This window comes from Defluviimonas aquaemixtae (genome assembly GCF_900302475.1).
GTDB lineage: Bacteria > Pseudomonadota > Alphaproteobacteria > Rhodobacterales > Rhodobacteraceae > Albidovulum > Albidovulum aquaemixtae.
Genome location: NZ_OMOQ01000001.1, coordinates 1,609,795 through 1,666,855, shown reverse-complemented (window position 1 = coordinate 1,666,855; position 57,061 = coordinate 1,609,795). Strand labels below are relative to the sequence as shown.

Genomic DNA, 57,061 nt, shown 5'->3' with positions numbered 1-57,061 from the left:
TCAGGCTACCCCTCGTCAAGCGAATAGACGTAGGCCATCCATCCTGTGGGCACCTTGTTGCTGTCGGCCATCCAAGCGAAGACGTCACGACCGCCAGTCATCATTCCCTCTTGGACGATCTCGTTGCCCTGATCCTGTAGCCGCATGTAGTCACCAAACAACTCAGGTCCGCTCCGGTCCCCGAAAACTTCCATGAAGAAGACCGTCATCACCGCCATCCCTTCAACGGCCGGTTCGAGCCGATTTTTTGAAGCACGGTGTCGGCTGTGCGCGCCACCTAACCTATCGACCACTCATCCAGAGCCATTGCGGGCAGGCTTCCGTTCTCGTTCAAGAATCGAGCTTGTTGGATGCCTAGAGTGTTTGCGACAAACTTCACGATAGGCTGCGTCTTGTCCTGTCTCGACGGCTTGCTCAGTTTCTTCGAACGAACGAGGGAGAACACCATATAGAACGCTCTTGCCTGTTACATCCTGCGGACGCATGGGGTTGCTGTAGCTCGGAGGCGGTCAGGGGCGCAGCGGGAAATCGTTCAACGCCCTGCTGACTCGTCTCTCGCGCGTGACTGCTTATGAACTGCCTACAGGGTAGTTCAATACCTACATAGACCGCATACCGCGATCTCGATATGTACCTGCATTCAGTGGGATTTTTGGCTCCGGCGGTAGGGATCGAACCTACGACCAATTGATTAACAGTCAACTGCTCTACCGCTGAGCTACGCCGGAACACGGGGCGCGATATAGCAAGGGCGGCCGCAGGCGTCCAGAGGGTTTCGGCACAAAATCCCGCATGCTCAGCGCAGCCGGAATCGCGTTGTCACGGCGAGTTCGCCTTCGGGCACTGCGACCTTTCTCTCCATCAGATCAATAAGATGGGCAAGCACGTTTCGGGCGGCGGCGCGCATCAGCGGAACGGGTGTGTTGGTGTAGATGCTTGCCGCCAGCGTGACCGCGTCGGCCGGGCCGTCCGCAAGCGCCGCGCGGATCGCCGCCTCGCGCGCCCGGCGGTGCGCCGCAAGCTCTGCGATCCGTGCCGATGCGTCGGTGACGGGGCTGCCGTGGCCGGGATAGAGCCGCACCGCCCCCGACCCCTCGAGCCGAGCGAGCGAAGCCATGTAGGCGCCCATGTCGCCGTCCGGCGGCGAGATGAGCGACGAGGCCCAGCCCATCACATGGTCACCGCTGAAGGCGACTTCGCGCCAGAGAAAACTCAGGTGATTGCCGAAATGCCCAGGCGTGTGGATCGCGGTAACCTCCCAGTCGGGCCCAGCGATGCGGTCGCCATCGGCCAGCCGGATATCGGGCGCGAAGCCATCGTCGACGCCTTCGCCGCCGGCGAGGCCAGCGCCCTTCGCCAGCCTCTCCATCACCGACGAGCGACCGGCGCGTGCGTCGCCATACGCCAGGACGGGCGCGCCGGAAACTTCGGCGAGCGGGCGGGCAAGGGGGGAATGGTCGAGATGGGCATGCGTGACGAGAATGTGGCCGATCCGTTCGCCGGGAGAGAGCGCGCCGAGGATCGCGCCAAGATGAACAGGATCCGCGGGGCCGGGATCGATGACGGCCACAACGCCCTCGCCGAGGATGTAGGTGTTCGTGCCGTGGAAGGTCATTGGCGAAGGATTGGGCGCAAGGACGCGGCGCAGGCCCGGCTCCAGCTGCTCGACCCGGCCCGCCACCGGTCCCTCAGTAGACTGCTGCAACTTGCGCTTCCGCTCCCGATGGGGCGCGGCTAGGCTGCGCCCATGTTTTTCGGCTGGTTGAAGCACCTGATGCCCCGCGGTCTTTACGGCCGGGCGGCGCTCATCCTCGTACTGCCCATCGTGATGATTCAGCTCGTCGTGTCCATATCCTTCATTCAGCGCCATTTCGAGGGCGTGACGGAGCAGATGACACGCAACATCGTGCAGGACATCGCCCTCCTGGTCGAACGGGTCGCCGTCGCGCCCGATCTATCCGCCGCACGCGATCAGGCAGAAGAGGTCGGCGAGGCGCTCGCGATGACCGTGGCGCTGCCGGCCGGCGACAAGGCGCCTCAGGCCGATCGGCGCGTATACTATGACCTTTCCGGCCGCGTCGTGATTGCCACGTTGCGCGAGAATTTCGCCGATCTCGGTGCGGTGGATCTGTCGGACCTGCGCCGGGTCAGGCTCGTCATAGCCACGCCGCAGGGTCCGATGGAGGTCGAATTCGCGCGGAGCCGCGTGGCGGTCAGCAACCCCCACCAGCTTCTGGTTCTTATGGTGGCGACAGGGCTATTGATGACGCTCATCGCGTTTCTCTTCCTGCGCAACCAGCTTCGTCCGATCCGGCGGCTCGCGCGCGCGGCCGAAGATTTCGGTAAGGGCCGTATCGTCCCGTACAAGCCCGCCGGTGCGATCGAAGTCCGCGCCGCCGGTAATTCGTTTCTCGACATGCGTGCGCGGATCGAGCGACAGATCGAGCAGCGCACACTGCTCCTGTCGGGGGTGAGTCATGACCTGCGCACCCCGCTCACCCGACTGAAACTCAGCCTGTCGATGATGGCGGACGAGCCCGAAGCGCGCGACATGGAGCGCGACGTGGAGGAGATGGAGCGTCTGATCGACGCGTTCCTCGCTTTCGTGAGGGGCGATGCGCTCGAAGGCGAGGCGGAGCTCATGGATCCGATCACGCTTGTCCGTTCGAGCATCGAGGATGCGCGCCGGGCCGGACGAAACGTCGTCCTGAGGACGGTGGAGGGGGCAGGCAAGGCGCGGCTCAGGGAACGCGCGGTGCGCCGCGCGCTAGACAATCTCATTGGCAACGCGGTGCGCTACGGGACCCGCGCCGAAGTCTCGCTCGCGATTCTCGACCGTGCCGTCCGCATCGGCGTAGAGGACGATGGGCCCGGCATCGCGCGCGAGCGGCGGGAGGAAGCGCTGCGCCCGTTCACGCGGCTCGACGATGCGCGCAACCAAGACCGGGGCTCGGGCGCAGGGCTCGGGCTTGCCATCTCGGCGGACATAGCGCGCAGCCATGGCGGCACATTGCGACTGGGTGAAAGCGAGACGCTCGGCGGGCTCAAGGCCGAACTCGTGCTTGCTCGCTGAGTGCCGGCCGGACTCTCAGAAGATAAGCATCAAGAGCACGAACCAGGCCGGGATCGAGACCACAAGGATGGGAAGGATCCACCAGCCGCTGACGAAATCCCGATCCGCAGGCGTCTCGGTTTCGCGAAAGGCCGCTAGCGCCTGATCGTCCGCCAGCGGCGAGTTTTCCTGCAGATACCAGTACTCAAGCGCATCGGGGCGCGAAGCCTCCTCAGCGCGCTGGCCATTGGCCATCGCTTTCCGTTTCAACATGTTCTTCCCCTTCAACCCAGGGAAAGAGTGGGCTGCGACGTGTTGCGAATTCGTTAGCGGAAGGCGGAGCGGCAGGCGGAGGTGAACCCGTCCGCGCGAGCCGACTGGCAGACCTGGAACGCCGTCCGGCAGATCGGATTAGAATCGCGCCAACGTTGCTTCGAAGAGGACAGGCTCCCCAGAGGCCACGCCCGCCCTGTACTGCGCGAAACGCGTTGCGGCACGCATGCCCGCTGGCTCTCCGAGGAAGCAGGCGTGGCTGGACCGCCTGGATCGCGAACCGGCCGGTCACCTCGCGCGCACGGCATTTCAATCGAGCCGGAACCCGATCTTCAACCCGACCTGGTAATGCGCGACCTTGCCGTCCGTAATGTGGCCGCGGATCTCGTTCACTTCAAACCAGTCGAGGTTGTGTACGGTTTCTGCCGCCTTGGCGACGGCGCCCTGGATGGCGTCCTCAAGACTGTTCGAGGAACTGCCGATCACATCGACCGTCTTGTAGATCGCGTCGCTCATCTCGTCTCTCCCTTATCCATGTCCAGTTCCGTGACATCTCGTCGACAGGTCACATCGCCGCCGATATAGGACGCGTCCTGCTCGGGCGGATGCGGTGCCCGGTTCGGGCCGCCCAGACGATCGGTCCCGCCGCGGCGGCGTCGCGGGTGACACGGGCCGAGCGAATGCCGGTATCGGCCCTCTCAGACTGACGTGTGATCATGCCGTGGTAAAGGCCGGCATTGGCGTTAGGTACGCGAGCATCCGTCAGTAGTCGCCGCCGCAACAGATATTGCATCCTCCATCTCGCTCTGGATGCCCTGCGCGTGCGGACCGAATTGAATCGCAATGCCGCAGATATCCACGAGCAATTCCGGCCGCGCAGGCGCCTGGGCAACAAGGCCGGAAGGAATGGCATACATGCCCCTCGAGCAGAGATATCTCCTCTCGATAGTTCCGGGCGGATAGAGTGAAAGCATGTGCCTTCGGCGGCGGAATGGTAGGCCCGGAGGGACTCGAACCCCCAACCAAGGCGTTATGAGCGCCCTGCTCTAACCAATTGAGCTACAGGCCCGGCCTGGCGCCATGCCTAGCAGAACCGCGGGTGCGGTCAAGCGGGCGCGTCCTTCGCCTCGGCGGCGAGGGAGCGCGTTGGTCGCCCGCGCCCCAATCCGCTTGCCGAGGAGTGGTGACTTCCCTAATGAGAGCCCGCTGGAGCTCAGTTCGAGACATGGACGCAATTCTTGACGCCGGGGACAACCCGCACGCAATCGAGGTAGAGGAGTGTCTGGCGCACCTGACGTCCTCTCGTGAAGGGCTGACCTCCCACGAGGCGGCCAGGCGCCTCGCCATCGACGGACCCAACACCCTGGCGGCGCAGTCTGGCAGACCGGCCGTCCTCCGATTCATGCTGCATTTCCACAACGCGTTGATCTACGTTCTTCTCGCTTCGGCGGCCGTCACCGCGTTTCTGGGCCACTGGATCGATACCGGAGTGATCCTTGCTGTCGTCGTCGTCAACGCCATCGTAGGCTTCGTCCAGGAAGGACGCGCGGAGTCGGCCATGGCGGCAGTGCGCTCTATGCTTGCCCCGCGCGCCACGGCCCTTCGGGATGGACGCCGTGTGACCGTTCCATCCGCCGATCTCGTCGCGGGCGATGTGGTGCTGCTCGAGGCCGGAGACAAGGTCCCGGCCGACCTTCGCCTGGTCGCGGCGAGGGCGCTGCGTGTCCAGGAGGCGGTGCTGACCGGCGAATCCGTGCCGGTGGACAAGAGGATCGCGCCCGTTGCCAGTGATGCGCTGCTCGGCGACCGCAGCTCGATGGCCTTCAGCGGCACCGAAGTGGTGGGGGGCATCGGGCGCGGGATCGTTGTCGCAACGGCGGGGCGAACTCAGATCGGGCGTATCAGCGGAATGCTCGGCGATGTCGCCAGGTTGACCACGCCGCTCGTCGCGCAGATGGATCGCTTTGCGCGGTGGCTGTCGGTCATGATCCTTCTGGTGTCGGCCGTGCTGCTGCTCTTTGGCTACTTCGTCGGCCACTTGCCCTTCGGCGAGATTTTCATGACCGTGGTCGGCCTGACCGTCGCCGCGATTCCCGAGGGGCTGCCCGCGGTCCTGACCATCACGCTCGCAATCGGCGTTCAGGCGATGGCGCGGCGCCATGTCATCGTTCGCAAACTCCCCGCGATCGAGACGCTGGGCGCCGTTTCGGTGATCTGCACCGACAAGACCGGCACGCTCACCCGGAACGAGATGACGGTCGCCTCGGTGGCCTTTGCATCAGGCCGCCACACCGTCTCTGGCGACGGCTACGCGCCCCGGGGCGACATCACGCCGGCTGCACCCGAGGCGGAGCTTGCTCAGATGGCGCTCGTCGCGTCGCTCTGCAACGACGCGGCGCTGCACAACTCGGGCGGGAACTGGGGGATCGAGGGCGATCCGATGGAGGGCGCGCTCCTGGCCTTCGCCGGGAAGGCGGGTGTTGATTTGGATGGATGGCGCCGGATCGACGAGATCCCCTTCGACGCCGCCCATCGTTACATGGCGGTGCTGGTCGAGGATCGGGACGGCGCGCGCCGGATACTTGTGAAGGGCGCGCCCGAGCGCCTGCTTCCCATGTGCGCGAGGCAGGCGGGCCCGTCGGGCCCGGAATCGATCGGTCCCGAGCATTGGGACGCCGAGGCGGACGCGATCGCATCCGAGGGGCAGCGCGTCCTGGCGCTTGCCGCCATGCCGACGCGCGACGACGCGCTGAACGAGGCCGCCTTCGACGGCAAGTTGACGCTCGTCGGCCTCGTCGGCCTCATCGATCCGCCGCGGCCGGAAGCGATTGCCGCGGTCGCGGAATGCCGTCAGGCAGGCATCGGCATCAAGATGATCACCGGCGACCACGTGGGCACGGCCTCGGCCATCGGGCGGGCGATCGGGCTCGAGAACCCCGACCGGGTCCTGTCCGGCGCGGAGGTCGAGCGGCTCGAAGACGCGGCACTGCAAACCGAGGCGGGAAAGGTCAACATCTTCGCGCGGACGTCGCCAGAGCACAAACTTCGCCTCGTCACGCTGCTTCAGGCGCAGGGTCTGACCGTCGCGATGACCGGCGACGGCGTCAACGACGCGCCCGCGCTGAAGCGCGCCGATGCCGGAGTGGCGATGGGCGTGAAAGGCTCCGAAGCGGCGAAGGAGGCGGCCGATCTTGTTCTGACCGACGACAACTTCGCCTCGATGGTCGCCGCCGTGCGCGAGGGGCGCACCGTTTTCGACAACCTCCGCAAGGTGATCAGCTGGACGCTTCCGACCAATGCGGGCGAGGCAGCGACGATCATGGCGGCTCTCCTTCTCGGGCTCACGCTTCCGATAAGCCCCGTGCAGATCCTCTGGGTGAACCTCGTCACCGCCTCGACGCTCGGCCTCGCGCTCGCCTTCGAGCCGACCGAACCGGGAACGATGCTGCGGCCTCCACGGCCACGCACGGCACCACTTCTGACGGCCGAGTTGCTGTGGCACGTCCTCTTCGTCGGGGCGCTGTTCGCGGCGGCGGTCTTCGGGCTCTTCGCCTATGCGACCGACCGGGGCTACCCGCTTGAGCTCGCCCAGACGATGACAATGAACTTGTTGGTGATCCTCGAGATCTTTCATTTGTTTTTCATCCGCAACATCTACGGCACATCGCTGACCTTTGCCGCCGTTCGCGGAACGCGGGCGGTCTGGACGTGCCTTGCGGTCATCGTGACGGCGCAGTTCGCCGTGACCTACCTGCCGCTTGCCCAGGCAGTCATGGGAACCCGCGCCGTCCCGATCGTCGACGGCGTACTCATGATTGGAATTGGCGTGGTCTTCTTCGCGATCATCGAGGTGGAGAAGCAACTCAAGCTGAGCTTGCGAGGACGCGGCAGCCACTAGTTCGCGCGGATCGAAAAAGCGGCGCATCAGGACGCGCGCGCGTTGTCGTTCCTGCGCTTATCCTGTAAGCCGCGCCGCATGACGTCTTCGGCTGGGGAAATCACATGGCGGGGCTAAAGAACGGGCTGACCTATGCCGATGCAGGGGTCGACATCGACGCGGGCAACGCTTTGGTCGAGCGGATCAAGCCGGCGGCGAAGCGCACAGCCCGGGCGGGCACGATGGCCGGCCTCGGAGGTTTCGGCGCGCTCTTCGACCTGAAGGCGGCGGGCTACAGCGATCCGGTTCTCGTCGCCGCGACCGACGGGGTGGGCACCAAGCTTCGCATCGCCATCGACACCGGCAACGTGGACACGATCGGCGTCGACCTCGTGGCAATGTGCGTCAACGACCTTGTCTGCCAGGGCGCGGAGCCATTGTTCTTCCTCGACTATTTCGCGACCGGAAGGCTTGATGTCGACCAGGCGGCGCGGATCATCGAAGGCATCGCCAAAGGTTGCGAGCAATCGGGATGCGCCCTCATCGGCGGCGAGACGGCCGAGATGCCGGGCATGTACCACGCGGGCGACTTCGACCTCGCTGGCTTTGCCGTCGGCGCGATGGAGCGCGGGGCCGATCTGCCGGCGGGCGTCGCGGAGGGCGACGTGCTTCTCGGCCTCGCCTCGAACGGCATCCATTCCAACGGCTATTCCTTCGTCCGCAAGGTCGTCGAGATATCGGGCCTCTCGTGGCGCGCGCCCGCGCCGTTCGGAACCGGCACGCTTGGCGACCAGCTTCTCGCGCCGACCCGCCTCTATGTCAGGCAAGCCCTGGCCGCGATCCATTCCGGTGGCGTCCACGCGCTCGCCCATATCACCGGCGGCGGTCTGACCGAGAACCTGCCCCGCGTGCTCCCCGACGGGCTCGGCGCGGAGATCGACCTGTCCGCCTGGGACCTGCCGCCGGTCTTCCGCTGGCTCGCCGAAACCTCGGGTATGGCAGAGGCCGAGCTTCTGAAGACCTTCAATGCCGGTATCGGCATGATCGTCGCAGCCGCACCCGAACGCGCCGCCGACCTCCGCCTGCTGCTCGAATCCGAGGGCGAGACGGTTCACGAGATCGGCCGTGTCGTGCCGGGGCAGGGTGTCCGCTATCGCGGCCGGCTTCTTTGAAGCGTGTCGCTATCCTGATCTCGGGCGGCGGCTCCAACATGGTGGCGCTCGCGGAAAGCATGAAGGGCGATCACCCGGCGCGGCCCGTGCTTGTCGCCTCGAACGATCCCGATGCGGACGGGCTGGCGAAAGCCTGTGCGATGGGCGTCCCGACAGCTGCGGTGGATCACCGTCCATTTGGTGGTGATCGCGCCGGATTCGAGGCTGAGCTGCTGAAGCCCATCCTCGCGGCAAAACCCGACATCATCTGCCTCGCGGGTTTCATGCGCGTCCTGACGCCGGATTTTGTGAAGCGCTTCCGGGGCCGGATGCTGAACATCCACCCTTCGCTGCTGCCGAACTATCCCGGCTTGAATACGCATGCCCGCGCTATCGCCGCAGGCGACTGCGAAGCAGGCTGCACGGTCCACGAAGTCACGCCTCTTCTCGACGACGGCCCGATACTCGGTCAGGCGCGGGTGCCGGTCCTGCCTGATGATACCCCGGACACGCTTGCAGCGCGCGTGCTTGGCCGGGAACACGAGCTCTATCCGGCCGTACTGCGCCGTTTCGCCGCTGGCAACCGCGCGCCCGTCCTGATCTGACTATCCTTCGGACGCGTACAAAGCGGCACGAAAGCCTCGTCGCGACGGGCGCGCGCAACAATCGGAATGTCTGAAGCCATGCCGGTCTTTCCATTGCCGCGGCCGTGTCATAAGAGGGCGGAACTGCGGGATGAGCCCGCGTTGAACGGACTTTGAATGCGAACAATTACAACAACCGCGGACCTCGCTCGTTTCTGCGATGCCGCGCGAGCCAGCGAATACGTCACCGTCGATACCGAGTTTCTGCGCGAACGGACCTACTACTCCAAATTGTGTCTCGTTCAGCTCGCCCTTCCGGGCGAGGACGGAGAGGCCGTGCTTGTCGATCCGCTCGCCGATGGGCTGTCGCTTGAACCGCTCTACGACCTCTTCCGGCACGCGGGGACTGTCAAGGTCTTCCACGCCGCGCGCCAGGATCTGGAGATCTTCTTCGTCGAGGGCAACGTCTTCCCCGAGCCGTTATTTGACACGCAGATCGCCGCCATGGTCTGCGGCTTCGGCGACCAGGTCGGCTACGAGACGCTGGTGCGCAAGGTCGCCAAGCAAAGCCTCGACAAGACCTCTCGCTTCACCGACTGGTCGCGCCGGCCGCTCAGCGAGGCTCAGAAGACCTACGCCATCGCCGACGTGACCCATCTTCGTGTCATATACGAATTCCTCGCCAAGGAGCTTAGGCGCACAGGCCGCGAGAAATGGGTCGAGGAAGAAGAGGCGGTGCTTCTCGATCCCGAGACTTACATCAACCGGCCCGATGACGCCTGGCTCAGGATCAAGACACGCACGAATTCGGGCAGATTCCTCGCGATCGTCCGCGAACTGGCGCGGTTCCGCGAGGACTACGCGCAGGCCCGAAACGTGCCGCGATCGCGCGTCTTCAAGGATGACGCGCTGTTGGAGCTTGCGTCGACGAAGCCCACCACCCCCGAGGAACTTGGCCGCTCACGCCTTCTCCTGCGCGAAGGGCGCAGGCCCGACATCGCCGAGGGCATCATCGCGGCGGTGAAGGCCGGGCTCGCTGTTCGGCCTGAGGATTGCCCGCGACCCGACACCACGCGCGACCAGCTTCAGGTCGATTCCGCGCTCGCCGACCTGCTGAGGGTGCTTCTCAAGGCCAAGTCGCAAAGCGCCGGCGTGGCGCCAAAGCTCATCGCCTCGTCGGGCGATCTCGACGCGCTGGCGGCGGGGGAACGGACCGTTCGGGCACTCTCGGGCTGGCGCGGAGAGGTTTTCGGCGACGACGCGCTCAGGCTCTGCAAGGGCGAGATCGCGCTTTCGGCCCGGGGCGGCGCTGTCCGCGTCGTCCAGGTCTGAGCGGGCTCAGCGCCGGCTCGACCGGCTGTTCTGGGAGCCGAGCACGACGATCTGACGAACACCTTCCAGCTTGATGTTGGAAATATAGGCGGCGGCGGAGACCTCGCGCGACTGCGGGGTCGAGACGCGCGCCGGCGGGATCGGCTCTGCCACCACGAAGCGGTAGGTCATGACGCCGTCCACGGGAAAACCGCTGTTCTCGGCCACGAGCGCGGCGTCCCAGAACCCTTGCGTCGGTGGCAGGCCGGTGGCACGGATGATCGCGCCGCCCGGCTGGCGCGCGACTTCCATGTCGGTGACCTGCGCGACAAGGATGCGCCCATCGTCGGGCACGGCTGGCGCAACGGTCTGCGTCGCCGTCTGCTCGGTCGAGCGGCCGAACCAGTTGAACGGATTTAGGCGGCTTTCGCGAAGCCTGCCGCAGCCGCCGAGCGTCAGCGCAACGACCAGCAGGATTGTGACGGACGATTTCATGCCTGACGCTCCCTGAACCCTCGGGACTTGGGTAGCCCATTCGCCGGGCCGTGAAAAGAGCCGCAAGGAGACTGGACCTCAGGCTGTTTCATGATTACCTCCCGCTCAGGATGGCGGAGCGCAGAATGACCACCGAGGCCTTTGAGGACATCGCCGAAACCTTCGAGTTTCTCGACGACTGGGAGGATCGCTACCGGCATGTCATCGAGCTCGGCAAAGCGATGCCGCCGCTCGACGACGCCTTCAAAGTGCCCGCGACCAAGGTCGAGGGTTGCGCGAGCCAGGTCTGGCTCCTGCCCCGGATCGAAGGGGAGGGTGGCGGCGCGCGCTTCGATTTTCTCGGCGACAGCGACGCGATGATCGTGCGCGGCCTCATCGCGATCCTGCACGCGCTCTATTCCGGACAGACGCTGGAGGAAGTTCTCAGGACCGATGCCGCCGCCGCGCTCGGGCGGCTCGGGCTTGACGAACATCTCTCTTCGCAGCGCTCGAACGGCCTGCGCGCGATGGTCGCGCGAATCCGCAAGCTCGCCGGCGAAGCGGTCGCGGCCTGAGGCCGCTACAACTTCGCGAGCGCGCCCTTCAGATCGCCGTAGCCCGTGAAGCGCCGCTCGTAGGCCAGCCCGAGTCGCTCTGCACAGTCGCGCGCCTTGGCGTCGAGCGCCGGATCGTCGGTTTGCGCCTGGTAGACGAGCTTCTCGTAGTTGCCGAAATACATGTCGCGCAGCTGAGGGTGCCGGTCGAGCCCCATCGGCTTCCACACGAACGCGTCGAACTGCCGGACCAGGAAATCGGTCAGGTAGAAGGCCGTGAACTCGTCGCGCGCGGCGAAAGCGTCGTTGCCCTCGAAGAAGGAATAGCAGTGCGGGCCGGCGATCATCTCGACGCCGAGTTCCGCGCAACGCGACTGAAGTCCGCCGCCCGTGCCGCAATCGGCATAGACGATGAAGATGTCGTCATAGGCGTCGCGATGCTTGGCGACCGCCTCCGTCACCGCATCGGTGATCTTCTCGGGCCAAAGGTGGTACTTCGCGGGCAGGCAGGTCAGGTCGAGATGGGTCCAGCCGTTCGCGGCCTTGAGATCGAGGATTTCCCGCGCCAGCGCCCCGCAGGCAATGAGAAGGATGCGCCCCTTCGCCTGCGGTTCGAGGCCCCTTTCGGTCAGCGTCCTGTCGTCAGGCAGCGTCATTTGCGCCTCGCGATAATCATCAGAATCCCCGCGGCGACCAGCGGCGGCAGCGCCCAGAGCGCCGCGCCCTCCGTCCCCGCCTCCAACCCGGCGCGGGCGGCGAGCCAGAGTGTCGCTCCGGCCGCCGCGATAACGGCCAGAAGTATCATGACGAACCGGGCGTGCGGCATCGGCCTCTCCTTCATGCCCAATTTGGACATTGGCGGGGTGCCTGTGAAGCCCACGCTAAGAAAAGAAGGCCCCGCACGCCGAGGCGACGGGGCCGACAGGGAGCATTCCTGAACCCCTGGCTCAGCCGGCCGCCAGCTTGTTGTGCTTGCGCGACATGAAGTCCTTGGCCGTCTGCACCGCCACCGCCGCATCACGGCAGTAGGCATCGGCGCCGATCGCCTTGCCGAATTCCTCGTTCAGGGGCGCGCCGCCGACGAGCACGATGTAGTCGTCGCGCATGCCCTTTTCCTTCATCGTGTCGATCACGACCTTCATGTAGGGCATCGTCGTCGTGAGCAGGGCGGACATGCCGAGGATGTCGGCGTCCTCGCGCTCAAGCGCCTCGATGTATTTCTCGACCGGGTTGTTGATCCCAAGGTCGACGACCTCGAAGCCCGCGCCCTCCATCATCATGCCGACGAGGTTCTTGCCGATGTCGTGGATGTCGCCCTTCACGGTGCCGATCACCATCTTGCCGACCTTGGGCGCGCCGGTTTCGGCCAGCAGGGGCTTCAGGATCGCCATGCCGCCCTTCATTGCATTCGCCGCCAGAAGCACTTCTGGTACGAAGAGGATACCGTCGCGGAAGTCGATGCCGACGATCGTCATGCCGCCGACGAGCGCCTTGGTCAGCACGTCATAGGGCTGCCAGCCGCGGTCCAAGAGGATGCGTACGCCCTCTTCGATCTCTTCCTTGAGACCGTCATAGAGGTCGTCATGCATCTGGAGCACAAGCTCTTCGTCATCGAGTTCGGAGAGGATGATGTCTTGTTCGTCGGCCATAGCGTGTCTCCTGACGGTCGTTGCGCCGTTAATGCGACCAATGATGCAGGATCACTTGGCGATTTGCGACATCGGCCGCGCTGTCGGCGACGCGAAGCGGTAGCGCAGCAAGGGCCGTGAATGCGCCACTTGATAAATGTTCGCTAAATGTTCTATCTTTCCACTCATGCCTCTTCCACCGCCAGACCCCTTTTTGCGCCTCAGGGCGCGCGGTGCCGATACCAATGCCGCCGGTCGGTTCGAACCCTACGCGCGGGCGGCCGAAAACGACGGTTGGGACATCCCCGAAGACGAGCGACTCGTCCGGACTGAGGTCAGCGAGGAACATCCGCGCTCCGTGATCAACCGCGTGACCTCGCCCGACGTGGGATTCGACCGCTCAATCAACCCGTATCGCGGTTGCGAGCACGGCTGCATTTACTGCTACGCGCGGCCGAGCCACGGCTTTCTCGGCCTCTCCGCCGGGCTCGACTTCGAGACGAAGATCGTGGCGCGACCGACGGTGCCCGAAACACTCGTTCGGGAACTGGCGCGCAAGTCCTACGCCGTCGCGCCCATCGCGCTCGGGACCAATACCGATCCCTACCAGCCAATCGAACAGCGCTACCGGATCATGCGGCGGATCCTGGAAGTGCTCTCGGACTGGAACCATCCGCTGACGATCGTCACGCGCGGGGCGCTGATCGAACGCGACATCGACATACTGGGCGACATGGCAGGTCGGAATCTCGCGCAGGTCGGGATATCGGTGACCACGCTCGATGCGGGACTCGCGCGGCGGTTGGAGCCGCGCGCGCCGACGCCGGAACGGCGCCTCGCGATGATCCGGGCGCTGGCGGGGGCGGGCGTACCGGTCCGCGTCATGGTGGCGCCCCTCATACCTGCCCTGACGGAGTCCGAACTCGAACGGATACTCGCGGCTGCCAAGGACGCAGGCGCGAGCGCCGCGAGCTGGATTCTTCTGCGTCTGCCGCACGAAGTGGCGGAGCTGTTCCGCGACTGGCTGAAGCGGAACGAGCCCGGTCGGGCGAAGCACGTGATGAACAAGCTCCGCGAGATGCGAGGCGGCAAGGACTACGATTCCAACTGGGGCCGCCGGATGCGGGGGGAAGGGCAGCATGCCGAGCTCATCGCCCACCGCTTCGCGGTCGCAGTGAAGCGGCTTGGTCTCGCCCGCGACCTGCCGCCGCTCGACTGTTCCGCCTTCGGCCCGCCGCCACGCGCGGGCGATCAGCTTTCGCTATTCTGACGCGCTTTCTCGGGGTGCCTTCCCGCCCGCCGCTCAGCCGCGCCGGCGGCCGCGGCGTTCGCGCCCGGCGCCCGCGTCCTCCCCGGTTCCGTCGGAGGCGGAGGAAAACCCGCCGAGCTTTGCCGCGATCTCATCGAGTGTCGGTCGCGGTCCCCGGGGACGTTCTTCGAGCGCCCGGCGCATTTTCGCGAGGTGATCGGGCATCGTGCCGCAGCAACCGCCGATGATCGTGGCGCCCGCATCACGGGCAAGGACGGCATATTCGGCCATAAGTTCCGGAGTGCCGTCGTAGTGAATGTGTCCGTCATGGTATTTCGGTATGCCGGCATTGCCTTTCGCGATGATCGGCCGTTCGGGGCCAGCCGCGATGAAGCCCAGGACCGTGCGCAAGAGGTCGGAAGCGCCGACTCCGCAATTGGCGCCGAAGGCCAGGGGCTGATGCGAGAGCTTGTCGACCATCGCCACCATCTGCGCCGAGGTCACGCCCATCATCGTGCGTCCCGCCGTGTCGAAGCTCATCGTGCCGCACCAGGGAATACCGGCCATCCCGCAGGCCTCGCTTGCGGCTTGGTACTCCTCGGGGGCAGAGATCGTCTCGACCCAGAGCACGTCGACGCCACCCTCCTTCAGCCCCTCCGCCTGTTCATGGAACATCTCGACGGCGCGCTCATGTGTCAGCTCGCCCATCGGCGCCATGATTTCGCCGGTCGGGCCCATGGAACCTGCTACGATCACGGGCCGCCCGGCCTTGTCTGCGAGTTCGCGCGCGATCCCGGCGCCGATGCGGTTCAGCTCGCGGACGCGGCCCTGGGCGCCGTGAAGCTTAAGCCGGCTCGCATTGCCACCAAAGGTGTTCGTGAGGAACAGGTCCGACCCGGCATCGACCGTGCCCTGGTATAGCGCGCGGATCTTGTCGGGCTGATCGGTGTTCCAAAGCTCCGGCGCCTCGCCAGCCGTCAGCCCCATGTTGAAGAGGTTCGTGCCCGTTGCACCGTCGGCCAACAGCCAATCACGCTTGGCGAGCAGGTCGGAGAGAGGGTCGCTCATTGAAAAACCTTTCACTCAATGCCTCGGCGGGCTGCTACGCTGCGGCCCTTGTGTCTCATGTGCCATGGCGGTGGCGTTGAAGCAAACCGATCTTCGTCATCATGATCATGAAATCGCCGCGACAACACAACAGCCACTGCCGCCCGCGCCTCGTCCATGACCCCATCGCCGTGCTTCCGGCGCGGCTTGCGGCGAACCGGTACGGCGCCGCTGACGGCAGAGCGGACCTTCGGCCAGGTCAGGGGAGACGGCAGCGTGAACAGCTCTGTCGTGCCGCGCCCGTCAGGCTGCGTTGTGGCCGGGCTCGGATCGCGTTCGACCCGACTCGGGTACGCGCGAGACGCGTGGCTTGCCGCCGCCGCGATCATGACCGGCCGTCGAGAGAAGGCGCGGCGGTATCACCGCGAGCGGTTCCGGCGAGCGGATCTCGCGCGCGATGTCGGCGGCGGCGAGCACGAGGGAGGCGGCGTTCGGCGCCGCGATATAGAGCCGGTCGTGACGGGGAGAGAAGCTGGTCTTGAACCGAGCGAGCCCGGCGGTTCCCCGACCTGCGCCAAGCCGGCCGAAGAGCGTCGCGGCCGGCCCCGTCAGGTCGCCTGCAGCGCAAGGCAGGGCGGCGAGCGACAGCCGGCGAAGCCCGGCCTTGCGCGCATCGTCGAGCGCCGCCGCGACCAACGCGTGCATCGTCCCGTCCGGACCGTCCGGCCCTGGACGCATGAGGTCGAGAACCCACTCCCGCGCGCCCTCGTGAAAGCTCGCGAAACCCACGAGCCGGCCCGAGACCCTTGCAAGATACACCCGCTGGCAGGCGACGTAGTCCGGAGCGAAACGGCCCATCGAAAAGCCGCGCTCGCCGCCGCGCGCCTGAGCCCAGTCGCGGGAGATCTCCGCCATATCCGAAACGGGCAGGGCCTCGGGCGCGGGGCAGTCAATCTCGATGCCTGCGCGCGTCGCCTTGCGCAGCTTGCGCCTGAGGCCCGCGCGCTCAGGTGTGGCGGGATCGAAGCGGAGCGGATCGAGCCAAAGCTCGTCGGCGACAGGCCAGACGGTGTAGCCGGCGCGCCGGGCGCAGGCGGCCGTACGGCGCCCGATCTTGTAATGGCACGGGATGCGACCTTCGGCCCGCGCGGCGCGGGCGAGCGCGCCGATCAGACGCCTGGTCTCCCCGTCCTGCCGGAACGGATCGAAGAGACCGACGAGCGCCTGCCCGCCGCGCCCGACGAGCCAGCCGTTCCCGCAGCGGGCGGAAAGCAGAACATCGTGCTGCCCCTGATGCGCGATCCCGCACTCGGCGCGCGCCACGCCGTCGAGATGGGCCGAGATTTGCGCCCGGGTCATGCGCCCGGCGGGCTCGAGCACCGGGTCTCGCGGTTTCCGGCCTTCAACCTCCGGCCGGGGTCCGATCAGGAAGGCGACGGCGGCGATCGCGGCAGGGCAGGCGAAATAGATCAGACGGAAGGCGAGAACTGCGGCGAGAAGCCCGTCCTGCCCGGTCTCGGGCAGAAGGGCCGCCAGCGCAATCTCGAACGGTCCGACCCCTCCCGGCGTCGCCAGGATCAGCCCCGCGCCGAGCGCGACGAGATAGGCCGGGATCAGATCCGCCGCGCCCGGTCCCGCGCCCGGTGGCATGAGCGCCCCGAGCGCGAGTGCCGCAGCAGCGGTATCGACCGCTGTCAGCAGCAGAAGCCGCCCGATCGCGGGAAGCGGCGGCGTTTCGATTCGCTGGCCGAACGCCGTCACCCTCGGTCGGAAGAACGCCGCCGCCACTCCCGTGGCGGCCAGCGCGAGCACGGCCAGCGCCACTGCCCGCGCCGGTGCGGCCCGCAGCGGCCCCGCCTCGGCGGGCAGCAACAGGATGGCGACGGCCGCCACGACGGCCCAGCAGAGAAGGAACAGAAGTGTCACGACACCCGTCAGTCGCGTCGCCTGCCACAGGCTTTGGCCCGGCAACAGCCGCCAGCGCACCAGCGCACCGGTGATCAGGCCGAAGCCCAGCACCTGCGATATCGCAATTGCCGCGAGGCCCGCGCGCCGCGCCGTCCGGGGCCGGATGCCGGTGCGGAGCACGCGGTGAACGGTCACGTCATACTGACCGAGCGCGGCAAAGCTCGCGAGTGTCGCAATGGCGGCGAACAGCCATTGATCGGGTTCGATCCGCCCGAGTGCCGCCAGAACCGCGGCAGGGTCGGTCGCCGCGATCCTGTCGCGCAGCAGAACGACGAAGACGACCGCGAGCGACAGGGGCAGGGCTTGCCTGATCACGGCACGGCCAAATCGAGGCCGCGCCTCCGCGGCATCGGCCGTCCGCGCCTGTCCTATTTCCATCCGCACCTCCTGGGCCTCGCGGCGGGCAGGATGGTCCACAAGCGTTCACGCAGCCTTAACGGGCGGCCGGGAGTTGGTCAGATTGGAATGGTCGGGACGGTCTGGCCGGCCCAAGTCCGCGTCAGCTTTCCTCCAAAAGCTGGCGCTTGGCCTCGCGCATGAGATCAGCCATCTGCGCGCGGATCTTCTGGTCATCTACCCGCCCGCCGAGATCGGCCTTCACCTTGCGAAAGACGTCTTCGTCGCCCGCTTCCTCGAAATCGGCGACGATCACTTCCTTGGCATAGGCCTCCGCCGCCTCTCCGGTCTTGCCGAGAATGTCCGCGGCCCACAGCCCGAGCAGCTTGTTGCGCCGCGCCTCGGCTTTGAACTTCATCTCTTCGTCATGCGCGAACTTGGCCTCGAAGGCGTTTTCACGGTCGTCGAACGTCGTCATGCGGAGCCCCGTTTCGATCTGGCGTCACCAGCTTTCCATATGCACGGCCCGCACCGCCACCGCAAGCCCCGGAAAGGGCTATGGCTTGCGGGAGGTGGTTCGTTGGCCTATAGCGGCGGCTTAACTGGCAGGGCGCGGACCGCCCACTGCAGCGGAGTTTTCATGGCACGTCGCAAGAAGATCTACGAGGGCAAGGCGAAGATCCTCTATGAAGGACCCGAGCCCGGAACCTTCGTTCAGTATTTCAAGGATGATGCGACCGCCTTCAACGCCCAGAAGAAGGACGTGATCGAAGGGAAGGGCGTCCTGAACAACCGGCTCAGCGAGTTCTTCATGCAGGGCCTGACGAACATCGGCGTCCCCAACCACTTCATCCGCCGCATCAACATGCGTGAACAGCTTATCCGCCAGGTGGAGATCATTCCGCTCGAAGTGATCGTCAGGAACTTCGCGGCAGGGTCTCTCTCCAAGAGGCTCGGCATGGAAGAGGGCACCGCTCTGCCGCGTCCGATCGTCGAATACAGCTACAAGAACGACGCGCTCGGCGATCCGATGGTCAGCGAGGAATACGTCGTCGCCTTCGGCTGGGCCAACCAGCAGGATCTCGACGACATCGTGTCGCTCGCGCTCCGGGTAAACGATTTCCTGTCGGGCGTTTTCTACGCCGTCGGCATCAAGCTCGTCGATTTCAAGATCGAAGTCGGGCGGATCTGGGACGGCGATTTCATGCGCCTGATCGTGGCCGACGAAATCAGCCCGGATTCGTGCCGTTTGTGGGATGTCAAGAGCGGCCGGAAGCTCGACAAGGACGTCTTCCGCCGGGATCTGGGCGACCTCGCGGACGCCTATTCTGAAGTCGCCCGCCGCCTCGGCGTGCTGCCCGCGCAGACCACGCATCTCACGAAACCGACGCTGATCAACTGAAAGGCCCGCCCCCACAATGACCGCGACGATGAAAGCCCGTGTCCATGTCATGCTGAAAGATGGCGTTCTCGACCCGCAGGGCGAGGCGGTCAGGCACGCGCTCGGCACGCTCGGATTCTCGGGCGTCGAGGCGGTCCGTCAGGGCAAGGTAATCGAACTCGACCTCGCCGCGACCGACAAGGCGGCGGCAGAGGTCGAGGTCAAGGCGATGTGCGAAAAGCTCCTCGCCAATACCGTGATCGAGAAATACTCGATCGAGATCGCCTGAGTGGCGCGGCGATCGGCACAGCAGTTCCGGCCCATCTGGATCGGGGGGCAGGGCACGGTCCCGTAGAAACAGAAGACGCACCAGTCGCCGGGAAGCGGCCTGAGCACGATCGCGCAGGACGGGCATTGGTAGTACCACTGGCAGGCGTCGGATCGACAAGGCCAGACTGTCAAGAAGCGCTCGCCTTCGGCAACTCTTCACCTGCAACTGCGGGCTGGATTCAGCCGAGACGCGAGCGTCGCGCGCTTGTTAGAGGCCGTGTGAGCGGCGCAAGGCATGGCGCAGTCGGATTTGGTCGGTCACACAGCCCGCCAAATCCACCATCACATCGACATCTGACTGATCCCAGCGACGCCTCTTTGCGTCGATTGCGCAAAGCGCCCCCAGAACAGATTTGTCGGGTCCGTGCACCGGAACACCTAGATAGGCGCGGACATTGAGATCGGGAATGGCAAGGTTGTTGCATACCCTTGCGTCGTCGGGTGCATGTTCCACGATGAGAGGTCGGTCGTCGCGCTTCACGTACTGACAAAACGAGTGCGACAGCGGAGTCTGACGCGTCTCCGCCCAGATGCCCGTCAGCCCGAACTCGCTCTTGAAGAATTGCCGATCACGATCCTCCTCGACAAACGACACCAATGAGACCGGCACATTCAGAAACGTCGAGACGAGGCGCGTGAACTTGTCGAACGCCTCCTCGGGCGGCGCGTCGACGAGTTCGAGCGTTTCGAGCACATTCTCGACGACCTCCGTGGTTGCGTCGGCAACCTCAGCCGCGCCCCAGTGGTCCCGTGCCGGAAGGTCCTGCATGTTTTCCTCCTTGAATGAACTGTGCAGCGACCACTAAAATGGAATGCTTACCCGGCTATTAAGTTGAACGCCGCAAGATGAGGGCACAAAGACGGACCGGCATTTTCGGCTCTGCGGAGCGACGCCTGTGCCACCCGTGCCGATCCGGCCTGGCGCAATGAGAGGGTTGCTTGCGTGGCGGCGCGCCCGCGACGCCGCGTATCTCGCGCCGAAATCCGGTCTGGAATGCACCGCGCCTTTGGGTTATGGCCGAGCCAGCGTCATGCCCAAGGATTTGTCCCCATGAAAGCCGCCGTCATCACGTTCCCTGGTTCGAATTGCGATCGCGATCTTACGGTCGCGTTCGAACGTGCAGGTGCGACGGTTGTCCGCGTTTGGCACAAGGACGCGGACCTGCCGGATGGGATCGACATCGTCGGCATCCCGGGCGGTTTTTCCTTCGGCGACTACCTGCGCTGCGGCGCGATTGCCGCCCAGTCGCCGATCGCTGCGGCGGTGAAGCGCTTCGCCGCGAAGGGTGGCTACGTGATCGGCATCTGCAACGGCTTCCAGGTGCTGACGGAAACCGGGCTTCTGCCGGGCGCGTTGTTGCGCAATGCCAACCTCAAGTATGTCTGTAAACCTCTTGATCTGATTGTTGAAACCGCTGACAGCGCCTTCACCGACGGCTGGCGGAAGGGCGACAAGATCCGTATTCCGATCGCCCATCACGACGGCAACTACACCATCGATCCCGACGGCCTCAAGCGGCTGAGGGACGACGACCGCGTCGCCTTCACCTATGTCGAGAACCCGAACGGGGCGACGGCGGACATCGCGGGTGTCCTCTCGGCCAACCGGCGCGTGCTCGGCATGATGCCGCACCCCGAACGTATGGCCGAGCCGGCCCACGGCGGCACCGACGGCTCGGTGCTTTTCCGCTCGCTCATGTCGGCCATGGCCCTCAGCTGAGCGCGGACGCTTGAGACAGGGCTCGGCGGGGCCTAGACTGTGGCGATGACAGACGAACGGGTATCCGAGACCGGGGCTGGGAACGGGACCACCAGTGCGCCGCCGACGAGCGCGGACGCGCCGCCAGAAGACGTGTCTCCGGCGCCGGTCGTCGGCATCACCGCGATCCGCAGTCCATGGTGGCTCCGGCTGCTCGTCATCGCATTCATCGCCGTCGCCGTCGCGGTCATCTGGTTCACCAACTCATTCCTGACCAATCGCTTCACAGAAAGCACACGGAACCGGGCCGAGGTCCGGCTCGCGCTCTATACCGGGCACGTGCTCAGCGAACTGCAGCGCACATCGGTCGTGCCGCTCCTGCTCGCGCGGGATCCGGCGCTCATCTCCTCGCTCAACACGGGCGACTTCACGGTTACCTCGCAGCGGCTGATCTCGGCGCAATCCGAGATCGGCGCCGCCTCGATCCTGCTTCTTGACGATTCCGGCCGCACGGTGGCCGCCACGGACCGCACGCGGCTCGGCTCGAGCCATGCGGCCGCGCCCTATTTCGTGTATGCGCAGCGGTCGAAGGACACGGTCTTTACGCTGACCGAAAACGAGGCGGGCGGCTTTGACTTTACCTATTCCCGCGCCGTCCTGTCCGAAGGCCAGGTCGTCGGCGTCATAGTCGTGGGCGCCGAACTCGCCAAGTTCGAAAGGGTTTGGGCAGGCATCAGCGACGCGGTCGCCGTGACCGACAGCGAAGGCCGCGTGATCCTGTCGACCGAGCCGCGCTGGCGCGGTCAGGCGATCGGCGATGCGCTGGCCGCGCGCCCCGCGCCGAACGCGATCGAACGCGCGTTCCAGGTGACCTCGGACTGGGCGAACGATCCGCCCGACGCCTATGTCCGCGGCGAGGCGGTGATGCGCAACGAGGCGCGCATCCCCTTCCGGGGCTGGAAGCTCATCAGCTTCACGACCTACGATTCGATCCGCGAAAGGGTAAACACGGTCCTGTCGCTCGAGATCATGGGCTTCGCGGTGCTTCTTTCGCTCATCTTTTACTGGCTGTCTCGCCGGGCCCGGATGCAGTCGGCGGTCTTCCGGCGGGAATCGGCGGAACTGCGCCAGCTTAATGCCCGCCTCCAGCGAGAAATCGCCGAGCGCGAGAAGGTTCAGAAGGACCTCGCCGTGGCCGAGCAGACGCTGGAACAATCCTCCAAGCTCGCCGCGCTCGGCGAGATGTCGGCCTCGGTCAGCCACGAGCTCAACCAGCCGCTCGCCGCGATGAAGACCTACCTCGCCGGCGCGCGGCTCCTGCTCCAGCGCAAGCGCGGCGAGGAGGCGCTGTCCTCGTTCCAGCGCATCGACGACCTGATCGAGCGCATGGGGGCAATTACGCGCCAGCTGAAAAGCTATGCACGCAAGGGCGGCGAGGCGTTCGAGCCGATTGATCTGAGGACGTCCATATCGTCGGCGCTGGCGATGATGGAGCCCACACTGAGGGTCCGTGCGGTCAGGATCACCCGCATGTCGCCGCGCGAGCCGGTGATGGTCATGGCCGACAAGGTCCGGCTTGAACAGGTGATCATCAACCTTCTTCGCAATGCGCTCGACGCGACCAAAAGCCGGGCCGAGCCGCAGATCGAGATCCTGCTGACGGCGGGCGAGACGGCGACGCTCGCCGTGCGCGACAACGGCCACGGGATCGCCGATCTCGACAACCTCTTCGAGCCCTTCTACACGACGAAGGCGCCGGGCGAGGGGATCGGGCTGGGGCTTGCCATTTCCTCCGGCATCGTCAACGACCTCGGCGGTCGGCTGACAGCGCGGAACGCGCCGGGCGGAGGGGCTGTATTCGAGATGAAGCTGCCCATATTGAACGAGAGAAGCGAAGCGGCGGAGTGAGGTGACTGATGGCGCGCGCGATGAAAGTTGCGATTGTCGACGACGAACAGGACATGCGGCAGTCGATCAGCCAGTGGCTGGCGCTTTCGGGCTTCGACACCGAGACCTACGCCAGCGCCGAAGAGGCGCTTAAGTCGATCGGAACGGACTATCCGGGCGTCGTCGTCAGCGACATCAGGATGCCCGGCATGGACGGGATGGCCTTTCTCAAACGCCTCATGAGCATCGATTCCGGCCTGCCGGTCATCATGATCACTGGCCACGGCGACGTGCCGATGGCGGTCGAGGCGATGCGCGTCGGTGCCTACGACTTCCTCGAGAAACCGTTCAACCCCGACCGCATGACCGACCTCGCCAAGCGTGCGAGCCAGTCGCGCCGCATGACGCTCGACAACCGCGCGCTCCGGCGTGAGCTCTCTGATGGCTCGACCATCATGAAGAAGCTTATCGGCAACTCGCCCGCAATGGAGCGCCTGCGCGAGGACATTCTCGATCTCGGCCAGGCTGACGGCCACGTCCTGATCGACGGCGAGACGGGAACCGGCAAGACGCTCGTCGCGCACGCGCTCCATGCGGTAGGCCCGCGCGCGGGCAAGAAGTTCGCCGTGCAGAGTTGTGCCGCCTTGTCCGAGGAAATGCTGGCCACGCGTCTCTTCGGCCCGATGGAGGAAGGCGGGCAAATCCCGCTCGTGGAAGAGGCGCGCGGCGGCACGCTCGTCCTGGAGGACGTCGAGGCGCTGAGCCAGGCTCTCCAGGCCCGGCTTCTGACCTTCATCAACGATCAGGGCACGCCCGCCGAGACCCGCATAATCGCGATCTGCAACGATCACGAACAGGGCAAGACGGTCGAGGACGCGCTCAGGCCGGATCTCTACTACCGGCTTGCGGCGCTAAAGATAATGCTCCCGCCGCTCAGATCGCGCGGCGAGGACATCCTGACCCTGTTCACGCGCCTCGCCGATCAGTTCTCCGAGGAATACGGCTGTGATGCGCCGCAGGTCACCGCGCAGGAGGCCGCGCAGCTTCTTCAGGCGCCCTGGCCGGGCAATGTCCGCCAACTCATCAACGTGGCCGAACGCGCGGTTCTGCAGAACCGCCGCGGCTCCGGCTCCATCGCCTCGCTTCTGATGGCCGAGAACGAAGAGGCCGGCCCGGTGATGACGACCGAGGGCAAGCCCTTGAAGGAATATGTCGAAAGCTTCGAAAAGATGCTGATCGACAATACGATGCGGCGCCACAAGGGCTCCATCACCGCCGTGATGGAAGAGCTCTGCCTGCCGCGCCGGACGCTGAACGAGAAGATGGCGAAGTATTCGCTCCAGCGCGCCGATTATCTCTGATTGTACCGGGCCGCCGTGGTGCAACCCGACCCAACCGCGTTCCGCGTAGCCCTGGTGAGCGGAAATTGGCCATTGTCTTTACCCCGCGTTCCCCGCTAATGTCGCGAAACGTCGGACATCGCCTCAACAAGCGGTCCGACCAATCAGATTTGCTGCCGATCATCGCGTCAGCCCGATCGGGGCTGGCGGCGGTAACGGCAGGTCGACTGGCCGCAAGGCCGCACATTCGCCCCGTGGACCTGACAGGGACGGGGCCCGAGATGGATGCCGGACCGGCATCCGGGACAGAACCGCGATGAAACGCGTGAGGACAGAGCAGCGGATCTCAGGCAGGCCAATGGCCGCCTCCGCATGTGTTCCCACGCTCTATCTCGCCCCAGATATTGAACTCGTTGTGACGGCCGGCCCGAAAGGCGCACGGCCGCCCGGCGCGTTCGGAAAGTCTACATGGCCAAGAAAATGCTTATCGATGCCACCCACGCGGAAGAGACACGCGTCGTGGTGGTCGACGGAAACAAGGTCGAGGAATTCGACTTCGAGACCGTCAACAAACGCCAGCTTGCCGGCAACATCTATTTAGCGAAAGTCACGCGCGTCGAACCGTCGCTGCAGGCCGCCTTCGTCGACTACGGCGGCAACCGGCACGGCTTCCTCGCGTTCTCGGAAATCCACCCCGACTATTACCAGATCCCGGTCGCCGACCGGCAGGCGCTTCTTGAGGAAGAAAGAGCCTATGCCGAAGCCATGGCGGCCGAGGACAACGGCCGCTCGCGCCGGCGCGGCAAGTCCGCTCCGAAGCCCGAAAAAGCCGCCAACGCAGACGCGGTCACGACCAAGGCGGATATCCCGGGCATGGCCGTCGTCGATCTCGACGAGGACGAGACCGAGAAGCGGACAGACGCTGCGCCGGCCGAACCCGATGCCGTGACTGCGCCCGACGCCGAACCGGCGGTCGAGGTTCCCGCCGAGGACGAGCGCGAGCAACCCTATGTCGCGGCGGACCACGCCTCCGAGACCGACGAGGATATCGAATCCGTCGCCGACGAGGACGTGACAGAGGAAATCCGCCAGCCGCGCAAGCCGCGTGCGCGCAGGTACAAGATACAGGAAGTGGTCAAGGTCCGGCAGATCATGCTGGTCCAAGTCGTGAAGGAGGAACGCGGCAACAAGGGCGCGGCGCTGACGACCTACCTCTCGCTCGCCGGCCGCTACTGCGTTCTGATGCCCAACACGGCGCGCGGCGGAGGGATTTCCCGCAAGATCACCAACGCCGCCGACCGCAAGAAGCTGAAGGAGATCGCCTCGGGCATCGAAGTGCCCGACGGCGCGGGGCTGATCATCCGCACCGCCGGATCTCAGCGTACCAAAGCCGAGATCAAGCGCGACTACGAATACCTGATGCGGCTTTGGGAACAGATCCGCGATCTGACGATGAAGTCGATCGCGCCGGCGCCGATCTACGAGGAAGGCGACCTGATCAAGCGAACGATCCGCGACCTCTACAACAAGGATATCGACGAGGTGCTCGTCGAGGGCGTGGAGGGCTACCGCGCGGCCAAGGACTTCATGAAGATGATCATGCCGTCCCACGCCAAGAACGTGAAGCACTACCACGAGGGGCTGCCGCTCTTCGCCCGCTACCAGGTCGAAAGCTACCTCGCGGCGATGTTCAATCCGACCGTGCAACTCAGGTCCGGCGGCTACATCGTCATCGGCGTCACCGAGGCGCTTGTCGCCATAGACGTGAACTCGGGCCGTTCCACCAAGGAAGGCTCGATCGAGGACACCGCGCTCAAAACCAACCTCGAAGCGGCGGAAGAAATCGCACGCCAGCTCCGGCTCCGCGATCTCGCGGGACTCATCGTGATCGACTTCATCGACATGGAGGAGCGCAAGAACAACACCGCCGTCGAGAAGCGCCTGAAGGAGAAGCTCAAGACCGACCGCGCCCGCATCCAGGTCGGCCGCATTTCGGGCTTCGGGCTTCTGGAGATGAGCCGCCAGCGGCTCCGTCCCGGCATGATCGAGGCGACGACCGCGCCGTGCCCGCATTGCCACGGCACCGGTATCATCCGTTCGGACGAGAACCTTGCGCTCAGCGTTCTACGCCAGCTGGAAGAGGAGGGGACGCGCAAGCGGTCGCGCGAGGTGCTTTTGAAAGCGCCCGTGGCCGTCGTCAACTTCCTCATCAACCAGAAGCGCGAACACGTCGCCCAGATCGAGACGCGCTACGGCATGTCCGTCAGGGTCGAGGCCGATCCCGCGATGGTCAGCCCCGACTTCTCGATCGAGAAGTTCAAGACCGCGATCCGCATCGTCCCCGAGGCGACCGCGCAGGTCGTCTCCGTCGACGCGCTCCGCATCGCTGACGAGGAGGCCGAGGAGGAAGAGGTCGCTGTCGACGAGGCGGAGGAGGCCGAAGAGGCGGTCGCCGCCGAGGCCGAACCGAAGAAGCGCAAGCGCCGCCGCCGGCGCCGCCGCAAGTCGGGCGGCAACGGTGAGGCGCAGGCCGCCGAGTCTGCGCAGGGCTCCTCCGAGGCCGGCGCCACGGCCGAGCCTGCCGCCCCGGCGGGCGAGGGCGCCGAGGAAAGCTCCGAACCCCACCCCAAGCCCAAGAAGCGCCGCAGCCGGAGTCGCTCTCGCACGAAGGCCGTGGAGGTCGAGAGCGAAGAAGTTGCAGAAGCCGCCGCGCCGGACCAGGCAGCAGCTGTTCCCGAGGCGGCGGACGCCGAGGAAACGGCGCCCAAGCGCAAGCGCAGGACGTCAACGCGGAAGACGGCCGGGGCAGAACCGGCCGAGCCCGGCGGCGATGCGGATGCTCCCGCCGAGGCGGCAGAACGACCGGCCCCGAAGCGCACCCGCACGCGCAAGAAGGCCGAGCCCAAGCCTAAGCCTAAGCCTAAGCCTAAGCCAAAAGAGGCCCCGGTCGCCGCAGCCGCACCCACCGAGCCGGAACCGGCCCGGCAACCGGAACCGGCGATGGCCGATAGCGCACCCGTGCCGATGCCCGAGCCCGCCCCGTCGCCCGCGACCAGCGCGCTTCAGTCCGATCCGGAGACGCCGGCCGAGCCGGTCGCCGAAGACGAGGGGAAGCCCAAGCGGCGCGGTTGGTGGTCGCTCGGTCGCTAGGCGTTCAGACGCCTGGGCACGGCCCGCGAAAAGGGCAGGGATTCAGTTACGCCGCACGGGCAGGATGGGCTCGCACCCATCTTGCCCGCGGGGGATCGCAGATGCCAGTTCCCCTCGCGCCGACACTACTTGCAATCAGCTCGATCTCGTCTTCGTATCAGCTCGGCAATCCGACCATGGGCTGCTCGGATTTTTCCAAGATGGCAAAGACGTGGAAGGCGTCGTTATGGGTGGTCACGCGGCAGAAGCGGTCTTGCCCGGCTAGCGCGTCCGGGCATTCGGCGAGATTCGCATTCTCCACCGCTGTCGCGAACTTCTCGAAGGTGAACTCGCCGGAATCCTGCGCGATCGCGGCGGGACCGGACTACAGGACAAGAACCCCTATCGTCAGTTTCGTCTCTGTTCCCCTTCGCTGACCGCATCGGCATACGATCACGGAACTCTCGCAGTTCCCGGCGCGTCCTGCGATGATTCAGTTCGGCGCCGCGTCGAACCCGCGCACACAGGCTTGTCCACGACCTTGTGAGACTGCGTGACACAAAGCCCGCGTGACGCCGCCGAAAGCTTGCGATAAGGCTGGGGCAATGTTGGAAACCGGCATCATGGATGGGGGCTTCGCGCTCGCCGCGCTGATCGCGCTGTTCGCGGGCGTCCTGTCTTTTCTCAGCCCCTGCGTCCTGCCGATCGTGCCGCCCTATCTGGCCTACATGGGCGGCATCAGCATGGGCCAGATGGGCGACGCATCGCAGCGCAGGCGCACACTGACGGCCGCCGCTTTCTTCGTCCTCGGCCTCTCGACGGTCTTCCTGTTCCTCGGATTCACGGCTTCGGTCTTCGGTCAGTTCTTCCTGATGAACCAGAACTGGTTCGCCGCCGGGGCGGGCGTCGTCGTGATGATCTTCGGCGCGCATTTCCTCGGCATCTACCGCATTGCCTTTCTCGACCGCGAGGCGCGACTCGATGCCGGCGACAGGGGCGGGTCGGCCTTCGGGGCCTACCTCCTCGGCCTTGCCTTCGCCTTCGGCTGGACGCCCTGCATCGGCCCGCAGCTCGGCATGATCCTCGCGCTTGCCGCCGATGGCGGCACGGTGGGGCGCGGCACGGGGCTGCTGGCGATCTACGCTGCCGGGCTCGGTCTGCCGTTTCTTCTGGTTGCGGCCTTCTTCCCGCGCCTGACGGGTCTCATGGCATTCCTCAAGCGCCACATGGAGCGGATCGAGCGCATCATGGGGCTGCTCCTTTGGACCATCGGCCTGATGATGCTGACGGGCGGGTTCAGCCAGTTCTCCTACTGGCTGCTCGAAACCTTCCCCTCGCTCGCGCTTCTCGGCTAAGGCACGGCTCGGCTCAGCCGCAGGCGGGACGCGCCGCGATTGCTTGAAGCGCCGCGTCGCCCTCGGCACGCGTGATAAGCCGGCTCCAGCCCAGCCCATAAACCGCCCCGTCATCCTCGGCCCGGTTGACGAATTCGGCCACCGGCCGGCCATCGGGCGCAAAGATGAGGATGCGGCCCGAATTCTCTTCCTCCACTATCGCCGACCCGTCAGCGGTAAGGTCGAACAGCCCCTCGGTCAGCGTCAGCGACTCCATCTCGGCCAACGCTTCCTTGAAGGGCGAGGACACCTCGTCGGTCGCGAAATCGTAGACGTTGATCTCATTGGCGCCGAGAATGAAGCTGCCTTGACCCCTGTTATAGGTGTTGTTGTTGAAGATCGCGATGCGGCGATCGTCGAGGATATCGACATCGTGCTGGGCGAGCCAGGGGCCCTGTTTGTGCCAGATCACCCGGTCCTCCGACGGCCGGTAGAGAAGCACGAGCGAGCGGTGGCGCATCGACAGGAAAAGATCGCCCCGCTTCCAGTAAGGCCCGTCCGCCATCACCGGCTGGATGTCGTTGAGATGAAGGGGGTCGTCGACATAGCTTCCGGCGGTGAACATCGTCGCCATCATGCCGTTGCGTTCGAGAAGCCCGGGCAGCGAGATTTCCCGCAGCAACTCGCCGTCGAGCGTCACCTCGGCCAGCCCGTCCACGAAGAAGTGGCGCCCGTGCTTTTCCGGCGCCGGCACGATGCGCGAAGGCAGCCACATCGCGCCCTCGGGGCCGAGCTCGGTCGAGTGGTGGTAGTAGCTCTCGGCGTTTTGCCAGACCGGCCGCGCGCAGTGGTCGATCCGCGTGACCGGCGTCTGGTGGTCCTTGATGAGGAGATCGCCCACCGGCGTGAGGAGCGGATGTACGACCTCGTATTCCAGCGTGCTCCAGCGGCTGTAATTGATGACGTCGGAGTCCTGAGGCACGTCTGCGAGCATTTCGTCGGCATCCGGCCACCAGGTATGGCGGACGGTGTGGTCACTCAGGTCGACGAGTTCCACGACATGGCGGTTCCGGTCACCATCGTATCGGCTGAGCAGCAGATAGGAGTCGAGCTTGCCGGCCTCTTCCCCCGCCGGGAAAGTCCAGCCGCTCCGATCGCCGAATCGTTCATAGCGGCCCGCGCGGCTCGGCGGACCGGTCGTAATGATACTTTGGACCGTTCGCGGAATCTCGGCCATCGCGATTGCGACCTTGCCGGGCGCCACGAACCGTCCGGCATCCTTCTGGCCCTCGAGCACCAGAGCGCCGAAAACCACCATGGCGAGAATGCCGACGAGGAACAGGAAGATGACCAGCCAAGCCTCGATTTTGGCGAATAGTAATTTCTGCATGCCTACCCTGTCCCGGATCGCCCTTCCACGCGCGGCTGACTCACTCCGCGCAGCCTCCTGCGAGATTGGCGAGCGCCGCGTCGCCCTCTTCCTGCGTCATGTAGCGGCTCCAGCCCAGCCGGTAGGCCAGACCGTCGGCAGCCTTGTTGACGAACTCCGCGAGCGTGTCTCCAGTCGTCGAAACGATCAAGAGCCGGCCCGAATTCTCCTCCTCGACCAAGAGGTGGCCTTCCGGCAGAACGTCGAAGAGACCCTCGAAGAGCGTCTTGACCTCCGGTTTCTCCAGTGCCGCGGCCCACGGATTGCCGACCTCGCCCGTCTCGAAGTCGTAGACGGTGATCTGGTTGGTGTTGTGAACGCGCGCGCCCGTTCCCCGGTCGTAGGCCTTGTTGTTAAAAACCGCGATCCGATGGTCGTCGAGGATGTCGACATCGTGCTGGGCGAGCCAGGGTCCCTGACGCATCCACACGATTTCGTCCGTTGCGGGGCGATAGAGCATGATCATCGACTGATGTCGGAAAGACAGGAAAAGATCGCCCTTCTTCCAATGCGGACCGTCCGCCAGGACCGGCTGGACGTCGTTCAGGTGGATCGGGTCGCGCTGGTAGTCGCCCGCGGTGAAGAGCGCATATTCCATGCCGTGGCGCAGGAAGATGCGAGTGACCGACATGTTCGCCAGGACGTCGCCCCCGGGACCGACATGCGTGATCGAATCATCGATGAAATCGGGTTCCACGCGCTCGATGTCGTTCGGCTCGACATAGCCCGGAATCCAGAAGCCGCCCGCTCCGTCGGGCTCGGTTGCATGGTGCATCAGGACGTCTTCCTGCGCCCAGATTTTTTTCGAACAGCCGTCGAGCGCGTAGAGAAAGGATTGGTGATCCTTGGCGATCAATTGGCCGCTTTCTGTAAGATAGGGGTGGATAACGCGATAGTTCTCGTTGTTCCAGTTCGTGAACTCGGCGATTCGCGATTCGCGTGGCGCATCCGCCAGAAGTGCCTCGGCATCGGGCCGCCACATGTGTTTCACGCTGCTGTCGGAAAGATCGACAAGTTCCACGACATGACGGTTCGCGTCGCCATCGTAGCGGCTGAGCAGCAGGTAGCCGTCGAGCGTCGTGCGGGGAAAGAAGGTCCAGCCCGTCGGCTTGTCGGCGAAGCGTTCGGGCGCGAAGGCGGCCATTGACCGATCGGGCTCGATCAGCGCCTTGACGGTGTCGGGGATCTCGGCCACGGCCAGCGCCGCGGGGCTGATCGGCCCGAAGCGCTTGGTCTCGCGCTCGGCGTCCAGAACGGCGGCCCCGAACCCCACCATCGCGAGCAATCCGAAAAGGACGATCAGCAGAAGGACCCAGAGTTCGACCCTGGAAAATAGAAAATTCTTCATAAAAACACCGCAGCCTTCCCAATCGTCCGGCGCAGCCTAGCACCGGCGACGTTGCCGGCAAAGCAGCTTTGTTCCGTCCCCCTAGGTGTCGTCCCCGGCGCATTCGACGCCCTTCAACCGCGCCAGCGCCGCGTCACCCTTGTCGGGGCTCAGATGGCGGCTCCAGCCCATCCGGTAGGCACGGCCGTCAGCGCCCTTGTTGACGAATTCAGCCCGGACTTCGCCGTCCGGGCTGAAGATCAACAGCCGGCCGAAGTTCTCTTCCTCGACCATCAGGCTGCCGTTCGGCAAGATCGTGAACAGCCCCTCGAGCGGAGTCTTGACGTCCGCTGCAGTCAGCGCCGCGTTCCACGGATACGAGACCTCGCCGGTCTCGAAATCGTAAACCGCGATCTGGTTCGATCCCCTTACCCGGATACCATGTCCGCGGTCATAGGCGTGGTTGTCGAAAATCGCGATCCTCCGATCGTCGAGAATGTCGACGTCGTGCTGCGACATCCATGGCCCCTGCTTCATCCACAGGATTTCGTCGGTCGCGGGCCGGTACAGCATCACTATCGACAGCGCCCGGAGGCTGAGGAAAAGATCGCCCTTCTTCCAGTGGGGGCCGTCTGCGAGCACCGGCTGGATGTCATTTAAGTGCAGCGGGTCCTGCATGTATTTCTTGTGCGCGAAGATCAGATACTCGAGCCCGTGATCGAGAAAAACCTTGGTCAGAGACCGTTGCGAGAGCAACCGGCCAGCCCCGTCGACATGGGCGAGCGCATCCTCGAAAAAGTCCGCCGGCACCTCGTCCACCGTTTGCGGCGCCATTAGCGCCGGACTCCAGAAACCGCCTTGGCCGTCGGGCTCGGTCGAATGGTGGAAATAGGCGGCGTCCTGAAGCCAGGCGCGGCGTGCGCAGGCATCGAGCCCGAGGAGGACGGAATAGTGATCCTTGATCAAAAGCTCGCCATCGCCGTTGAGCGCGGGATGAATTGCGCGGAAGCGCCGGGTGTTCCAGTTATTGATGTTGGTCAGCCGGGGATCGGCGGGCGGTTCGGGCAGCAGGCTGTCGGCATCCGGCCACCACTGGTGCAGTACCGTGCCGTCGGCGAGAGCGACCAGCTCGACGACGTGGCGTGCGCGGTCGCCGTCGTAGCGGCTGAGCAGCAGATAGCCCGGCAACGGATCGCCCGCGGCGAAGCTCCAACCGGCGGGCTTGGTGGCAAAGCGCATTGGCAAATTCGCCGCCATCGACGCATCGGCCCGAGACAGGTCGCGGATAGTGTACGGGATCTTGGCCATCGCGACCGCCGTAGTGCTGACGGCGCCCAAACGCCCTCCGTCGCGCCGCGTGCCATCGAGCACCAGGGCGCCGAAGCCGACGAGGCCGAGCAGTCCGACCAGCATGAGCAGGAGCACGAGCCAGAATTCGACCTTCGCGAACAGCAATTTGTGCATCAATCTGTGCATCAATACACGGGATCTGTGAATATTTTTGCGCGTTTGCTGACAGTAGCAGCCTACGCCACGACGTCAATTCCACAACTGACTGTAATCCCAACCTGATATGTTACCACTTCCGGGCGCGGCGCGATTCGTCGCGGCCGGCCATTTGTAAACGACCGGATTCGATCGTGCGGCGCCTGTGCCGCGGAATTGTGACGGAAGGTTTGATCGCCATGCGTGGCGCAAGCGATTTGTCGAAGGGACGGCGGGCGGCCCGGTCAGGCGGGCCGCGTCCAGCGGAGCGCGCCGTCGAGGCGACCTTCGCGGACATGGTCGCGCAGAATGTTCAGCCGGATGAATCGCGAGCCCCTCACCGGGGCGCCCCGGAAATCGACGCCGTCGAGCTGCCGGGCCAGTTCGGCCACCGCCTCGGCGAAGTCCTTCCGTGGCTGGTGGTTCGGCGCGAGCGCGGCGAAGCGCGAAAAATCAACGCGGTACGACCGGTTGTCGGGCGCGGCATCGGTGTTGATGTCGACATCGACGCCGCCAAGCTCGGCCGCGACGTCGCGGGCCAGCTGGCCGATCTGCCAGGTCCAGGCCTGCGAGCCGACATTGACCTCAACGAGCGGATCGCCGTCCCGCGTCACCGCCCATTCAATCGCCCGCGCCATGTCCTCGACATGGATGAGCGGGCGCCAGGGCGAGCCGTCGGACAGAACCTCGATACGCCCCGTTTGCAGCGCGGTCGCGACGAAGTCGTTCAGGACAAGGTCAAGCCGAAGCATCGGGCTCGCGCCGCAGGCGGTGGCAAAGCGCAAGCTGGTGATCATGAAATCGTCCGTGGCGAGGCCTCTCAGCCCCTCCTCGGTCGCGACCTTGGACCGCGCATAGGCAGTCAGCGGATTGAGCGTGTCGGTCTCCTTGCGGAAACTGTCCGAGCCCGCGCCGTACATCGAACACGAACTTGCGAATACGAAGCGGCCGACGCCCGCCTCGCGCGCCGCCCGCGCCGCCGACAGGACGGCGGCGGAGTTGATCTCGGCGGTCGCGCCCTCGAACTCCTTGCCGATCGGGTCGTTCGATACCGCGGCCAGCGCGACGACCGCGTCCATGCCGCCCATGTCGGCCGCCGTCAGGTCGCGCACATCGGACTTTCGCTGGCCCGCGAAGGCGTCGTCGGGAAAGGGCGAAATCTCGGATCCGTCGAACCAGTTGGCGTCGATGCCGTGAACCTTCGCGCCGGGAAGGGCACGGGTCAGATGACGCGCCGCGACCGGGCCGATATAGCCTCGATGGCCGATGAGCAGGATGTCCATGGATCAATTCTTCCTTACGAAATTCAAGTCTTAGCGGCCCCGGACGGTCGTCCGGCCGAGCGCCATAGCTGTAGCGAAACGGGACCCGTTGTGCTACCCCGAACCACAGAGGTGAGAGTGGAGAAGTGGGCGGCAAGGGTGGCCGTCCGGCAGGTAGGACGCAGTGGCGGAACAGGGTCTTTTGACACGCCGGCCGGTCGTCGTGGGAAGGAGTTCTCGACATGAAATGCGTGATTTTGGCCGGGGGCCTCGGCACCCGCCTAGCCGAGGAGACGGTGCGCATCCCCAAGCCGATGGTGGAGATCGGCGGCCGCCCGATCCTGTGGCACATCATGAAGATCTACGCCACCCACGGGGTAAACGACTTCATCGTCTGCTGCGGCTACAAGGGCTACGTCATCAAGGAGTATTTCGCGAACTACTACCTGCACGGCTCGGATGTGACTTTCGACCTCAGGAATGGCGCGACGGAAATCATCAGCAACCAGAGCGAACCCTGGCGGGTGACGCTGATCGACACCGGGCAGGACAGCATGACGGGCGGCCGCCTGCGCCGCGTGATGCCGCATCTCGAAGGCGAAGAGGCGTTCTGCATGACCTACGGCGACGGTGTCGGCAACGTCGATGTGACGAAGCTTCTCGCGTTCCACAAGTCACATGGCAAGATGGCGACCGTCACGGCGGTGCCGCCCGCGGCACGTTTCGGCCGGCTCGACATCGCGGGCGGTCAGGTGACCGAGTTCTCGGAAAAGCCCGCGGGCGACGGCGGCGTCATCAACGGCGGCTATTTCGTGCTGTCGCCCAAGGTCGCGAAATACCTCGCGGACGACGCGACCATCTGGGAACGCGCGCCCCTGGCCTCGCTCGCCTCAGACGGCGAGCTGATGGCCTATGAACACAAGGGCTTCTGGCAGCCGATGGACACGATCCGCGAACGCCAGGAGCTGGAGGCACACTGGGCAACGGGGAAGGCGCCATGGAAGATTTGGTAAGGCAGGGGTCCGCCCGGAAGGCAGGGGAGTATCGCGTGACCAGTAATCCGACATGCCGCCATTGCGGCGCTGACATGCCCCTGACCTTCGTCGATCTCGGCCTCTCGGCTGTGGCGAATTCCTACGTGCCCATGGACAAGGCCGGGGAGCCGGAGCCGAAATACACGCTCCACACCCGCGTCTGCGAAAGCTGCTGGCTGGTGCAGGTCGATGAGGACGTGCCGCCGGAAAAGATATTCACCGGCGACTACGCCTATTTCTCGTCCTTCTCCGACAGCTGGCTCGGCCATATGAAGGTCTATGCCGACATGGTGTCGAAGCGGTTCGGCCTTGGGCGTGAGAGCTTCGTGGTCGAGATCGCATCGAACGATGGCTATCTCCTGAAGAACTTCGTCGCCGCCGGCATCCCGGTCCTCGGGATCGAGCCGTCGGGATCGGTCGCGGCGGCGGCCGAGAAGGCGGGCGTGCCGACACTGGTCGAGTTCTTCGGTGAAAAGCTCGCGAAACGTCTCTATGACGAGGGCAAGCGCCCGGACCTCATTTGCTCGGCGAACGTCTTGGCCCATGTGCCCGACATCAACGATTTCGTCGCGGGCGTCGCGACGCTGCTGACCGGCGAGGCGGTCTACACGGTCGAGTTTCCGCATCTGCTCCGGCTCATCGAAGACGTCCAGTTCGACACCATCTATCACGAGCACTATTCCTACCTCTCTCTTCTCGCCGTAGAAAAGGTGTTCCAGTCCAAGGGTTTGCGTGTGTTCGACGTCGAAGTGCTGCCGACCCACGGCGGTTCGCTCCGCGTCTATGCCTGCCGGAAGGAGGCGGGCCATGCCGAGGGGCCCGGGCTTGCGAAGGTGCGCGCCGACGAGACGACGGCGAAACTCGACAGCCGCAAGGGCTACGAGGGCTTTTCCGAGCGGGTTCAGGCGGTCCGGACCGGTCTTCTGGAGTTTCTCGAGCGCGCCAAGGCGCAGGGCAAGCTCGTCGCGGCCTACGGCGCGGCAGCCAAGGGCAACACGCTTCTGAACTATTGCGCGATCGGGCCCGATCTCGTCGCCTTCTGCGTCGACAAGAACCCCGCCAAGCAGAACACCCTGCTGCCCGGCAGCCGTATCCCGGTCTTCGGCGTCGAGGAGTTGCGCAAGCGTCAGCCCGATTTCGTACTGATCCTGCCCTGGAACCTCAAGGCCGAGATCATCACCCAACTCGCCGATCTCAGGGCCGGCGGGACACGCTTCGTCACCGCCGTTCCCGCGATCAAGGTCACGGCGTGACGGCGGCCGAGGATATCACCGCGGGCCGCGTGCTCCTGACCGGGGCGAGCGGGCTCATTGGCCGGCAGGTCGCGGCGCCCTTGCGCGCGCTCGGCTTCGAGGTCGTGCCAGTGACGCGCCGGACGGGCGGGCTGATCGGCGATATCCTCACCGATCCCGAGGGACTCGTGGTCCGGGCCGAGGCGGACCACCTGATCCACCTCGCCTGGTACGACGGGCCGGACCGCTGGCACGGGCCGGAGAATCTCGACTGGGTTGGGGCGAGCCTCCACCTGCTTCGCGCCTTCGCCGAGGCGGGCGGAAAGCGCGCAGTGATGGTCGGAAGCTGCGCCGAATACGACTGGACGGGGCAGGGGCGGCTGTCCGAAACGTCCCCGATCCGGCCGGCGACGCTATACGGCACGGCCAAGGCCGCGACCGGCATGGCGGCGCTGGCGGGGGCCGAGGCGCTCGGCCTATCGCTCGCTTGGGCGCGGCCCTTCTTCTGCTACGGGCCGGGCGAACCCCGGGGCCGCCTCTTCGGCGATCTCATCCGCGGCCTCATGGCTGGCGAGGAGGTCGACTGCACCGATGGCCTCCAGAAGCGCGACTTCCTCCATACCGAGGATATCGGCCGCGCGCTCGCCGCGCTGCTCGCGAGCCCCACCGAAGGTGCGGTGAACATCGGCTCCGGCGAAGCCGTCGCCGTCAAGGACATGATCGGCACGCTCGCGCGTGCGCTTGGCCGCGAGCATCTGGTCCGGCTCGGCGCCCGCGCCCGGCCCGAGGGCGATCCGCCGCTGATAGAGGCCGACGTGACGCGGCTTTCCCGCGAGGTGGGCTTCCGCCCCGCCTACGACATGGAGCGTGGCATCCTCGCCGTGCTCGACGCCGAGGGGGCGCTCGCATGATCCTCGCGCTGCAATCCCGGCCGGGCCTCTGGCGCTTCGTGAAGTTCCTCTTCGTGGGCGTTCTCAACACCGCCTTCGGCTTTGCCGCCTACGCGGTGCTTCTGAAGCTGTTCGGGCTGCCATGGCAATGGGCGCTCGCGCTCTCCTACGTGCTCGGCGTTCTGTGGAACTTCGGAACGCATGGCCGGATCGTCTTCGGCACGCAGGGCTTCGGCCGCCTGCCGGCCTACATTCTCGCCTATCTGAGCATCTTCTTCCTCAACAAGTGGGTGCTTCAGATGATGATCTCCGCCGGTCTCTCCGCTCTCTGGGCGCAGGCGCTTCTCGTCCTGCCGATGGCGATGGTCGCCTTCGTGCTGGTCTCGCTCGCGCTGACCGGCACGTTGCCCTTCGGCGGCAAAGTGGGAAGGGACGGTCAATGAGCGATCGGGTCGGCGTCGTGGGGGCCGGGGCCACGGGCGCGCGGCCGCGCGAGATGGTGGCGCTCGCGCTCGCGCTCACCGCGTCGGCGTTCGTCGTCTGGGCCGGGCTCGGCATGCTGCGCGACACGCTCGATTCCTGGGATCTCGGGCTTGGGCCAACGCCCTACTGGCTGCCGGGGCATGCGCTTCAGCTCTATCTCGTCACGCCCGCTGTCGCCTTCGCGACGAGCCTCCTGCTCCTCGGACCCGGCCTCATCCTCTCGGCCGTCTTCGGACGCGAGAAGGGCGCGGCGGCGTGGCTCGTCTCGGGCCTCGCGATCAGCCTTCTCGTCCATATCGCGGTCACGACCGCCTTCGAATTCGCGACCGGCATCACCGCGAAGGGCACAGGCTACCTCATGCTCGTCGCCGCCATGAATATCGGCTGCCTCGCCGTCGCCGGCGTGCGGCTCTCGGCGGGCGCAAGGTCGCGTCTGGCGCTTGAGGGGCAGGGTGGCGACCTCATCGCCGGCGCAATCCTCTTCTGGCTCTGCCTGGTCCTCTTCGCACCCAAGTTCTACTGGGAGAACTTCTCCGGCGACGGGTCCGGCTCCCTGCAATTCGCCCGCCTCTACATCGCCGAGCTCTGGCCGTTCTGGACGCCCGAGGCGGGACCGATCCGCAACGCGCCGGGCCTCACGATGGTCCTCTTTGTCATCCCCGAAAGCTGGTTCGTCCGGCTCTGGGGCGAGTGGGAATTCTCCGTCCGCGCGCCCTTGCTCATGTATCTCGCGCTCCTCTACCCGGTCCTCGCGCAGCTCATCCGCACAGGGCGCAACCACGCGGTCATCGCGATCTCGGACGCGACGTTGATTGTCGGGGCGCTTCTCCTCTACGTCCTCGCCAATGTCTATTCCGGCGGGTATCACATCTATTTCGGCGACAGCCCGATGCCGGCCGCGCGCGAGACGCTGTCGCTCATTTGCTTCCTCGGCTACGCGCTCTTCTTTATCGAGGACCGGCGCTGGCTGATGCTGGCGACAGGCGTGATGACCCACCTCGTGATCCCGACGGGCGGGCTCTGGCTTCTGATGTGGCCCGCCGCGGTCTTCCTGACCTTCCGCCCGATCCCCTGGGCGCGGCTCATCGTCGCCGCCGGCATCGTCGGCGTCGCGGGTTTCATCTCGGTCATCCTGCCGAAGATCATCGTGGGTGTCGGCCTGCCGTTCCCCGGCGATGAGTTCGGCGCGGATAACATCGTCACGCGGCTCCGCTTCGTGACCTTCGCCGACTGGGGCCGCTTTGCATTCTGGGCGGTGCCCGCGGGCATCCTGCCAGCGCTCTTCCTTCTGACCTGGCCGAAGCAGGACCGCATCGCGCGGGCGCTGACGCTCGCCGCGCTCGGATATTTCCTCTTCTTCTACTTCCAGGCCTACCGGGTGCTCCTGCATCACTTCATCCCGGCCATGATCCCGCCTCTCGTGATCATGTACCGCTCAGAGCTTTGGACGCGCCACCAGCCCGCGCTCCGGATTGCCGCCGCTGTTCTCATCTTCGTCTCGGTCTGGCTCTCCTGGCCGCGCCAGATGAAGATGCACGGCTTCGAGCGCGTGATCGGCCAGCATGTCGTGACCGAAGGGCCGATCTTCGAGAGCGCGGAGCGCGGCGACGGCGACCGCTTCCGCGGCTTCGACGAGAAGGCGCTCGATATCGCGCACATCCTTCTCGGGAACCTGTTCAAGACCACCTACGGCGAGGACGACCCGAAGGAACGCTTCTTCGGCGCGCCGCTCGTTTGGTGGTACTACTCGGAATTCCCCAAGCCCGAGGGGCAGGTCATCAACTATGTGCTCAAACCCCTCGACGAGGCGACCGAGCTCGACGGCACGCTTTTCGATCAGAAGGACGGTTACGGGCTCTTCATCCGCGACATGGGGCTTTACGAGGATCATGCGGGCACGAAACTGCCCGTGGATACAGGCGCGGCGATCTACGTCACGCCGCGCACTGTGATCTTCGGCCACGGGGCGAAGCGGGGCGAACGCTTCGTCTTCGACATCGTGCCGCCGATCAAGCGGCTTCTGGGCATGAACCAGAACTGACCGGCGCGCTGCGGATCCCACAAGAATAGGCAGGGACGATGGACAAGGCGAAACTCTTCTTCATTCTCGGCGCGGGCGCGCTCGTCATCGGCGGCACGTTCACCGCCGGCCTCTACTCCGCCGTGCGCGAGAACGCCGCCTACCGCGTCGTCTGGGGCACGCTCGACGAGGCCAAGACGCTTTACGAGGAACTGCCGAACCTGCGCGGCACCGAGCCGATCCACTTCCTCGAACCGGCGCGCTACGAGGGCAGCGGCGTCACGGTGAACACGGCGGGCAAGGATGACCTGATCCTCCTGTCCGGCTTCATCGACGGCAACAACCGCGCGCGCCTAATCCGCCGCGACGGCACCGTTGTGAACGAGTGGGAACTGAGCGCGCACGAGCTATTCTCCGACACCTCCTTCTTCCGCGACAACCCGCAGACCGACTGGAACGCGATCACGCACGGTACGATCATCACGCCCAAGGGCGACATCGTCTTCTCCTTCGAAAGCGGCGGCATGGCGCGGCTCGACCGCTGCGGCAGACCGCTCTGGACGACACCGGACGTCATCAACCACCACTCGCCGAACTGGCTGTCGGATGGCGGCGTGGTCGTCTCCGGCGGGCGCTACGTCGACAAGCCGAACAGCGAGGTGCCGTGGCCCTTCTCCGGCCCCTACTGGGAAGACCTCGTCTTCAAATACGACGCCGAGGGCGAGAAGCTGTTCGAAAAGCCGCTGACCGACCTCTTTATCGAGAACGGGATGGAGGCGCAGCTGACCGCCACCGGCTTCTTCGGGACCCGTGTGAACGGCGAGTTCCACCTCAACGAGGTCGAGGAGCTGTCGCCCGAACTCGCGCCAGACTTCCCGATGTTCGAGGCGGGCGACCTGATGCTGTCGCTCAGGAACCGCAACATGATCGTGGTGACGGATGCGGAGGTCACGAAGGTCAAATGGTACCGCGTCGGCCCCTTCATCCGCCAGCATGATCCCGACTTTCAGCCCGGCGGCACAATCACCGTCTTCGACAACCATTCGGACCAGAGCCTCGATGGCGACCGCGGCGGCGGCAGCCGGATCTGGCGGATCGATCCGGCCTCCGGTTCAGCCGCCACGCTTTATGGCGGGCGCGACGGCCAGCGTTTCTACTCGTCGGAGCGCTCGACCCACCAGATCCAGCCCGACGGCAACATCATGATCACCGAGGCACAGTCGGGCCGCGCCTTCGAGGTGACGCGCTCGGGCCAGGTCGTTTGGGAATATGTCAACCGCTACGACGCGGACCGCGTCACCTGGCTGCACGACGCGCAGGTTTACGACCCCGCCTTCTTCTCCGTCACCAGTTGGGACGATTGCAGCGCCGATCCCGCCTAGCGGTCCTCGGGCAGATCCCAGTCCGGCCGAAAACGCATGATCTCTCGCCCGGGGAAAGCGGCGCGCAGCGCGTCCTCGTCGAGCGTGCCGGTGTCGTTGAGAAAGATCGGCCGGTCCGGATCGGTCAGCCAGGGATCGTTGAGGATGAAGGCCGACCCCTCGTCGCCGGGCTCGTCGATGATCACCACCGCATTGCCGAAGGTGCCGGCGGCCAGTTCGGTGCGGTAGGTGGAATGGAAATTCTCGTACTCGTTGAACTTCATGACCCCGCGCCACGGCGTGAACACGAACAGCCCGAACAGGCAGCAGAGCCCCAGGATCGTGTCGATCCTGACGATGCCGCTCTCGTTCGTGCCGGGGAATATCCGCCTGAGCGCCCCGTATCCGCGCGCCGAAAGGTAGAGCAGCGGGAAGGCCGCAAGAAACCAGTAGCGCGGCCCGAAATAGTAGCTGTCGGCGAACCAGTAGAGTGAAAGGGCAAAGACGATGGCTACGATCACCACCACCATCGCGGCGTCGAACACGAGCCGTTCGCGCTGCCAGAGGAAATAGGCATAGAGAAGCGCCAGCGACCCCACCGACCAGCCCAGAAGCTCGAGCTGCAGGCTCACGACCAGGTTGAACGTGTTCAGAAGCGCCTCGAGCGGCGAGTGCCCGGCCCACAGGTCGAGCCACACCCACCCGCCGGGAGGGCCGATGTCGGGTCCGAAGCCGTAGGCATTGGCGCCCGGCGCCCAGTGGCGGTCGAGATAGGCCGAGAGCGGCAGCGTCAGCGGCGAACCGGTGAGGTGCCAGTTGTGCACGAGAAGCAACGCGCCGGCCGCCACGGCGCCGGCGGCATAGGGCGTGATCCGCGAAATGCGCCCGCCCGATCCCGCACCCATCAGGAGCCACAGACCCGTCAGCCCGCCGACCACCAGTCCGTCGAGCGGCCGGGTGGCGAATATCCAGCCCATCGCGAGGCCTGCGCCGAACAGCCGCCGGCCGCTCTTGGCGCTGCCGACCGGCGCGCGCAGGATCAGCCACCACGCGGCGAGCAGTAGTGTCAGCGTCAGCATATGCGGCATGAGCGAGGCCGCCGCCGCAAGGATCCAGGGCGAGGAAGCCATCATCAGCGCGACGAAATCCGCCTCGTCCCGGCCCGCCTTCCGTCGGGTGATGTCATAGGCGAGCAACACCGAGATGCCCGCCAGAAGCGGGTTGATGAGCCACGGCACGCCCAGCATCAGGCCGACCGCGAGAAGCGCCGGCCAACCCGGCAGCGACGTCGAATACCACCGCCCGTCGCTGATCTCGAGAAGATAATAGTCAAGCCCCGGCTGCGCCGCTTCGGGCGGGGCCGGCAGCGTCAGCGCGCCGCCCGCGAAGGTCTTCGCCTGGATAAGGTATGCGACCTCGTCCTCGACATGCGGCAGCCGCTCGAACGAGAACTGCGCGAGCGCAAGGCCCGCGCCCACCGCGAAGAGCGCGGGCATGATCGGCGCCACCCTGCGCAACCCCGTGACCGGGCTCTTGACCTGGCTCATCGCGAGCAGCAGCGCGAAATGGACCAAGATCAGCACCGCGCCTGCCGCCACATGTGCGAGATAGGCCGCGAGCGCCCCGCGCGCGATGTAGCTCAGGATCGGCACCGCGAAGGCGAAAGTCAGCGCGAGAAACACGCCGATCCGCCGCGCTCCGAGCCGCTCGGCCGCCTCCGACCAGAGTGCCGGCATCTCGAGCTTTCTGAGCGCCCAGAGTGCCGTCACCGCTTCCACGCCCATGATCGCGGCCATCAGCCATTCGCGTCCATTCGTCGGCCTCAGCCTCAGCGAGGGAAACCACAGCGGCTCGGTCATGTAGAGCTGCGCCGCTCCGCCCAGGAGGAAGATGAAGGCGAGCACGCCGAACATCGCCGCTTCGCGCCGGATCGAATGGGCCAGGACGCCAAGTGCGAAGGCCAGCACGCAAAGCATCCAGCGGTCTGCGGGCGCGATCACAGGTCCCTCGCCCGACGCGGGCAGGAGCATTGGCGCCCAGTAGGCGCCGAGAAGCGCCAGCACCGCAGCCAGCGCGGCGATCGGCCCGATAAGCCGCTCCATTGCCGAGGAACCGCCCGTCATACCTTGCGCGGGCTCAACTGGGTAACGCTCGCGCCCGAGCCTGCCCGCGCGCCCGCGGGCTCGATATTGATCAGCTCGCTCTCGATCACCGTGGGACCGCCCCGCACCTGATTGTGGATGGCGGTGATGTATTCGCCGAGCATCCCGATGAACAGAAGCTGGATGCCGGACAGGAAGAACAGCGCAACAATGATCGTGGTCGTGCCTCGCGGCGCATCCCCGATGCCGAGGAGGAAGAGGATCACGGACAGAACCGAGAAGAGAATGCACAAAGCCGCGATGCCGATGCCCGCGAAGGTACAGAACCGCATCGGCGCCTTGGTGAAGGCGAAGATCGCGTTCAGCGCCTGGTCGATCAGCATCATCAGGTTGTGCTTGCTGACGCCGCGCTTCCGCGCCTTCCACGTGTAGGGGATGATGACCTTCTTGAACCCGACCGAGGCGATGATGCCGCGGATGTAAGGGTAGTGGTCGTTATGGGCGAGCACGGCGTTCAGCACCTTGCGGTCGACGAGCTGGAATTCACCCACGTCGGGCGACAGCTCGAAGTCCGACAGCGCATTGACGATCCGGTAGAAGAGCTTGCGGGAGGAACGCAGGAAGAACCCTTCTTCACGCGTCGAGCGTGCGCCCGCCACGACGTCGTAGCCGCTTTCCCAAAGTTTCACGAATTCCGGAAGGTGCTCCGGCGGGTCCTGAAGATCGACGGGCAGCATGCAGAGCGTCGCATCGCCCGTCGCATGCCGAAGGCCGTTGAAGGTGGATTTGTAAACACCGAAGTTCCGCGCGTTCACCACCACCTTGACCGCCGGATCGTTCTCGGCGATCCCGCGCAGAATCTCGATCGTGCGGTCGGACGAGGCGTTGTCGACGAAGATATGCTCGCGTTCGTAGTCAGGTAGCTCACGGTCGAAGATCTGCTTCACCGTCTGGTAGCAGGTCTCGACATTATCCTCCTCGTTGAAGCAGGGGGAGACGACGGTAATCTTCTTCATGCTCTTTCAATATCCCTGTGCCGTGCGGAAACCGGGCACACGTTCCCCCCGCCGAAGCGGCCGAACCCGACTCGAATGCTTGCGAGTGTAGCGTAACAATTATGGAAAGGCTGAGAAATTTCCCGGATCCAGCACGCGATACGGAAGCGCGGCGAAAGTCCGGGCAGGGGCCGCGGATTGTACGGCGGCGGGAAACAAAGCGCGAAACTGCGCGAGCGTTGGCAGAGTCACCCCAATTGCGAATAGTGCGAACTTCGTTTCGCATCGTGCAAAGCCGGTGGCGAAATGGCGGCTATAGTCGTGCGGCACAGAGGGAGGACCCGCGATGCCGCTCGCCATGAACAAGGACGTCTTCATCACCTGCGCCGTGACCGGTTCGGGCGGCACCCAGGACCGCAGCCCGCACGTGCCGCGCTCGCCCGCCGAGATCGCGGCCTCGGCCATCGACGCGGCCAAGGCCGGCGCGGCGATCGTCCACTGCCACGTGCGCGACCCCGAGACCGGCGTGCCGAGCCGCGACCCGAAGCTTTTCCGCGAAGTGACGGAGCGCATCCGCGACGCCGGCACCGACGTCGTTTTGAATCTGACCGCCGGGATGGGCGGCGACATCGTCTTCGGCCCGGTCGAAAGCCCCCTCCCGGTCAACGAGAAAGCCACCGACATGGCGGGCGCGACCGAACGCGTCGCCCACGTTGCCGACTGCCTGCCGGAGATTTGCACGCTCGATTGCGGCACGATGAATTTCGCCGAGGCCGACTACGTGATGACCAACACGCCGGGCATGTTGCGGGCGATGGGCAAGATGATGACCGATCTCGGCGTCTGTCCCGAGATCGAGGCCTTCGATACCGGCCATCTCTGGTTCGCCAAGGAACTGGTGAAAGAGGGCGTCCTCAAGGGCCCGGCTTTGGTCCAGCTTTGCATGGGCGTGCCTTGGGGCGCGCCGGACGACCTCAATACCCTCATGGCGATGGTCAACAATGTCCCTGACGATTGGACCTTCTCGGCCTTCGCGCTCGGGCGCAACCAGATGGCTTATGTCGCCGCCGCCGTGCTCGCCGGCGGCAACGTGCGGGTGGGGCTCGAGGACAATCTCTGGCTCGGCAAGGGCCAGCTTGCGACGAACGCCCAGCTGGTCGAGCGCGCCGTGACGATCATCGAGAACCTCGGCGCGCGCGTGATCGGGCCCGAGGAGGTGCGGGGCAAGCTCGGGCTGACCAAACGCGCGCCGAGGGCGCGCTGACATGTCGGGACGCGTGTCGGGACGGATGCCCGACATGCGCGGGACGCAGGCGGGACGCAAACCAGACAGGTTTTGAGGGAAGGAACAACGAGACATGGCGCGCAAGGCGGCAATCATCGGCGGAGGAGTGATCGGCGGCGGCTGGGCCGCGCGGTTTCTCCTGAACGGCTGGGACGTTTCGGTCTTCGATCCCGACCCGGAGGCCGAGCGCAAGATCGCCGAAGTCCTCGCCAACGCCCGCGCGAGCCTGCCGGCGCTGTCGGACATTCCGATGCCCGCGGAAGGCAGCCTGAGCTTCGCAAAAGACATAGCGAAAGCCGTGGAAGGCGCTGAATACGTTCAGGAATCCGTTTCCGAACGCCTCGATCTGAAGCACCGCGTCTTTGCTGAGATCCAGAAGGCGTCACGCGGTGTCCCCATCGGATCCTCGACGTCCGGATTCAAGCCGTCCGAGTTGCAGGAAGGCGCCGCCGATCCGTCGTCCATCTTCGTCGCCCATCCGTTTAATCCGGTCTACCTCCTGCCGCTCGTCGAAATCGTACCTAGCTCAAAGAGCGGCGAACAATGCATTGGAAACGCAAAGGAAGTTCTGCGCGAAATTGGGATGTTCCCGCTCCACATCCGCAAGGAGATCGACGCCCATATCGCCGACCGCTTCCTCGAAGCCGTCTGGCGCGAGGCGCTCTGGCTCGTGAAAGACGGCATCGCCACGACCGAGGAGATCGACGAGGCCATCCGCATGGGCTTTGGCCTCCGCTGGGGCCAGATGGGCCTCTTCGAGACCTACCGCGTCGCGGGCGGAGAGGCTGGCATGAAGCACTTCATGGCGCAGTTCGGCCCGGCCCTGAAATGGCCTTGGACAAAACTCACCGATGTCCCTGATTTCACGGAAGAATTGGTTGACCTGATCGCCGGCCAGTCCGATGCGCAATCCGGGAACTACACTATCCGCGAGCTCGAACGCATCCGCGATTCCAACCTCATCGGCTTCCTGCGGGCGCTCAAGGAGCGGAACTGGGGGGCGGGCCGCGTCCTGCGCGAACATGACGAACGCCGCCGCGTCGCCTTCCACGACGAGGGGCGGACCGGCGAGGGCGCGCCGCTGGTGATGGCGCAAATGCAGGTGCTGCCCGGTTGGATCGACTATAACGGTCACATGACGGAAAGCCGATATCTCTTCGCGACATCAGAAACATCCGACGCGTTCCTGAGGCTGATCGGCGCGGATCTGGACTATGTTGCGGGCGGCCACAGCTACTACACCGCCGAGACCCATATCATGCATCTCGGCGAGGCGCGGCTCGGCGACCGGCTGACCGGCACCCTGCAGGTTCTTTACGCCGACGAGAAGCGCATGCATGTTTTCATCCGCATCCTGCGGGGTGAGGAGGCCGTGGCGAGTGTCGAGCAGATCCTGCTCCATGTGGACATGAAGGCCGGCAAGACCTGCCCCGCCGCGCCCGAGGTGCTTGGCCGTCTCCTGCCGGTCGCCGAGGCTCACAAATCCCTGCCGCGACCCGACGCCGCGGGCCGCCATGTCGGGCAGCGCAAGTGAGCCGCGTCGTCATCACCGCCGGCGCCGCCGGCATCGGCCGGGCAATGGCCGATGCCTTCGCCGCGACCGGCGCAGAGGTCTGGGTGACCGATATCGACGCGGCAGCGCTCTCCACCGTCCCGGATGGCATTCGCGCCGCCAAGGTCGACGTGTCAAATGAAGACGAAATGCGCGGTTTCTTCAATGAACTCAGGAAAGAGTGGGGCGGACTTGATGTGCTTTGCGCGAATGCTGGCACCAAGGGGCCGACCGCATTGATCGAGGATGTCAGGCTCGCCGACTGGCGTGCCTGCACCGGCGCCACGCTCGATGGCGCCTTCCTGTCCGCTAAGTTCGCCGCGCCGATGATGAAGGCCCAGAAATCCGGCGCGATGATCTTCACCTCATCCACAGCCGGGATCTTCGGCTACCCCAACCGCGCGCCCTATGCGGCGGCGAAGTGGGCGGTTATCGGTCTGATGAAGACCGCAGCGATGGAGCTTGGCCCCTTCGGCATCCGCGCCAATGCGATCCTGCCGGGCGCTGTCGAGGGGCCGCGCATGGAGGCGGTGCTCGAAGCCGAGGCGGCCGCCAAGGGGATGACCCGCGACCAGGTCTATCAGGGATATGCCGCCGGCACCTCGATGCGAACCTTCGTCGAGGCGCGCGACGTTGCCGAGATGGCGGTGTTCCTCGCTTCCGATGCCGCCCGCTATGTTTCGGGCCAGGCCATCGCTGTCGATGGCCATACCGAAAACCCTGACCCGAAAGTGTAGGACCATGGATTTCGGACTGACCGAAGAACAGAAGATGATCGTCGAGACGACGCGCACCTTTGTCGAGAATGAACTTTACCCGCACGAAGCCGAAGTTGAACGCTCCGGCCACCTGCGAATGGATCTGATAAAGGAACTGCAGGCCAAGGCGATAAAGGCCGGACTTTATGCTGCGAACATGCCCGAGGAGGTCGGCGGGGCGGGCCTCGATACGCAGACCTGGCTCCTCTACGAAAAGGAACTCGGCAAGGCCAACTACGCGCTCCACTGGACCTGCGTCGCGCGGCCCTCGAATATCCTTCTGGCTGGCACGGACGAACAGAAGGAGCGCTATCTATATCCCTGTATCCGCGGCGAAAAATGGGGTTGCCTCGCGATGACGGAGCCCGGCGCCGGTTCCGATCTGCGGGGCATGAAAGCCTCGGCACGGGCTGACGGGGACGACTTCGTCCTAAAGGGCACCAAGCACTTCATCTCGCACGCCGACATTGCCGACTTCGCGATCGTCTTCATGGCGACGGGCGAGGAGGACACGCCGCGCGGGCCGAAGAAACTCATCACCGCCTTCTTCGTCGACAAAGGCACGCCCGGCTTCACGGTGCGCCAAGGCTACCGCAACGTCTCGCATCGCGGCTACACCAACGCGGTCCTCGAGTTTGATGACTGCCGCATCCCCAAGAGCCAGATACTGGGCGAGCTTCACAAGGGCTTCGAGGTCGCCAACGCCTGGCTCGGCGCGACGCGGCTTCAGGTCGCCGCCACCTGCCTCGGCCGTGCCGAACGCGCGCTCGGCCACGCGCTCACTTACGCGGCGGAGCGCGAGCAGTTCGGCCAGAAGATCGGCAAGTACCAGGGAATCTCCTTCAAGCTTGCGGACATGGCGATGGAACTTAAAGCCGCCGAGCTGCTGACGCGCGAGGCCGCCTGGAAGTTCGACCAGGGCACGGTGACCGAAGCCGACATGTCGATGGCGAAGCTCAAGGCGACCGAGGTCCTGGCCTTCATCGCCGACGAGGCGATCCAGATCCACGGGGGAATGGGGCTGATGGACGACCTGCCGCTCGAACGGATCTGGCGCGACGCCCGCGTCGAGCGCATCTGGGAGGGGACGAGCGAAATCCAGCGCCACATCATCAGCCGCGAGCTTCTGCGGCCACTCGGCGCGTGAGACTTTCTCGCCTCCGGCGGAGGTATTTGGAAACAGAAGAAGTAACGGTTTGTTAAACATGAGTTGGCAAGATGGCGGAGCGGTACAGGCGGAGGCGCCGATGACCGCAACAGGAGAAGGCGCTCTGTTCCCGCTGAGGGGGCAGAGCGTTTTGCCCTTCTTCTGTTCCGAAATACCTCGGGGGACCGGGGGCGGCGCCCCCGGCGCTTGGCGGCGGCACAGGCTTCCGGCATGAGCCGCGACCTCTCCCGTCTTCTTCGGCCCCGGTCCATCGCGGTTATGGGCTCCGTCTGGGCCGCGAACGTGATCGCGCAGTGCCGAAAGATGGGCTACGAAGGGGCCGTCTGGCCCGTCCACCCGTCCAAGGGCGACATTGGCGGGATCAAGGCCTATCCGTCGCTCGCCGCTCTGCCCGGGGCGCCTGACGCGACATTTGTCGGTGTAAACCGGCACGCAACGGTCGAAGTGGTGCGCGAACTGGCCGCGATGAAGGCGGGGGGCGCGATCTGCTTCGCATCCGGCTGGCGCGAGGCGGGTGAGGCAGACCTCCAGGGCGAACTTGTTGCCAGAGCAGGCGATATGCCGATCCTCGGGCCCAACTGCTACGGCGTCATAAACTATCTCGACGGCGCGCTTCTCTGGCCGGATCAGCATGGCGGGCAGCGGGTTGAGCGCGGGGTCGCGCTCCTCTCGCAATCCTCCAATATCGTCATCAATCTGACGATGCAGGCGCGGGGACTGCCGTTGGCCTACGTCGCCTGCCTCGGAAACGCCGCGCAGATCGGGCTTGCGGAGCTTGCCGGCGCGCTTCTCGCCGATGACCGGGTGACCGCAATCGGCATGTATGTCGAGGGAATCGACGACGCGCCCGCCTTCGCCGACCTGGCCGAAGGCGCGCGCGCGGCGGGCAAGGGGATCGTCTGCCTGAAGTCGGGCAAGACGGAGGCAGCGCGGGGCGCCGCCGCGTCGCACACCGCCGCGCTGGCGGGCGCGGGCGTCGCGTCTTCCGCCTTCCTGCGCCAGGCGGGCGTTGCCGAGGTTGCCACGCTCTCCGAGCTTCTTGAGACGCTTAAGATCTTTCATGTCCACGGTCCAAGTATCGGGTCGCGGCTGTGTTCACTGTCGTGTTCCGGCGGGGAGGCGGGCCTGGTTTCGGATCTCGCCGAGCCGTTCGGGCTCGACTTCCCGCCGCCCTCGGAAACGCAACGGCAGCGTCTTGGCGACATACTCGGCCCGATCGTATCGATCGCGAACCCGCTCGACTATCACACCTTCATTTGGGGCGACCGGCCGCGGACAGAGGCGGTCTTCGCCGCGATGCTGGAGGGGTACGATGCTGGCATCTTCGTGATCGACCCGCCACGGCCCGACCGCTGCGATCCCTCGTCGTTCCAGCCCGCTCTTGATGCGATCGCAGGAGCGGCGCGTGCGACCGGAAAGCCCGCGTTCCCCGTCGCGTCCTTGCCGGAGAATTTCGACGAGGACCGGGCGGTGTCATTGATCGCGGAGGGTGTCGTGCCGCTCATGGGGCTCAGGACCGCTCTCGGCGCGCTTCGGGCGGCTCAGACCGCGCCTGGCCGGGCCGGCTGGCGCCCGGCAGCCGCCATCTCATCACGGCCTACTCGCCTGCTGGACGAGGCCGAGGGCAAGGCGCTTCTGGGCGACGCGGAGGTGCCGGTCCCGCGTTCCGTGACCGCGCCGACGATGGAAGCGCTACGTCCGCTTGCGGGCGAACTCTCGCCGCCCCTGGCTCTCAAGGGCCTCGGCTTCGCGCACAAGAGCGAGGCGGGCGCCGTCCGGCTCGGCCTGCAGTCGCTCGATGAACAGGCGGACATTCCGGGCGCGGCGGGATACCTCGCGGAGGAAATGGTGGCCGACGCCGTCGCGGAGGTTCTTGTGGGTCTGCGGCGCGATCCGGTCTACGGTCTGTCGCTGACCGTCGGTCTGGGCGGCGTGACCACCGAGTTGCTGGACGATACCGTGACGCTCATCTTTCCCGTGACGGCGGATGAGGTGCTGGCCGACATGCGGCGGCTGCGGCTCTGGCCGCTGCTCGACGGCTATCGTGGCCGGCCGCGCGCCGATGTAGCGGCGGTGGCGAAGATCGCGGTACGGCTGGGCCAGACCATGCTCGAGCGGCCGGAGCTTGAAGAAATCGAGATCAATCCGCTCATCGTCCTTGAGACCGGCGCGGTGGCGGTGGATGCACTCATACGGGAGGCGGAGTGATGGCCAAGATGGAGTTGCGCAGCGAAGGACCGATAAAGACGCGGACCGAGAACGGGATTCTCGAGGTCACGCTCGACCGGCCCAAGGCCAATGCCATCGATCTTGCGACGAGCCGCATCATGGGGCTCGTCTTCCGGGATTTCCGCGACGACGACAGCCTGCGCGTCGCGATTCTGCGCGCCGAGGGGGAGAAGTTCTTCTGTCCCGGCTGGGACCTGAAAGCGGCGGCTGGCGGTGATCCCGTCGACGGCGACTACGGTGTCGGAGGCTTCGGCGGGATTCAGGAGTTGCCGGGGCTCAACAAGCCTGTCATCTGCGCCGTGAACGGCATCTGCTGCGGCGGCGGGCTGGAGGTCGCGCTGTCCTGCGATATCATTCTCGCCTCGGACAATGCCACCTTCGCGCTGCCAGAGATCCGGTCGGGCACTGTCGCTGATGCGGCGACGATCAAACTGCCCAAGCGCATTCCCTACCACGTCGCGATGGATCTTCTGCTCACGGGCCGCTGGTTCGACGCGGAGGAGGCGCTGCGCTGGGGCCTTCTGCGCGAGGTCACGACGCCGGGCGATCTTCTGTCCAAGACGTGGGAACTCGCGCGCCTGCTCGAGAGCGGCCCGCCCCTCGTCTACGCCGCGATCAAGGAGGTCGTGCGCGCGGCCGAGGACATGCGGTTCCAGGATACGCTCAACCGGATCACGAAGCGCCAGTTCGCGACGGTCGACCGGCTCTACGGATCCGACGACTTGCACGAGGGGCAGCGCGCCTTTGCCGAGAAACGCGATCCCGTCTGGCGCGGACGCTAGGGGCGCGCTGCGGTACGCAGCGCCCGCCGAGCGGGGCTCGATGCCCCCGAGACGGTGCCGCTTAAAGGCCCTCTCCGGTGCCCTGCAGGACGCCGTGTTCGAGCGCGTATCGGGTCAGCCCCGCCGTAGTCGCGATGCCGAGCTTGCGCTTGATGTTCTTGCGATGCGTCTCGACCGTGCGCACGGAGATGTCGAGTTCGGCCGCGACATCCTTGTTCGACTTTCCCTGCGCGAGTTCGAGTAGGATCGTCTGCTCGCGATCGGTTAGCGGTTCGCGTCCGTCGGCCGTGCCCGGCTGAAGGCTCGCCGTGGCGCCGGTGCAGAGATACCGCTCGCCAGCCATTACACGGCCAATCGCATTCTTGATCTCTTCGACCGGCACGTCCTTCAGAACATACCCCGACGCGCCGTGACGGAGCGCGGTCGAGATATATTCGGGGCTGTCATGCATCGACAGGATGAGGATCCTGAGATCCGGATTGCGCTCCAGCAGGATCTCGGTCGCCGACAATCCGTTCAGCTGCGGCATGTTGAGGTCGAGGAGGATCACGTCGGGCGCAAGCCGTTCGGCCTCGTCGATCGCCTCCTGGCCATTTCCGAGCGTGCCCACGACCTCGATGTCGTCGTAGGTCTCGAGGATCGACCGAAGACCCTCGGCGACCATGGGGTGGTCGTCGACGACAAGAACGCGGGTCGGGTTTGTCATGCACTGTCCTTCGTTTTGGCGACCGGTCCAGCGGGCGGCAGCATGTGGGATAGGGGTATCTGAGCCTCGATGACCGTTCCCGAGCGCGATGACAGGATGCGCAGCGTACCGTCAAGCTGCTCGATTCGCTCGGCCATGTTCCTCAGGCCCAGACCGCCCTCGGCGCCGTCGTCGCCGCGCGAATGGGCAAGGCCGCAGCCGTTGTCCTCGAGCCGCATCATCGCGCCGGCTTTGTGGCCCCGAACCATCAGGCTGACCCTCGTCGCGCCGGAATGCTTTTCGACGTTCGTCAGTGCTTCCTGTGCGATGCGGTAAAGCGCAATCTTGGCTTCTTGGTCCAGCCGGTTGCGGAAGACCACGGTTTCGAACTCGGTCTCCATGCCTGTCCTGTGCCCGAACTCCTCCATAAGCGTCTGGAGCGCGGGGCCAAGGCCGAGATCGTCCAGCACGCCCGGGCGCAGGTCGCGGCTGATCCGTCGCACTTCGCCGATCGCGCCGTTCAGGTGTTCGATCCCCGCCGACAGGCTTTCGCCCGCGCGCTCATCGCCGAGCGCGAGACGCCGCCGCGCGAGTTCGAGCGCGTAGCGCACGCCGACGAGCATCTGGCTGATGGAATCGTGCAGTTCGCGCGCGACCCGGCCGCGTTCCTCCTCCTGCGTGTCGACGATGCGCTGCGTCAATCGTTTGAGCTTCACGTCGGCCAATCTGCGTTCGCGCACCGTGATGATCATGCCCGAAGCGAAGACGAGAAGCACCGCGCCGAATGCGATCGCCGCGATCCAGCCGAAGGTCCGGCGGATCTGCGCCTCCGTCTCGGACCGGGCCGCGGCAACGGGCCCCAAAACGTCGTCGAGGAAGACGCCCGTACCCACCGCCCATCGCCAATCCTGAAGCCCTACGACGTAGGACACCATCTGCGCCTCTTGTCCGGTAGAGGGCTTCTTCCAGACATAGGAATGATAGCCGCCGCCCTGCCGCGCGATCCGGATCAGCTCGTCGACGACCGGCGTACCATTGGCGTCGCCAAGCCCGGCCCAGTTTCGGTTGATGAGCCAGGTCTGGCGCGGCGCGACGAGGTTGTTGCCGTCGTAATCATAGACGAAAAAATAGCCGTCCTGACCGTAGATCATCGCGGCGAGGATCTGGGCGACCTCGGTCTTGGCCTCCTCGTCGTCGGGCAGCGCGTTACCGTAGATGAAGCCGAAGGCCGTCCGCGCGAGGCTGATGTAGTTCTTCAGCTCGTCCTTCTTGGCGGCGATGAGCTGCGCCTCGAGCGCCGCGATCTCGCGTTCCGACAGCGCGCGCGACTCGTGCGCGACGAGCATCGCGATCGCGGCCGCGGCCACAATCAACGGCAGCGTCGCCAGGAGGTGGAGCTTCTGGCCGTAGTCGAGCCTCGGGGTCGCCCGGAGTCGGCGCCAAAGCATGCGCATGATGTCCGCGACGCCTCCCGTCATTGCGATTCGCGGCGCAGGATGCGGATGGGCGGGCACCGGGTCAATTCGCCTGCCCGTCCAAGAGGCGCGCGACGTGGCCCTTTGTTGGGATATGCATCACAGCGCAGCTACAGGGCGGCGGGGTTCCGTGATTTTCGCCCGCATCCGTAATAGTCGGTATTCCCCCGGCGGAATTCCACCGCTAGTCTCCGACGCATCGTAAGGGTTCGGCGGGGCGGGTTGCCCCGTGCGGACGAAAACCGGGAGGATGACTTCGAATGGATCGTCGTTCGTTTCTGACGAAAGCCGCCGTTGGCGGCACGGCCGCCGCTGCGGCCACCACACTCGCCGCGCCGGCATATGCGCAGGGCAACCGGACGCTCACGCTCGTGACGACGTGGTCGCGCGGACTGGCGGGCGTACATGACAGCGCACAGCGCTGCGCTGACATGATCACCGCGATGACCGACGGCCAGTTGACCGTCGACCTCAAGGCGGCGGGCGAACTCGTGGGCGCGTTCGAGGTGTTCGACGCCGTGACCTCGGGTCAGGCCGACATGTATCACGGCGCCGACTACTACTTCGTGGGACAGCATCCGGGCTATGCCTTCTTCACCTCGGTGCCGTTCGGCATGACCGCGCAGGAGCTGGTGAACTGGTACTATCACGGTGGCGGGCACGAGCTGCATGACGAGCTTGGAGAGATCTTCGGCCTCAAATCGTTCCTGTCGGGCAACACCGGCGCACAGGCGGGCGGCTGGTTCCGCAAGGAGATCGCCGGGCCGGAAGACTTCAACGGTCTCAAGTTCCGGATGCCCGGCCTGGGCGGCAAAGCGCTCGGCAAGCTCGGCGCCTCGGTGCAGAACCTTCCGGGCGGCGAAGTGTATCAGGCGCTGGCCTCGGGCGCGATCGACGGTACCGAGTGGATCGGTCCGTGGGCCGACGAGAAGGCCGGCTTCCAGGAGATCACGCAGATCTACTACACCGCCGGTTTCCACGAACCCGGCGCGGGTCTGAGCCTCGCCACCAACCGCGAAGTCTTCGAAAGCCTGACGCCCGCCCAGCAGAAGATCATCGAGATCGCCTCGGGCGAGGCGCATCAGTGGAACCTTGCCCAGTTCCTGGCCAACAACTCGGCCGCGCTGTCGCGGCTTCAATCCGCCGGCGTCAAGACGCTGCAATTCCCTGACTCGGTCTGGGATGCTTTCGGCAAAGCCGCGGACGAGGTGCACCAGGAAAACATGGGCGACGAGATCTACAAGAAGATCTACGACAGTTACATTGCATCGATGAAGTCATCATCGGCCTGGCTGAAGCTGTCGGACGGCGCCTATACGGCGCAGCGCGACCGCGTGCTCGGCTGATCCACCACGCGCCCTCCGGCCCGTAGCGCGGACCGGAGGGCAACCACCTCGGAAGGCGCGGTCGCGCCGCCGGAACCACGGGGGGAGAGGATGGTCGACGCCATCGGCTGGTTCCTTGCCAGTATTTTGAACGTCTTCGCCAACGTCTTCCATGCGCTCGCGAATCCCGGACTCTGGCTCGGCTGGGTAAGCGAGATCGGCAAGCTGGAAACAGCCGAGGCCAAGGAATCGCTGATGCGGTTCATCTACTACGGCGCCTCGTCCGAATTCCTGTTCTTCGTGCTCGTTGTGTTCGTCATCCTGACCGCAATCGGGCTCTGGCGCCGGCCGATCATGTGGGCCTATGTGCGCGGGCTCGAAGCCTTTGCCAACGGTCTGGGCCGGATCGCCGCCTGGGTCGGACTGATCATGGTTATCCAGCAGATCGTGATCGTCTTCCTGCAACGGATCTTCGCCGTCTCAGCGATCCAGCTCGGCCATGGCGGAGTCGGCTTCGCGCGGGATGTGAGCTGGTGGTCGGAGGAGCTGAAGCTCTACAACGCGATGATCGTGGCACTCTGCGTCACCTACACGTTCATTCAGGGCGGCCATGTGCGGGTCGACCTGATCTACGCCGCCGTTTCTTACCGCACGAAGCGCGTGATCGACATGTTCGGCTCGCTCTTCTTCATGTTGCCGATGGCCGCCTTGACCTGGCTCTTCGCGTGGTTCTTCTTCTGGCGCGTGATGGTGGTGCCGAATTCGTCGGCCTCCGACAGCCTCGACAAACTGCTCCTGAAGGCACGGGCGCTCAGGTGGAAGGTCGAGACGATCGGCTTCAGCCCGAACGGGTTCGACGCCTACTTTCTTTTCAAGCTGCTGATCCTGACCTTCGTCGGGCTCACCTTCCTGCACGCGTTCGCCTTCTTTTGGCGCTCGCTTCTGGAATTCATCGAAGGGCCGGATTCCGAAGGCAAGTATCTCGACAAGGATACGCTCGGGGCCGGTGAAGAAGCCTATGAAGGCGTGCATTGAGGGGGCAGTAGGGCATGTTTCTGGGACTTGACGGCGTCGAGGTCGGCCTTGTCATCGTTTTCCTCTGTCTCTTCGCAGGGATCCTTTCCGGCTTTCCGGTAGCCTTCGCACTCGGTGGCGCCGGTATCATCGCCTTTGGCATCATCGCCGCGCTCGATTCCTCGGGGTTGCTGGTCCATGAATTCGTTGACCACGCCTCGGAAGGATACCGGGCGCTTCTAGCGCAGGGCATATCCGAGATCGAGATATCCAAGTTCTCCTATCCCGAGCTGCCGCGCTCGGTGGAACCCCTGTTCCCCGGCGGCTGGGAACTCGCCCTCGACCGCAATCTCGGCTTCATCGTCAACCGGATGAACGAACGCGTCTTCGCGGGTCAGTCGATCGAAACGCTACTGGCCGTCTTGATGTTCGTGATGATGGGGATCACGCTCGAACGGTCGAAGATCGCCAACGAGCTGCTGACGACAATGGCGCGGGTCTTCGGGCCCTTGCCGGGCGGACTGGCGGTATCGGTCGTGGTCGTCGGCGCGTTCCTCGCCGCCT

General features: G+C 65.4%; 49 protein-coding genes, 2 tRNA genes and 1 pseudogene (1 of these 52 cut by a window edge). 29 read left to right on the top strand and 23 right to left on the bottom strand.

The window, feature by feature from the left end:
* Positions 1-5: 5 nt before the first annotated feature.
* The 3 genes from DEA8626_RS08125 to DEA8626_RS08115 all read right to left on the bottom strand — a co-directional run bounded on the left by DEA8626_RS08125 (position 6) and on the right by DEA8626_RS08115 (position 1,705).
* Positions 6-209, bottom strand: a complete 204-nt coding sequence (locus DEA8626_RS08125; protein ID WP_146188848.1) for a hypothetical protein — start codon at positions 207-209, stop codon at positions 6-8.
* 444 nt (positions 210-653) lie between these two features.
* Positions 654-728: transfer RNA gene (locus DEA8626_RS08120), tRNA-Asn, on the bottom strand.
* Positions 729-796: 68 nt separating this feature from the next.
* Positions 797-1,705 (bottom strand): MBL fold metallo-hydrolase, encoded by a 909-nt coding sequence (locus DEA8626_RS08115; protein ID WP_245890796.1) that lies wholly within the window; start codon positions 1,703-1,705, stop codon positions 797-799.
* Positions 1,706-1,747: 42 nt separating this feature from the next.
* Between DEA8626_RS08115 and DEA8626_RS08110 the strand changes: the two genes are divergently transcribed.
* Positions 1,748-3,073: an ATP-binding protein gene (locus DEA8626_RS08110; RefSeq protein ID WP_108852493.1), complete on the top strand. Its 1,326-nt coding sequence runs from the start codon at positions 1,748-1,750 to the stop codon at positions 3,071-3,073.
* A gap of 15 nt (positions 3,074-3,088) precedes the next feature.
* Here the strand turns inward: DEA8626_RS08110 and DEA8626_RS08105 are convergent, their stop codons facing one another.
* The 3 genes from DEA8626_RS08105 to DEA8626_RS08095 form a co-directional block, all read right to left on the bottom strand.
* Complete coding sequence (locus DEA8626_RS08105; RefSeq protein ID WP_108852492.1) at positions 3,089-3,325, bottom strand: hypothetical protein; 237 nt, start codon at positions 3,323-3,325, stop codon at positions 3,089-3,091.
* 309 nt (positions 3,326-3,634) lie between these two features.
* Entirely contained in the window at positions 3,635-3,841 is a 207-nt protein-coding gene (locus tag DEA8626_RS08100) for a dodecin (RefSeq protein ID WP_108852491.1), read from the bottom strand.
* Positions 3,842-4,317: 476 nt separating this feature from the next.
* Positions 4,318-4,394, bottom strand: a tRNA-Ile gene (locus DEA8626_RS08095).
* A gap of 156 nt (positions 4,395-4,550) precedes the next feature.
* Between DEA8626_RS08095 and DEA8626_RS08090 the strand changes: the two genes are divergently transcribed.
* The 4 genes from DEA8626_RS08090 to rnd all read left to right on the top strand — a co-directional run bounded on the left by DEA8626_RS08090 (position 4,551) and on the right by rnd (position 10,269).
* Positions 4,551-7,223: a cation-transporting P-type ATPase gene (locus DEA8626_RS08090; RefSeq protein ID WP_108852490.1), complete on the top strand. Its 2,673-nt coding sequence runs from the start codon at positions 4,551-4,553 to the stop codon at positions 7,221-7,223.
* 104 nt (positions 7,224-7,327) lie between these two features.
* A complete protein-coding gene (gene purM / locus DEA8626_RS08085) occupies positions 7,328-8,374 on the top strand; it encodes a phosphoribosylformylglycinamidine cyclo-ligase (protein WP_108852489.1) in 1,047 nt (348 codons plus the stop codon).
* A complete protein-coding gene (purN, locus tag DEA8626_RS08080; protein ID WP_108852488.1) occupies positions 8,371-8,958 on the top strand; it encodes a phosphoribosylglycinamide formyltransferase in 588 nt (195 codons plus the stop codon). The genes purM and purN overlap by 4 nt, the downstream gene beginning before the upstream one ends.
* Positions 8,959-9,114: 156 nt before the next feature.
* The gene (rnd, locus tag DEA8626_RS08075; RefSeq protein WP_108852487.1) at positions 9,115-10,269 is read left to right on the top strand and encodes a ribonuclease D; all 1,155 of its coding nucleotides are present in this window, start codon (positions 9,115-9,117) and stop codon (positions 10,267-10,269) included.
* A gap of 6 nt (positions 10,270-10,275) precedes the next feature.
* On the opposite strand, the gene DEA8626_RS08070 is transcribed toward rnd, so the two are convergent.
* Complete coding sequence (locus tag DEA8626_RS08070; RefSeq protein WP_108852486.1) at positions 10,276-10,743, bottom strand: hypothetical protein; 468 nt, start codon at positions 10,741-10,743, stop codon at positions 10,276-10,278.
* A 125-nt stretch (positions 10,744-10,868) separates the two neighbouring features.
* On the opposite strand from DEA8626_RS08070, the gene DEA8626_RS08065 reads away from it, so the two are divergent.
* Entirely contained in the window at positions 10,869-11,297 is a 429-nt protein-coding gene (locus DEA8626_RS08065) for a SufE family protein (RefSeq protein ID WP_108852485.1), read from the top strand.
* A 5-nt stretch (positions 11,298-11,302) separates the two neighbouring features.
* Here DEA8626_RS08065 and DEA8626_RS08060 read toward each other — a convergent pair whose 3' ends face one another.
* The 3 genes from DEA8626_RS08060 to DEA8626_RS08055 form a co-directional block, all read right to left on the bottom strand.
* Positions 11,303-11,932 (bottom strand): DUF1638 domain-containing protein, encoded by a 630-nt coding sequence (locus tag DEA8626_RS08060; RefSeq protein ID WP_108852484.1) that lies wholly within the window; start codon positions 11,930-11,932, stop codon positions 11,303-11,305.
* Positions 11,929-12,102 carry a hypothetical protein gene (locus tag DEA8626_RS21045; RefSeq protein WP_181366386.1) on the bottom strand — a complete coding sequence of 58 codons (174 nt, stop codon included), beginning with the start codon at positions 12,100-12,102 and terminating at the stop codon, positions 11,929-11,931. Before DEA8626_RS21045 ends, DEA8626_RS08060 begins: the two co-directional genes overlap by 4 nt.
* Before the next feature lie 121 nt (positions 12,103-12,223).
* Positions 12,224-12,925, bottom strand: coding sequence for a corrinoid protein (locus DEA8626_RS08055; protein ID WP_108852483.1), 702 nt, complete (start codon positions 12,923-12,925; stop codon positions 12,224-12,226).
* A 166-nt stretch (positions 12,926-13,091) separates the two neighbouring features.
* Between DEA8626_RS08055 and DEA8626_RS08050 the strand changes: the two genes are divergently transcribed.
* A complete protein-coding gene (locus DEA8626_RS08050) occupies positions 13,092-14,174 on the top strand; it encodes a PA0069 family radical SAM protein (RefSeq protein ID WP_108852482.1) in 1,083 nt (360 codons plus the stop codon).
* A 33-nt stretch (positions 14,175-14,207) separates the two neighbouring features.
* On the opposite strand, the gene bmt is transcribed toward DEA8626_RS08050, so the two are convergent.
* The 3 genes from bmt to DEA8626_RS08035 all read right to left on the bottom strand — a co-directional run bounded on the left by bmt (position 14,208) and on the right by DEA8626_RS08035 (position 17,982).
* Entirely contained in the window at positions 14,208-15,221 is a 1,014-nt protein-coding gene (bmt, locus tag DEA8626_RS08045) for a betaine--homocysteine S-methyltransferase (protein WP_108852481.1), read from the bottom strand.
* Positions 15,222-15,503: 282 nt separating this feature from the next.
* Positions 15,504-17,546, bottom strand: coding sequence for a phosphatidylglycerol lysyltransferase domain-containing protein (locus DEA8626_RS08040; protein ID WP_108852480.1), 2,043 nt, complete (start codon positions 17,544-17,546; stop codon positions 15,504-15,506).
* Positions 17,547-17,667: 121 nt separating this feature from the next.
* Positions 17,668-17,982, bottom strand: a complete 315-nt coding sequence (locus DEA8626_RS08035; RefSeq protein ID WP_108852479.1) for a DUF1476 domain-containing protein — start codon at positions 17,980-17,982, stop codon at positions 17,668-17,670.
* Between the two features lie 162 nt (positions 17,983-18,144).
* Between DEA8626_RS08035 and purC the strand changes: the two genes are divergently transcribed.
* Positions 18,145-18,906 (top strand): phosphoribosylaminoimidazolesuccinocarboxamide synthase, encoded by a 762-nt coding sequence (gene purC, locus DEA8626_RS08030; protein ID WP_108852478.1) that lies wholly within the window; start codon positions 18,145-18,147, stop codon positions 18,904-18,906.
* 28 nt (positions 18,907-18,934) lie between these two features.
* The gene (gene purS / locus DEA8626_RS08025) at positions 18,935-19,174 is read left to right on the top strand and encodes a phosphoribosylformylglycinamidine synthase subunit PurS (protein WP_108853373.1); all 240 of its coding nucleotides are present in this window, start codon (positions 18,935-18,937) and stop codon (positions 19,172-19,174) included.
* 44 nt (positions 19,175-19,218) lie between these two features.
* On the opposite strand, the pseudogene DEA8626_RS21585 reads toward purS, so the two are convergent.
* Positions 19,219-19,347, bottom strand: a pseudogene (locus tag DEA8626_RS21585) (GDCCVxC domain-containing (seleno)protein); the annotation flags it as partial.
* 76 nt (positions 19,348-19,423) lie between these two features.
* The gene (locus DEA8626_RS08020; protein ID WP_108852477.1) at positions 19,424-19,984 is read right to left on the bottom strand and encodes a GAF domain-containing protein; all 561 of its coding nucleotides are present in this window, start codon (positions 19,982-19,984) and stop codon (positions 19,424-19,426) included.
* A 282-nt stretch (positions 19,985-20,266) separates the two neighbouring features.
* Between DEA8626_RS08020 and purQ the strand changes: the two genes are divergently transcribed.
* The 5 genes from purQ to DEA8626_RS07995 all read left to right on the top strand — a co-directional run bounded on the left by purQ (position 20,267) and on the right by DEA8626_RS07995 (position 28,625).
* Complete coding sequence (gene purQ / locus DEA8626_RS08015; RefSeq protein WP_108852476.1) at positions 20,267-20,935, top strand: phosphoribosylformylglycinamidine synthase subunit PurQ; 669 nt, start codon at positions 20,267-20,269, stop codon at positions 20,933-20,935.
* A 45-nt stretch (positions 20,936-20,980) separates the two neighbouring features.
* Positions 20,981-22,822, top strand: a complete 1,842-nt coding sequence (locus tag DEA8626_RS08010; RefSeq protein ID WP_108852475.1) for a sensor histidine kinase — start codon at positions 20,981-20,983, stop codon at positions 22,820-22,822.
* An 8-nt stretch (positions 22,823-22,830) separates the two neighbouring features.
* Positions 22,831-24,162 carry a sigma-54-dependent transcriptional regulator gene (locus tag DEA8626_RS08005; protein ID WP_108852474.1) on the top strand — a complete coding sequence of 444 codons (1,332 nt, stop codon included), beginning with the start codon at positions 22,831-22,833 and terminating at the stop codon, positions 24,160-24,162.
* Between the two features lie 447 nt (positions 24,163-24,609).
* Positions 24,610-27,291 carry an Rne/Rng family ribonuclease gene (locus DEA8626_RS08000; RefSeq protein ID WP_108852473.1) on the top strand — a complete coding sequence of 894 codons (2,682 nt, stop codon included), beginning with the start codon at positions 24,610-24,612 and terminating at the stop codon, positions 27,289-27,291.
* Positions 27,292-27,875: 584 nt separating this feature from the next.
* Complete coding sequence (locus DEA8626_RS07995; RefSeq protein WP_108852472.1) at positions 27,876-28,625, top strand: cytochrome c biogenesis CcdA family protein; 750 nt, start codon at positions 27,876-27,878, stop codon at positions 28,623-28,625.
* Positions 28,626-28,638: 13 nt separating this feature from the next.
* Here DEA8626_RS07995 and DEA8626_RS07990 read toward each other — a convergent pair whose 3' ends face one another.
* From DEA8626_RS07990 to DEA8626_RS07975, 4 genes are all read right to left on the bottom strand, one after another.
* Positions 28,639-29,994, bottom strand: a complete 1,356-nt coding sequence (locus tag DEA8626_RS07990; protein ID WP_108852471.1) for an arylsulfotransferase family protein — start codon at positions 29,992-29,994, stop codon at positions 28,639-28,641.
* Between the two features lie 40 nt (positions 29,995-30,034).
* Positions 30,035-31,381, bottom strand: a complete 1,347-nt coding sequence (locus tag DEA8626_RS07985; RefSeq protein WP_108852470.1) for an arylsulfotransferase family protein — start codon at positions 31,379-31,381, stop codon at positions 30,035-30,037.
* An 81-nt stretch (positions 31,382-31,462) separates the two neighbouring features.
* Positions 31,463-32,824, bottom strand: a complete 1,362-nt coding sequence (locus tag DEA8626_RS07980) for an arylsulfotransferase family protein (protein ID WP_181366385.1) — start codon at positions 32,822-32,824, stop codon at positions 31,463-31,465.
* A 266-nt stretch (positions 32,825-33,090) separates the two neighbouring features.
* The gene (locus tag DEA8626_RS07975; RefSeq protein ID WP_108852468.1) at positions 33,091-34,128 is read right to left on the bottom strand and encodes an NAD-dependent epimerase/dehydratase family protein; all 1,038 of its coding nucleotides are present in this window, start codon (positions 34,126-34,128) and stop codon (positions 33,091-33,093) included.
* Positions 34,129-34,349: 221 nt separating this feature from the next.
* Here DEA8626_RS07975 and rfbF point away from each other — a divergent pair, with 221 nt between their 5' ends.
* Genes rfbF through DEA8626_RS07945 form a run of 6 tightly spaced genes read left to right on the top strand, consistent with a single transcriptional unit; the run spans position 34,350 to position 41,148 of the window.
* Positions 34,350-35,120 (top strand): glucose-1-phosphate cytidylyltransferase, encoded by a 771-nt coding sequence (gene rfbF / locus DEA8626_RS07970; protein WP_108852467.1) that lies wholly within the window; start codon positions 34,350-34,352, stop codon positions 35,118-35,120.
* A gap of 35 nt (positions 35,121-35,155) precedes the next feature.
* A complete protein-coding gene (locus DEA8626_RS07965; RefSeq protein ID WP_108852466.1) occupies positions 35,156-36,394 on the top strand; it encodes a class I SAM-dependent methyltransferase in 1,239 nt (412 codons plus the stop codon).
* Entirely contained in the window at positions 36,391-37,284 is an 894-nt protein-coding gene (locus tag DEA8626_RS07960; RefSeq protein ID WP_219929171.1) for an NAD-dependent epimerase/dehydratase family protein, read from the top strand. The genes DEA8626_RS07965 and DEA8626_RS07960 overlap by 4 nt, the downstream gene beginning before the upstream one ends.
* The gene (locus tag DEA8626_RS07955; RefSeq protein WP_108852465.1) at positions 37,281-37,706 is read left to right on the top strand and encodes a GtrA family protein; all 426 of its coding nucleotides are present in this window, start codon (positions 37,281-37,283) and stop codon (positions 37,704-37,706) included. Before DEA8626_RS07960 ends, DEA8626_RS07955 begins: the two co-directional genes overlap by 4 nt.
* Entirely contained in the window at positions 37,703-39,787 is a 2,085-nt protein-coding gene (locus DEA8626_RS07950; protein WP_108852464.1) for a hypothetical protein, read from the top strand. The genes DEA8626_RS07955 and DEA8626_RS07950 overlap by 4 nt, the downstream gene beginning before the upstream one ends.
* Positions 39,788-39,825: 38 nt before the next feature.
* Entirely contained in the window at positions 39,826-41,148 is a 1,323-nt protein-coding gene (locus DEA8626_RS07945) for an arylsulfotransferase family protein (protein ID WP_108852463.1), read from the top strand.
* On the opposite strand, the gene DEA8626_RS07940 is transcribed toward DEA8626_RS07945, so the two are convergent.
* Both DEA8626_RS07940 and DEA8626_RS07935 read right to left on the bottom strand, forming a co-directional pair.
* Positions 41,145-43,250 (bottom strand): glycosyltransferase family 39 protein, encoded by a 2,106-nt coding sequence (locus DEA8626_RS07940; RefSeq protein WP_108852462.1) that lies wholly within the window; start codon positions 43,248-43,250, stop codon positions 41,145-41,147. The two genes, DEA8626_RS07945 and DEA8626_RS07940, sit on opposite strands and share 4 nt — an antisense overlap.
* Positions 43,247-44,245, bottom strand: a complete 999-nt coding sequence (locus DEA8626_RS07935) for a glycosyltransferase family 2 protein (protein ID WP_108852461.1) — start codon at positions 44,243-44,245, stop codon at positions 43,247-43,249. Before DEA8626_RS07935 ends, DEA8626_RS07940 begins: the two co-directional genes overlap by 4 nt.
* A 325-nt stretch (positions 44,246-44,570) precedes the next feature.
* Here DEA8626_RS07935 and bcoG point away from each other — a divergent pair, with 325 nt between their 5' ends.
* The 6 genes from bcoG to DEA8626_RS07905 all read left to right on the top strand — a co-directional run bounded on the left by bcoG (position 44,571) and on the right by DEA8626_RS07905 (position 51,998).
* Positions 44,571-45,488, top strand: coding sequence for a 3-dehydrocarnitine:acetyl-CoA trimethylamine transferase BcoG (gene bcoG, locus DEA8626_RS07930; protein WP_108852460.1), 918 nt, complete (start codon positions 44,571-44,573; stop codon positions 45,486-45,488).
* Between the two features lie 94 nt (positions 45,489-45,582).
* Entirely contained in the window at positions 45,583-47,043 is a 1,461-nt protein-coding gene (locus DEA8626_RS07925; protein WP_108852459.1) for a carnitine 3-dehydrogenase, read from the top strand.
* Positions 47,040-47,798, top strand: coding sequence for an SDR family oxidoreductase (locus DEA8626_RS07920; protein ID WP_108852458.1), 759 nt, complete (start codon positions 47,040-47,042; stop codon positions 47,796-47,798). The genes DEA8626_RS07925 and DEA8626_RS07920 overlap by 4 nt, the downstream gene beginning before the upstream one ends.
* A gap of 4 nt (positions 47,799-47,802) precedes the next feature.
* On the top strand, positions 47,803-48,966 hold the full coding sequence (locus DEA8626_RS07915) for an acyl-CoA dehydrogenase family protein (protein ID WP_108852457.1): 1,164 nt from the start codon (positions 47,803-47,805) through the stop codon (positions 48,964-48,966).
* A 231-nt stretch (positions 48,967-49,197) separates the two neighbouring features.
* Positions 49,198-51,195 (top strand): acetate--CoA ligase family protein, encoded by a 1,998-nt coding sequence (locus tag DEA8626_RS07910; RefSeq protein ID WP_108852456.1) that lies wholly within the window; start codon positions 49,198-49,200, stop codon positions 51,193-51,195.
* Between the two features lie 8 nt (positions 51,196-51,203).
* Positions 51,204-51,998 carry a carnitinyl-CoA dehydratase gene (locus tag DEA8626_RS07905; protein WP_108853371.1) on the top strand — a complete coding sequence of 265 codons (795 nt, stop codon included), beginning with the start codon at positions 51,204-51,206 and terminating at the stop codon, positions 51,996-51,998.
* Between the two features lie 61 nt (positions 51,999-52,059).
* On the opposite strand, the gene DEA8626_RS07900 is transcribed toward DEA8626_RS07905, so the two are convergent.
* Entirely contained in the window at positions 52,060-52,704 is a 645-nt protein-coding gene (locus DEA8626_RS07900; protein ID WP_108852455.1) for a response regulator transcription factor, read from the bottom strand.
* Positions 52,701-54,131 carry a cache domain-containing protein gene (locus DEA8626_RS07895; RefSeq protein WP_108853370.1) on the bottom strand — a complete coding sequence of 477 codons (1,431 nt, stop codon included), beginning with the start codon at positions 54,129-54,131 and terminating at the stop codon, positions 52,701-52,703. The genes DEA8626_RS07900 and DEA8626_RS07895 overlap by 4 nt, the downstream gene beginning before the upstream one ends.
* Positions 54,132-54,418: 287 nt before the next feature.
* On the opposite strand from DEA8626_RS07895, the gene DEA8626_RS07890 reads away from it, so the two are divergent.
* From DEA8626_RS07890 to DEA8626_RS07880, 3 genes are all read left to right on the top strand, one after another.
* Positions 54,419-55,504, top strand: coding sequence for a TRAP transporter substrate-binding protein (locus DEA8626_RS07890; protein ID WP_108852454.1), 1,086 nt, complete (start codon positions 54,419-54,421; stop codon positions 55,502-55,504).
* 90 nt (positions 55,505-55,594) lie between these two features.
* Positions 55,595-56,518, top strand: a complete 924-nt coding sequence (locus tag DEA8626_RS07885; RefSeq protein WP_108852453.1) for a TRAP transporter small permease subunit — start codon at positions 55,595-55,597, stop codon at positions 56,516-56,518.
* A gap of 14 nt (positions 56,519-56,532) precedes the next feature.
* Positions 56,533-57,061, top strand: the 5' end (the start) of a protein-coding gene (locus DEA8626_RS07880) for a TRAP transporter large permease (RefSeq protein WP_108852452.1). It continues 1,829 nt past the right edge of the window; only the first 529 of its 2,358 coding nucleotides appear in the window; the start codon lies at positions 56,533-56,535; its stop codon lies off the right edge, out of view.

Coding starts and splice junctions, on each gene's coding strand:
- DEA8626_RS08070 (WP_108852486.1), bottom strand. CDS start 10,743: ATGAAATCGTCCGTCACAATCCTGCTGGTCGTTGCGCTGACGCTCGGC.
- DEA8626_RS08055 (WP_108852483.1), bottom strand. CDS start 12,925: ATGGCCGACGAACAAGACATCATCCTCTCCGAACTCGATGACGAAGAG.
- DEA8626_RS07945 (WP_108852463.1), top strand. CDS start 39,826: ATGGACAAGGCGAAACTCTTCTTCATTCTCGGCGCGGGCGCGCTCGTC.
- bcoG (WP_108852460.1), top strand. CDS start 44,571: ATGCCGCTCGCCATGAACAAGGACGTCTTCATCACCTGCGCCGTGACC.
- DEA8626_RS07990 (WP_108852471.1), bottom strand. CDS start 29,994: ATGCAGAAATTACTATTCGCCAAAATCGAGGCTTGGCTGGTCATCTTC.
- DEA8626_RS08060 (WP_108852484.1), bottom strand. CDS start 11,932: ATGACGCTGCCTGACGACAGGACGCTGACCGAAAGGGGCCTCGAACCG.
- DEA8626_RS07980 (WP_181366385.1), bottom strand. CDS start 32,824: ATGCACAAATTGCTGTTCGCGAAGGTCGAATTCTGGCTCGTGCTCCTG.
- DEA8626_RS07910 (WP_108852456.1), top strand. CDS start 49,198: ATGAGCCGCGACCTCTCCCGTCTTCTTCGGCCCCGGTCCATCGCGGTT.
- DEA8626_RS07950 (WP_108852464.1), top strand. CDS start 37,703: ATGAGCGATCGGGTCGGCGTCGTGGGGGCCGGGGCCACGGGCGCGCGG.
- DEA8626_RS08040 (WP_108852480.1), bottom strand. CDS start 17,546: ATGGAAATAGGACAGGCGCGGACGGCCGATGCCGCGGAGGCGCGGCCT.
- DEA8626_RS07905 (WP_108853371.1), top strand. CDS start 51,204: ATGGAGTTGCGCAGCGAAGGACCGATAAAGACGCGGACCGAGAACGGG.
- DEA8626_RS21045 (WP_181366386.1), bottom strand. CDS start 12,102: ATGCCGCACGCCCGGTTCGTCATGATACTTCTGGCCGTTATCGCGGCG.
- DEA8626_RS07915 (WP_108852457.1), top strand. CDS start 47,803: ATGGATTTCGGACTGACCGAAGAACAGAAGATGATCGTCGAGACGACG.
- purC (WP_108852478.1), top strand. CDS start 18,145: ATGGCACGTCGCAAGAAGATCTACGAGGGCAAGGCGAAGATCCTCTAT.
- DEA8626_RS08065 (WP_108852485.1), top strand. CDS start 10,869: ATGACCACCGAGGCCTTTGAGGACATCGCCGAAACCTTCGAGTTTCTC.
- DEA8626_RS08125 (WP_146188848.1), bottom strand. CDS start 209: ATGACGGTCTTCTTCATGGAAGTTTTCGGGGACCGGAGCGGACCTGAG.
- DEA8626_RS08100 (WP_108852491.1), bottom strand. CDS start 3,841: ATGAGCGACGCGATCTACAAGACGGTCGATGTGATCGGCAGTTCCTCG.
- purQ (WP_108852476.1), top strand. CDS start 20,267: ATGAAAGCCGCCGTCATCACGTTCCCTGGTTCGAATTGCGATCGCGAT.
- purS (WP_108853373.1), top strand. CDS start 18,935: ATGAAAGCCCGTGTCCATGTCATGCTGAAAGATGGCGTTCTCGACCCG.
- DEA8626_RS07955 (WP_108852465.1), top strand. CDS start 37,281: ATGATCCTCGCGCTGCAATCCCGGCCGGGCCTCTGGCGCTTCGTGAAG.
- DEA8626_RS07940 (WP_108852462.1), bottom strand. CDS start 43,250: ATGACGGGCGGTTCCTCGGCAATGGAGCGGCTTATCGGGCCGATCGCC.
- DEA8626_RS08090 (WP_108852490.1), top strand. CDS start 4,551: ATGGACGCAATTCTTGACGCCGGGGACAACCCGCACGCAATCGAGGTA.
- DEA8626_RS07985 (WP_108852470.1), bottom strand. CDS start 31,381: ATGAAGAATTTTCTATTTTCCAGGGTCGAACTCTGGGTCCTTCTGCTG.
- DEA8626_RS07900 (WP_108852455.1), bottom strand. CDS start 52,704: ATGACAAACCCGACCCGCGTTCTTGTCGTCGACGACCACCCCATGGTC.
- DEA8626_RS07890 (WP_108852454.1), top strand. CDS start 54,419: ATGGATCGTCGTTCGTTTCTGACGAAAGCCGCCGTTGGCGGCACGGCC.
- DEA8626_RS07935 (WP_108852461.1), bottom strand. CDS start 44,245: ATGAAGAAGATTACCGTCGTCTCCCCCTGCTTCAACGAGGAGGATAAT.
- DEA8626_RS07925 (WP_108852459.1), top strand. CDS start 45,583: ATGGCGCGCAAGGCGGCAATCATCGGCGGAGGAGTGATCGGCGGCGGC.
- DEA8626_RS07975 (WP_108852468.1), bottom strand. CDS start 34,128: ATGGACATCCTGCTCATCGGCCATCGAGGCTATATCGGCCCGGTCGCG.
- bmt (WP_108852481.1), bottom strand. CDS start 15,221: ATGAGCGACCCTCTCTCCGACCTGCTCGCCAAGCGTGATTGGCTGTTG.
- DEA8626_RS08105 (WP_108852492.1), bottom strand. CDS start 3,325: ATGTTGAAACGGAAAGCGATGGCCAATGGCCAGCGCGCTGAGGAGGCT.
- DEA8626_RS07895 (WP_108853370.1), bottom strand. CDS start 54,131: ATGCTTTGGCGCCGACTCCGGGCGACCCCGAGGCTCGACTACGGCCAG.
- purM (WP_108852489.1), top strand. CDS start 7,328: ATGGCGGGGCTAAAGAACGGGCTGACCTATGCCGATGCAGGGGTCGAC.
- rnd (WP_108852487.1), top strand. CDS start 9,115: ATGCGAACAATTACAACAACCGCGGACCTCGCTCGTTTCTGCGATGCC.
- DEA8626_RS08110 (WP_108852493.1), top strand. CDS start 1,748: ATGTTTTTCGGCTGGTTGAAGCACCTGATGCCCCGCGGTCTTTACGGC.
- DEA8626_RS08050 (WP_108852482.1), top strand. CDS start 13,092: ATGCCTCTTCCACCGCCAGACCCCTTTTTGCGCCTCAGGGCGCGCGGT.
- DEA8626_RS07885 (WP_108852453.1), top strand. CDS start 55,595: ATGGTCGACGCCATCGGCTGGTTCCTTGCCAGTATTTTGAACGTCTTC.
- DEA8626_RS07995 (WP_108852472.1), top strand. CDS start 27,876: ATGTTGGAAACCGGCATCATGGATGGGGGCTTCGCGCTCGCCGCGCTG.
- rfbF (WP_108852467.1), top strand. CDS start 34,350: ATGAAATGCGTGATTTTGGCCGGGGGCCTCGGCACCCGCCTAGCCGAG.
- DEA8626_RS08010 (WP_108852475.1), top strand. CDS start 20,981: ATGACAGACGAACGGGTATCCGAGACCGGGGCTGGGAACGGGACCACC.
- DEA8626_RS08035 (WP_108852479.1), bottom strand. CDS start 17,982: ATGACGACGTTCGACGACCGTGAAAACGCCTTCGAGGCCAAGTTCGCG.
- DEA8626_RS08005 (WP_108852474.1), top strand. CDS start 22,831: ATGGCGCGCGCGATGAAAGTTGCGATTGTCGACGACGAACAGGACATG.
- DEA8626_RS08020 (WP_108852477.1), bottom strand. CDS start 19,984: ATGCAGGACCTTCCGGCACGGGACCACTGGGGCGCGGCTGAGGTTGCC.
- DEA8626_RS08000 (WP_108852473.1), top strand. CDS start 24,610: ATGGCCAAGAAAATGCTTATCGATGCCACCCACGCGGAAGAGACACGC.